53 protein-coding genes and 1 riboswitch are annotated in these 54146 nt (G+C 45.9%); of the genes, 17 read left to right on the forward strand and 36 right to left on the reverse strand.

The window, feature by feature from the left end; all coding sequences use genetic code 11:
• The first annotated feature begins 464 nt into the window (after positions 1-464).
• Positions 465-920, forward strand: a complete 456-nt coding sequence (locus tag ACWPOD_RS21720; RefSeq protein WP_046874612.1) for an RNA-binding protein — start codon at positions 465-467, stop codon at positions 918-920.
• On the opposite strand, the gene murI is transcribed toward ACWPOD_RS21720, so the two are convergent.
• Genes murI through btuB form a run of 3 tightly spaced genes read right to left on the reverse strand, consistent with a single transcriptional unit; the run spans position 883 to position 4305 of the window.
• Positions 883-1686, reverse strand: coding sequence for a glutamate racemase (murI, locus tag ACWPOD_RS21725; protein WP_046874611.1), 804 nt, complete (start codon positions 1684-1686; stop codon positions 883-885). The genes ACWPOD_RS21720 and murI overlap by 38 nt on opposite strands.
• A gap of 40 nt (positions 1687-1726) precedes the next feature.
• Complete coding sequence (locus tag ACWPOD_RS21730) at positions 1727-2410, reverse strand: Dph6-related ATP pyrophosphatase (RefSeq protein ID WP_012841304.1); 684 nt, start codon at positions 2408-2410, stop codon at positions 1727-1729.
• A 59-nt stretch (positions 2411-2469) separates the two neighbouring features.
• A complete protein-coding gene (gene btuB / locus ACWPOD_RS21735; RefSeq protein ID WP_317421695.1) occupies positions 2470-4305 on the reverse strand; it encodes a TonB-dependent vitamin B12 receptor in 1836 nt (611 codons plus the stop codon).
• Between the two features lie 56 nt (positions 4306-4361).
• A riboswitch (cobalamin riboswitch) is annotated at positions 4362-4559 on the reverse strand.
• Between the two features lie 186 nt (positions 4560-4745).
• Here btuB and trmA point away from each other — a divergent pair.
• The gene (trmA, locus tag ACWPOD_RS21740) at positions 4746-5855 is read left to right on the forward strand and encodes a tRNA (uridine(54)-C5)-methyltransferase TrmA (protein WP_237285393.1); all 1110 of its coding nucleotides are present in this window, start codon (positions 4746-4748) and stop codon (positions 5853-5855) included.
• A gap of 66 nt (positions 5856-5921) precedes the next feature.
• Here the strand turns inward: trmA and ACWPOD_RS21745 are convergent, their stop codons facing one another.
• Together ACWPOD_RS21745 and fabR are read right to left on the reverse strand one after the other, a co-directional pair.
• Positions 5922-6287, reverse strand: coding sequence for a YijD family membrane protein (locus tag ACWPOD_RS21745; RefSeq protein ID WP_005378634.1), 366 nt, complete (start codon positions 6285-6287; stop codon positions 5922-5924).
• The gene (gene fabR, locus ACWPOD_RS21750; RefSeq protein ID WP_005378632.1) at positions 6287-6928 is read right to left on the reverse strand and encodes an HTH-type transcriptional repressor FabR; all 642 of its coding nucleotides are present in this window, start codon (positions 6926-6928) and stop codon (positions 6287-6289) included. Before fabR ends, ACWPOD_RS21745 begins: the two co-directional genes overlap by 1 nt.
• 263 nt (positions 6929-7191) lie before the next feature.
• Between fabR and sthA the strand changes: the two genes are divergently transcribed.
• Positions 7192-8622, forward strand: coding sequence for a Si-specific NAD(P)(+) transhydrogenase (gene sthA, locus ACWPOD_RS21755; RefSeq protein ID WP_006742759.1), 1431 nt, complete (start codon positions 7192-7194; stop codon positions 8620-8622).
• A 57-nt stretch (positions 8623-8679) separates the two neighbouring features.
• Here the strand turns inward: sthA and dinF are convergent, their stop codons facing one another.
• The 3 genes from dinF to lexA all read right to left on the reverse strand — a co-directional run bounded on the left by dinF (position 8680) and on the right by lexA (position 11702).
• A complete protein-coding gene (gene dinF / locus ACWPOD_RS21760) occupies positions 8680-10029 on the reverse strand; it encodes an MATE family efflux transporter DinF (RefSeq protein WP_456232229.1) in 1350 nt (449 codons plus the stop codon).
• Between the two features lie 55 nt (positions 10030-10084).
• The gene (locus tag ACWPOD_RS21765) at positions 10085-10879 is read right to left on the reverse strand and encodes a class I SAM-dependent methyltransferase (RefSeq protein ID WP_456232230.1); all 795 of its coding nucleotides are present in this window, start codon (positions 10877-10879) and stop codon (positions 10085-10087) included.
• Between the two features lie 199 nt (positions 10880-11078).
• Positions 11079-11702 carry a transcriptional repressor LexA gene (gene lexA / locus ACWPOD_RS21770; RefSeq protein ID WP_005393778.1) on the reverse strand — a complete coding sequence of 208 codons (624 nt, stop codon included), beginning with the start codon at positions 11700-11702 and terminating at the stop codon, positions 11079-11081.
• Between the two features lie 368 nt (positions 11703-12070).
• On the opposite strand from lexA, the gene plsB reads away from it, so the two are divergent.
• Positions 12071-14497: a glycerol-3-phosphate 1-O-acyltransferase PlsB gene (gene plsB, locus ACWPOD_RS21775; RefSeq protein ID WP_047010238.1), complete on the forward strand. Its 2427-nt coding sequence runs from the start codon at positions 12071-12073 to the stop codon at positions 14495-14497.
• Between the two features lie 67 nt (positions 14498-14564).
• On the opposite strand, the gene ubiA is transcribed toward plsB, so the two are convergent.
• Together ubiA and ACWPOD_RS21785 are read right to left on the reverse strand one after the other, a co-directional pair.
• Entirely contained in the window at positions 14565-15419 is an 855-nt protein-coding gene (gene ubiA / locus ACWPOD_RS21780) for a 4-hydroxybenzoate octaprenyltransferase (RefSeq protein WP_005393780.1), read from the reverse strand.
• Positions 15420-15959, reverse strand: a complete 540-nt coding sequence (locus ACWPOD_RS21785) for a chorismate lyase (RefSeq protein WP_258628131.1) — start codon at positions 15957-15959, stop codon at positions 15420-15422.
• A gap of 161 nt (positions 15960-16120) precedes the next feature.
• Between ACWPOD_RS21785 and ACWPOD_RS21790 the strand changes: the two genes are divergently transcribed.
• Positions 16121-16531, forward strand: a complete 411-nt coding sequence (locus ACWPOD_RS21790; protein WP_046874381.1) for a flagellar basal body-associated protein FliL — start codon at positions 16121-16123, stop codon at positions 16529-16531.
• Between the two features lie 58 nt (positions 16532-16589).
• Here ACWPOD_RS21790 and glpG read toward each other — a convergent pair whose 3' ends face one another.
• From glpG to ftsY, 6 genes are all read right to left on the reverse strand, one after another.
• Positions 16590-17432, reverse strand: coding sequence for a rhomboid family intramembrane serine protease GlpG (gene glpG / locus ACWPOD_RS21795; RefSeq protein ID WP_005393785.1), 843 nt, complete (start codon positions 17430-17432; stop codon positions 16590-16592).
• Positions 17432-17752 carry a thiosulfate sulfurtransferase GlpE gene (glpE, locus tag ACWPOD_RS21800; RefSeq protein WP_005378691.1) on the reverse strand — a complete coding sequence of 107 codons (321 nt, stop codon included), beginning with the start codon at positions 17750-17752 and terminating at the stop codon, positions 17432-17434. The genes glpG and glpE overlap by 1 nt, the downstream gene beginning before the upstream one ends.
• Before the next feature lie 493 nt (positions 17753-18245).
• Entirely contained in the window at positions 18246-19103 is an 858-nt protein-coding gene (gene rpoH / locus ACWPOD_RS21805) for an RNA polymerase sigma factor RpoH (protein ID WP_005378693.1), read from the reverse strand.
• A gap of 177 nt (positions 19104-19280) precedes the next feature.
• On the reverse strand, positions 19281-20249 hold the full coding sequence (ftsX, locus tag ACWPOD_RS21810; protein WP_005393793.1) for a permease-like cell division protein FtsX: 969 nt from the start codon (positions 20247-20249) through the stop codon (positions 19281-19283).
• Complete coding sequence (gene ftsE / locus ACWPOD_RS21815; RefSeq protein ID WP_005393800.1) at positions 20239-20913, reverse strand: cell division ATP-binding protein FtsE; 675 nt, start codon at positions 20911-20913, stop codon at positions 20239-20241. Before ftsE ends, ftsX begins: the two co-directional genes overlap by 11 nt.
• A 22-nt stretch (positions 20914-20935) precedes the next feature.
• Positions 20936-22171, reverse strand: coding sequence for a signal recognition particle-docking protein FtsY (gene ftsY, locus ACWPOD_RS21820; RefSeq protein WP_456232231.1), 1236 nt, complete (start codon positions 22169-22171; stop codon positions 20936-20938).
• A gap of 230 nt (positions 22172-22401) precedes the next feature.
• Here ftsY and rsmD point away from each other — a divergent pair, with 230 nt between their 5' ends.
• Both rsmD and ACWPOD_RS21830 read left to right on the forward strand, forming a co-directional pair.
• On the forward strand, positions 22402-23001 hold the full coding sequence (gene rsmD, locus ACWPOD_RS21825; protein ID WP_012841297.1) for a 16S rRNA (guanine(966)-N(2))-methyltransferase RsmD: 600 nt from the start codon (positions 22402-22404) through the stop codon (positions 22999-23001).
• A gap of 25 nt (positions 23002-23026) precedes the next feature.
• Positions 23027-23293, forward strand: a complete 267-nt coding sequence (locus ACWPOD_RS21830; RefSeq protein WP_005393805.1) for a DUF1145 domain-containing protein — start codon at positions 23027-23029, stop codon at positions 23291-23293.
• A 57-nt stretch (positions 23294-23350) separates the two neighbouring features.
• Here ACWPOD_RS21830 and ACWPOD_RS21835 read toward each other — a convergent pair whose 3' ends face one another.
• From ACWPOD_RS21835 to ACWPOD_RS21850, 4 genes are all read right to left on the reverse strand, one after another.
• On the reverse strand, positions 23351-23935 hold the full coding sequence (locus ACWPOD_RS21835; RefSeq protein ID WP_005393807.1) for a YhgN family NAAT transporter: 585 nt from the start codon (positions 23933-23935) through the stop codon (positions 23351-23353).
• A gap of 107 nt (positions 23936-24042) precedes the next feature.
• Positions 24043-24264 (reverse strand): YecH family metal-binding protein, encoded by a 222-nt coding sequence (locus tag ACWPOD_RS21840; protein ID WP_005393809.1) that lies wholly within the window; start codon positions 24262-24264, stop codon positions 24043-24045.
• A gap of 69 nt (positions 24265-24333) precedes the next feature.
• Positions 24334-24954 (reverse strand): lysoplasmalogenase, encoded by a 621-nt coding sequence (locus ACWPOD_RS21845; protein ID WP_005393811.1) that lies wholly within the window; start codon positions 24952-24954, stop codon positions 24334-24336.
• Between the two features lie 1082 nt (positions 24955-26036).
• On the reverse strand, positions 26037-26405 hold the full coding sequence (locus ACWPOD_RS21850) for a hypothetical protein (RefSeq protein WP_005393815.1): 369 nt from the start codon (positions 26403-26405) through the stop codon (positions 26037-26039).
• A gap of 328 nt (positions 26406-26733) precedes the next feature.
• On the opposite strand from ACWPOD_RS21850, the gene ACWPOD_RS21855 reads away from it, so the two are divergent.
• Complete coding sequence (locus ACWPOD_RS21855; protein WP_012841295.1) at positions 26734-27063, forward strand: DUF2500 domain-containing protein; 330 nt, start codon at positions 26734-26736, stop codon at positions 27061-27063.
• On the opposite strand, the gene ACWPOD_RS21860 is transcribed toward ACWPOD_RS21855, so the two are convergent.
• The 7 genes from ACWPOD_RS21860 to rhtB all read right to left on the reverse strand — a co-directional run bounded on the left by ACWPOD_RS21860 (position 27060) and on the right by rhtB (position 33732).
• Positions 27060-28073 (reverse strand): acyltransferase, encoded by a 1014-nt coding sequence (locus ACWPOD_RS21860; protein ID WP_456232232.1) that lies wholly within the window; start codon positions 28071-28073, stop codon positions 27060-27062. The genes ACWPOD_RS21855 and ACWPOD_RS21860 overlap by 4 nt on opposite strands.
• Positions 28074-28350: 277 nt before the next feature.
• A complete protein-coding gene (gene arsJ / locus ACWPOD_RS21865) occupies positions 28351-29568 on the reverse strand; it encodes an organoarsenical effux MFS transporter ArsJ (RefSeq protein WP_167426141.1) in 1218 nt (405 codons plus the stop codon).
• Positions 29569-29824: 256 nt separating this feature from the next.
• Positions 29825-30319, reverse strand: a complete 495-nt coding sequence (locus ACWPOD_RS21870; RefSeq protein WP_301657602.1) for a cyclin-dependent kinase inhibitor 3 family protein — start codon at positions 30317-30319, stop codon at positions 29825-29827.
• Positions 30320-30331: 12 nt separating this feature from the next.
• Positions 30332-31333: an ArsJ-associated glyceraldehyde-3-phosphate dehydrogenase gene (locus ACWPOD_RS21875; RefSeq protein ID WP_005393824.1), complete on the reverse strand. Its 1002-nt coding sequence runs from the start codon at positions 31331-31333 to the stop codon at positions 30332-30334.
• Positions 31334-31375: 42 nt separating this feature from the next.
• On the reverse strand, positions 31376-31711 hold the full coding sequence (locus tag ACWPOD_RS21880) for a metalloregulator ArsR/SmtB family transcription factor (protein ID WP_005393826.1): 336 nt from the start codon (positions 31709-31711) through the stop codon (positions 31376-31378).
• A gap of 155 nt (positions 31712-31866) precedes the next feature.
• Positions 31867-33090, reverse strand: coding sequence for an EAL and HDOD domain-containing protein (locus ACWPOD_RS21885; protein ID WP_074190029.1), 1224 nt, complete (start codon positions 33088-33090; stop codon positions 31867-31869).
• Between the two features lie 24 nt (positions 33091-33114).
• A complete protein-coding gene (rhtB, locus tag ACWPOD_RS21890; RefSeq protein ID WP_005393828.1) occupies positions 33115-33732 on the reverse strand; it encodes a homoserine/homoserine lactone efflux protein in 618 nt (205 codons plus the stop codon).
• A 65-nt stretch (positions 33733-33797) separates the two neighbouring features.
• Between rhtB and ACWPOD_RS21895 the strand changes: the two genes are divergently transcribed.
• Both ACWPOD_RS21895 and ACWPOD_RS21900 read left to right on the forward strand, forming a co-directional pair.
• Positions 33798-34805 (forward strand): alpha/beta fold hydrolase, encoded by a 1008-nt coding sequence (locus tag ACWPOD_RS21895; protein WP_167426139.1) that lies wholly within the window; start codon positions 33798-33800, stop codon positions 34803-34805.
• A 237-nt stretch (positions 34806-35042) separates the two neighbouring features.
• Positions 35043-35867 carry a Cof-type HAD-IIB family hydrolase gene (locus tag ACWPOD_RS21900; RefSeq protein ID WP_005393831.1) on the forward strand — a complete coding sequence of 275 codons (825 nt, stop codon included), beginning with the start codon at positions 35043-35045 and terminating at the stop codon, positions 35865-35867.
• 53 nt (positions 35868-35920) lie between these two features.
• On the opposite strand, the gene ACWPOD_RS21905 is transcribed toward ACWPOD_RS21900, so the two are convergent.
• Positions 35921-36391 (reverse strand): EVE domain-containing protein, encoded by a 471-nt coding sequence (locus ACWPOD_RS21905; protein WP_109170341.1) that lies wholly within the window; start codon positions 36389-36391, stop codon positions 35921-35923.
• A gap of 47 nt (positions 36392-36438) precedes the next feature.
• Between ACWPOD_RS21905 and ACWPOD_RS21910 the strand changes: the two genes are divergently transcribed.
• Both ACWPOD_RS21910 and ACWPOD_RS21915 read left to right on the forward strand, forming a co-directional pair.
• Positions 36439-37989: a COG3650 family protein gene (locus ACWPOD_RS21910; RefSeq protein ID WP_456232233.1), complete on the forward strand. Its 1551-nt coding sequence runs from the start codon at positions 36439-36441 to the stop codon at positions 37987-37989.
• A complete protein-coding gene (locus ACWPOD_RS21915; RefSeq protein WP_456232234.1) occupies positions 37989-38594 on the forward strand; it encodes a tRNA-uridine aminocarboxypropyltransferase in 606 nt (201 codons plus the stop codon). Before ACWPOD_RS21910 ends, ACWPOD_RS21915 begins: the two co-directional genes overlap by 1 nt.
• A gap of 82 nt (positions 38595-38676) precedes the next feature.
• Here the strand turns inward: ACWPOD_RS21915 and ACWPOD_RS21920 are convergent, their stop codons facing one another.
• The 7 genes from ACWPOD_RS21920 to lptM form a co-directional block, all read right to left on the reverse strand.
• Positions 38677-41163, reverse strand: coding sequence for an EAL domain-containing protein (locus ACWPOD_RS21920; RefSeq protein WP_456232235.1), 2487 nt, complete (start codon positions 41161-41163; stop codon positions 38677-38679).
• A 138-nt stretch (positions 41164-41301) separates the two neighbouring features.
• Positions 41302-42018 carry a 5-amino-6-(5-phospho-D-ribitylamino)uracil phosphatase YigB gene (gene yigB, locus ACWPOD_RS21925; RefSeq protein WP_456232236.1) on the reverse strand — a complete coding sequence of 239 codons (717 nt, stop codon included), beginning with the start codon at positions 42016-42018 and terminating at the stop codon, positions 41302-41304.
• 8 nt (positions 42019-42026) lie between these two features.
• Positions 42027-42959 carry a tyrosine recombinase XerC gene (xerC, locus tag ACWPOD_RS21930; RefSeq protein WP_012841287.1) on the reverse strand — a complete coding sequence of 311 codons (933 nt, stop codon included), beginning with the start codon at positions 42957-42959 and terminating at the stop codon, positions 42027-42029.
• Positions 42925-43656 carry a DUF484 family protein gene (locus tag ACWPOD_RS21935; RefSeq protein WP_006743009.1) on the reverse strand — a complete coding sequence of 244 codons (732 nt, stop codon included), beginning with the start codon at positions 43654-43656 and terminating at the stop codon, positions 42925-42927. Before ACWPOD_RS21935 ends, xerC begins: the two co-directional genes overlap by 35 nt.
• Positions 43650-44480: a diaminopimelate epimerase gene (dapF, locus tag ACWPOD_RS21940; RefSeq protein ID WP_456232237.1), complete on the reverse strand. Its 831-nt coding sequence runs from the start codon at positions 44478-44480 to the stop codon at positions 43650-43652. The genes ACWPOD_RS21935 and dapF overlap by 7 nt, the downstream gene beginning before the upstream one ends.
• 10 nt (positions 44481-44490) lie before the next feature.
• Positions 44491-45744, reverse strand: a complete 1254-nt coding sequence (gene lysA / locus ACWPOD_RS21945; protein WP_006743007.1) for a diaminopimelate decarboxylase — start codon at positions 45742-45744, stop codon at positions 44491-44493.
• 61 nt (positions 45745-45805) lie between these two features.
• Positions 45806-45922, reverse strand: coding sequence for an LPS translocon maturation chaperone LptM (lptM, locus tag ACWPOD_RS21950; RefSeq protein WP_005378746.1), 117 nt, complete (start codon positions 45920-45922; stop codon positions 45806-45808).
• 74 nt (positions 45923-45996) lie between these two features.
• On the opposite strand from lptM, the gene cyaY reads away from it, so the two are divergent.
• Positions 45997-46311: an iron donor protein CyaY gene (gene cyaY / locus ACWPOD_RS21955; protein ID WP_012841286.1), complete on the forward strand. Its 315-nt coding sequence runs from the start codon at positions 45997-45999 to the stop codon at positions 46309-46311.
• Positions 46312-46380: 69 nt separating this feature from the next.
• On the opposite strand, the gene ACWPOD_RS21960 is transcribed toward cyaY, so the two are convergent.
• Positions 46381-48909: a class I adenylate cyclase gene (locus tag ACWPOD_RS21960; protein WP_456232238.1), complete on the reverse strand. Its 2529-nt coding sequence runs from the start codon at positions 48907-48909 to the stop codon at positions 46381-46383.
• 346 nt (positions 48910-49255) lie between these two features.
• Between ACWPOD_RS21960 and hemC the strand changes: the two genes are divergently transcribed.
• From hemC to ACWPOD_RS21980, 4 genes are read left to right on the forward strand one after another with little or no spacing between them, the layout of a single operon-like run.
• The gene (gene hemC / locus ACWPOD_RS21965; RefSeq protein WP_005393847.1) at positions 49256-50194 is read left to right on the forward strand and encodes a hydroxymethylbilane synthase; all 939 of its coding nucleotides are present in this window, start codon (positions 49256-49258) and stop codon (positions 50192-50194) included.
• Positions 50195-50196: 2 nt separating this feature from the next.
• Entirely contained in the window at positions 50197-50925 is a 729-nt protein-coding gene (locus ACWPOD_RS21970; RefSeq protein WP_074190035.1) for a uroporphyrinogen-III synthase, read from the forward strand.
• Positions 50926-50942: 17 nt separating this feature from the next.
• Positions 50943-52154, forward strand: coding sequence for a uroporphyrinogen-III C-methyltransferase (locus ACWPOD_RS21975; RefSeq protein WP_456232239.1), 1212 nt, complete (start codon positions 50943-50945; stop codon positions 52152-52154).
• Complete coding sequence (locus ACWPOD_RS21980; protein WP_005393852.1) at positions 52154-53335, forward strand: heme biosynthesis protein HemY; 1182 nt, start codon at positions 52154-52156, stop codon at positions 53333-53335. Before ACWPOD_RS21975 ends, ACWPOD_RS21980 begins: the two co-directional genes overlap by 1 nt.
• Positions 53336-54146: the final 811 nt, after the last annotated feature.

A 54146-nucleotide genomic window follows, 5' to 3' on the forward strand; every position in this document is an offset into this window, starting at 1 on the left:
GTTTCATTGAAACCTAATTTGAAACCGAAGTTTCTAATTGGATTATCATCAACGAGTGCCCACACAGATTGATAGGTTTATATTTTTAAAGAGCTTTTCTAACTTATCCAGCAACTTAGTTGCTCGTCGTTAGGGGTGCGTATCTTACTCCGCACCGTGAGAGAGTCAAGCATTTTTTCAAATTTCTTTTTCTCTCACTTCCGACTCGCTGTGTGACTTTCGTCTCACTCCGTGTCGGTGGATGCGCAGTATAGGGAGTTGAGAAATTAGTACAAGCGTTTTTTGCAAAAAAACTTTCAACAGGTTATTAGTTAGCCAAAAGCGTGATATTTGCATATTTCTTCGTCACATTTGAGACATATCACAGCAATTGGTTGGAAAAACACCAACCATATACGTAAGATTCATGTGTCTATTCTGTTAATGGACAATCGATCTCTTTATCACTATGTGTAGTAATTAAAATGACGTCTAAAAAAAATCTGATTTTATGTGCAGGGCTGGCCGTCGTTGGGGGAATCGTCTTCTCTCAAGTCACCATCCCACCAGCCTTGAGTTTTCTCATTGGTGTTATCGCTACTGCTTTTTTATTTTCATTTTCTAGCCAGACACCTTCTATTCAATCAACAGACTCGGATCCATCAACTAAAACTCTGTATGTCGGCAACCTTCCTTATAAGGCCAATGAGAGTCACGTTCGCGATTTGTTTGCTGAATATGGACAGGTCTATGCAGTACGCTTAATGAAAGATAAGCGCACTGGAAAAAGAAGAGGGTTTGGTTTTGTCGTGATGGCTGCGGCAGATGCCAAGCCAGCTATCGATAAACTTAATGAAAAGGAATATATGGAGAGAACGCTAAAAGTGAGAATTGCGAACGATCCTAAACACCCGGATGGTGGTAAACCAGAACAGGATTAAAACCTAGCTTCTTTAAACAAATGTTCAGTGCATCTTCCTGCCAAGGAGTTGCACTGGCATAAATCGACTTACTTCCCTCTTCCGTATCCTCAATTTCATCACTTAATAGTAATGCTTTTACTCGACGTGCAATGGCTGCACCCGAATCAATTAAAGTAACGTCCCCACCCAAAGCTTGATGAATTTCCTCTTTGATTAAAGGGAAGTGAGTACAACCGAGCACCGCAACGTCTACTTTATCGCGAAGCGGAAGCAGGATTTTTGTCAGTTCGTCTAGAGAAACGCTGTTGCCTCGCAACTTCTCTTCGGCCATATCCACCAAGCGAGTTGATCCCAACAGCTCAACTGGTTTGCCTTGCGCAAAGTCTCGTATTAACTCGTGAGTATATTGGCGTGTTACTGTCGCCGGTGTGGCGATCAGCCCTACCCCTTTTGATGCCAAAAGCGATGCGGGTTTAATCGCAGGGACAACACCAACAACGGGAATCGATAGATTTTCACGTAAGGAAGGAAGCACTATGGTGCTTGCCGTATTACAAGCAATGACAACAATGTCGACTTGGTGTTCTTCGACTAATGAAGAGACCAGTTGGTTAACTCGTGAAATGAGTACCGCCTGATCGAGTTCACCATAAGGGTAAGCCTGATTATCGAATAAGTATAAGTAGTCAAGATGCGGCAATAGGCGATGTATCTCTTGGAATACAGAAAGACCACCAACACCGGAGTCAAAAACTAGGACTTTTTTCTTACTTGCTACTCGCACGAGCCTTACCTAAAGAACAGAAACGTTGCGATCATACTGCTTAGATTTGTTTTGGCAATGCTTTAGCATGGTATCTTTGATGGCTGAATCTATCTCCAGATTCTACATCTCGCTTCGTCAGCTCGATATGCCCTTGAAAAGACGGCGAAGACGTGACCAGTGTGTGAAATTCACCATTTTCCCCACAGGGATCAATTTGACTTGGTAATGACTCTATTAGGACTTTGTCATACCAGCGACCACACCACTCTGGAGGGAGAACACTTCCGTCGATGGTGATCAACATCGTTTGAATACCACGCTCTATGATTTCCATCGCTAGTTTGTCGCTGCTCTCCCCTAATAGCGGAAAGACGCACTCCCAGCCAGCAGGTTCAATATAGCTGCGTCGGTACTCGGCAATGCCATTGCAAAACATATCGCCAAATGCGACAGCTTCTATATTCAGACCACTACTTTGTAATGCATTAACGATGGTCGATTGATAAATGTCGTTACTCGGAAAGACTTCAGGCAGTTCGATAGTAATGAGCGGAAGCGCAAGTAAGTCTGCTTGCATTTGTACAACCTCAAGCGGAGTTGCTTGGAAAGGGACTTCTTTTCCTACGTAAGTCGTGTACAAACCGATAACTTGATAATTTGGATTCTCGTTAAGGCGCTCAAGCGTTAATGTCGAATCTTTACCACTGGACCAACTGATCACCACTCGCTTGGGTTTCTTCATTCGATTTTCCACCACAAAATATTAAAAACCGCCCGAAGGCGGTTTGTGCTCATTCACGATTAGAATTCGTAGCCAACGTTGAGATAGTACGCTCGCTCTGCAGCAGGGTAACCTTTTGCCATCTCATACTCTTCATCAAGTAGATTATCGATACGAGCGCTAATAGAGGTCGACTCATTCGGATAGTAAGTCACCGCCGTATCAACCAACGAGTAAGAAGAAAGCGTAATATCTTGTGAAGGCCAAGTGCTGTAATCCACATCTGGACGCTTACCGACGTACTGATAGCTAACCGACCAATCCACTTTATCGAAGCTCACTAAAGCATTCCACTTATACATTTCTTTCGCGCGGCGCTGCAACTGATGCCCTTTATCGTCTTCAGCATCTTTGTAATCTGCACTCAACTGGTGCTGCACAATCCCTGTATCAAACTCAGCAACAAGCTCCACACCTTGGATATGTGTTTCACCATCGACATTCAAATATTTGTATGTGGTTGGATGGTAATCGATAAGATTCGTGATTTTATAGTCATAACCCGTGACGGACCAAAAAACGCCTTGGACATCACCGCTAAATGCTAGTTCCCAAGCATCTGACTCTTCCGGCTTCAGATCTTTCTCACCGTATGTTGGGTCATACTGTTGATATAGGTTTGGAGCCTTAAACGCAGTACCAAAAGAAGCTTTAACCCCAAACTCTGGCACAAACTGGTAACCAGCCGCTAAGCTGTAAGTGAACTCACTACCGTATTCTTCGTTATCATCCAAGCGAGCACTGCCCTCAAGCATTGCTTTATCAATGCTAGTGGTTGCCATACCAAACAGAGCGCCATTGGTACGATCAAACGTTTTATTCGCACTCTTGTCTTTATAAGATTCGTTGCGCCAATCAATACCACCAGCAAACGTCGTATTGTTGTTTAGCAAGTAACTGTTGGTCCACTGGACATTTTGCTGCTCAAGTTCATCTTCAGTACCTGAGTGTTTGCCTTTTGCTTGCTCATAGTTCCAAGACTTCTGTTTCTGTGCCGTTACTTGTAGTTCTGACATCACATTATCAGACTGATACTTACCGCCCAGAGTGGCAGAAAGGTCGTCTTTTTCTGCTTCGTAATAACCGCGACTGCCGTAGCTGCTGTCATATTGATAAACATTTTCGTAAGCACGTAGGTTACCAAATACAGACCACTGGTCATTGAAGTTATGCACGTAACCTAGCAGACCATTCTTTGTATCAAAGCCATGGCGATCGCCGTCATTAACTCCCGGTACAGGACGAACGTTATAACCATCATCACTTTCACTACCAAGCGCGATATTCAGCTGGCCGCTCTCTGTGACTTTAATGCCAGATGCCACACTCAATTCTTGGTAATCTAAGCTACCTAAACCTGCGCTTAACTTCGTTCTTTCTTCGTCAGCACGCGCAATGGTGATGATATTGATCACGCCACCAATCGCTTCTGAGCCATAAAGTGACGCACGCGCACCACGCACGTACTCAATCCGTTGAACGTAAGTAAGTGGGATTTGGTTAAAGTCCACAGCGCCCTTCGCTGCTCGTGCAAAACGTACGCCATCAACCAGTACTAGAACTTGGTCGGAACTGGTACCACGAACAAATAAAGACGCTAACTGACCACGACCACCATTTTGTGAAACTTGAATCCCCGTAAGACGGCGCAATACATCTGGTAGGGTTTTCGCTTGAATGCGATCAATGTCTTGTCGAGTAACCACTTCGACATCTGCCAACGTACGGCTTTCGGCTTGCTCAAAACGGTTTGCAGTCACAACGATGGTTTCGTCAGTGGAGGTTTCTTGGGCCTGTAGATAAGAGACAGGTGAAAGCAGCGATGCCAAAGTGATCGCCAGTGCGGATTTTCTCATTGTATTGTCCTAAATCGCGTAATTCCTTCCGAGCCCTGTCATCATGACAGTCCAGTGCTGTGGCTCAGTTGCTGGCAGGTATTCGGACTCAAGAGCACGGGTGTACCGCCTACTTACTCGACTTCCCACATAAACTAATGCAGTGTCTGATGAGCGTTCGTTCTCTTTTACCGCTGCGCGTCAGTTCTGGATTCACACCAGATTCCCATTTCAGCCATCTAGATTGCTAGATAGCACCAGCTTGAGGCAAATATTATTCAGCTATTGATTATTTGTCCAGCCAATATTGCCCTTATAAGTTGTAACGTTTTGATTGATTTTGCTTTCTACTCTGTCTGTACGCACTATCTTTAAATCAATTCCAGTACAAAACTGGACATCCTATTGAGATTGAATAAAATCTGCGCTCTTAAATTGAATGCACCATAAAAGGTAAGATCATGGCTACTCTTGATGTAAACCCACAACGCTACCAAGAACAACTGGCTGAAAAAGTCGAACGTCTCACGGATATGTTCGCGCCATACAACATGCCAGAACTGGAAGTGTTTGAATCACCAGAGCAGCACTACCGCATGCGTGCTGAGTTCCGTGTTTGGCATGAAGGCGAAGATCTTTACTACATCATGTTCAACCAAGAAACTCGTGAGAAATACCGTGTTGACCAATTCCCTGCAGCAAGCCGTCTGATCAACGACCTGATGCCGCTATTGGTTGAAGCGATGAAAGACAACGACTCGCTACGTCGTAAACTGTTCCAGGTGGATTTCCTATCGACGCTAAGTGGTGAGATTCTGGTTTCACTCCTTTACCATCGCCAACTTGATGAAGAGTGGATTGAAAACGCGAAAGCCCTTAAACAGCGCTTAAATGATGAAGGCTTCAACCTAAACATCATTGGTCGTGCTCGTAAGATGAAGATTGTCCTAGACCGCGACTACGTGGTCGAGAAACTCGATGTAAATGGTCAGAGCTACATCTACCAACAAGTAGAGAACAGCTTCACTCAGCCGAACGGCAAAGTCGCAGAGAAGATGCTGGAATGGGCGGTCGACTGCACCCAAGAAAGCACTGGCGACCTACTAGAACTTTACTGTGGTAACGGTAACTTCTCGCTGGCCTTGGCACAGAATTTCGACCGCGTCCTGGCAACTGAGCTAGCAAAACCATCGGTTGTATCTGCACAGTACAACATCGCCGCCAATAAGATTGATAACGTACAAATCCTACGTCTATCAGCAGAAGAGTTTACTCAAGCAATCGAAGGTAAACGTGAATTCCGTCGTCTACAAGATGCAGGCGTGGATCTGAAGAGCTACAACTGCAATACGATTTTTGTCGATCCACCACGCTCTGGTATGGATGTCGATACTTGTAAAATGGTGCAAGGTTACGAGCGCATCATGTACATCTCTTGTAACCCTGAGACTCTAAAAGAGAACTTGGACATTCTATGCGAAACACACAACGTGACGCGTTTTGCTCTGTTTGACCAATTCCCTTATACCCACCATATGGAAGCGGGCGTGCTATTGGAACGCAAAGCGTAACCCACGGCGTCAAATACAAAAAAAGCGAGCTCAATGGCTCGCTTTTTTGTATTTGATTCGTTTTTCTTATTCCGCAGAAGTCTTCTTGCTGACAAACCCTAGCTTCTTACCAATCCATGCGAGTAAGATCATTGAAACCATGATCGCAAAGAAGTTTGAGCCTGCTTCTGGGTATTGCGCTTTAATAAACGCAGAGTGACCAAACGCACCTACGAAGAAACACGCCAAGCCAACTAATGGGATATCTTCTGATACCGGATTATTTAGGTACTCTTGGTAAAGAGCTTGTACAGCCAGTACGAGTGCAATCAATGGGAAGATTGAAAAAGACACTTCACTCATGGTCAACCATGACAACAAAGCATCACCACACATACCTGCAACCAGTGCCAAAATCAGCGTTTTCTTTTCAGATTTATTTCCATTCGACATTATTCTATCCCGCCTTTTAATCGGTTACGTTCACGTTCTTTGCGATACCAATAGGCCCCTTTGGCTATCATTCGCAATTGCATGATCAATCGCTCGGCGAGTTCATCGCGCTCACGTCGATCTAAATCTAAAGCTTCAGCCCCCGAACTGAAAACCAAAGTCACAGACGCTTCTGCTTGAGTATACGCCTCTTCTCTGGTCACGCCGGTGCTCATTAAATACTCGGTTAATTCTGCCGCAAAATGCTGGATTTCTCGAGCAACAGCGGTACGAAATTCAGCAGAAGTGCCGGAGCGCTCACGCAACAACAAACGAAAAACGTTCGGACTACTTTCAATGAATTCCATAAAGGTTTCGACCGAGGTACGAATTACGCTACCTTCTTTCACAATACGTTGACGCGCCTGACGCATCAGTTGACGTAGTAGCAAACCGCCTTCATCAACCATGGTTAAGCCTAGCTCATCCATATCTTTGAAGTGACGGTAAAAAGAAGTCGGTGCAATCCCTGCCTCTCGGGCGACTTCTCGCAAGCTAAGGCTGGAAAAGCTGCGATCCGCACTTAATTGACTAAATGCCGCATCGATCAATGATCGACGTGTCTTCTCTTTTTGCTGTGCGCGGATTCCCATCGATTTCATTCTTAACTTGCTCTTTTTCTGTAGGGTACAAGAGCCTCAATATAACGCAATTTGCTCCTACGGAGAAAGATATGTTGCTTCGCTCGCTCTGAGCGCCGAGAACGTTACTATTGGCATGCATCTAATTGCAATGTTCTCGATGCAATTTATAGACATACAACATACCAAATCATCCTTTTGGTCGATTCTGCGTGATCACTTCCACTCTCTAACAGGCATGACGTGTACCAATAGAGTAAATGAGTTAAAATCGCGCTAAAGCAATGTTAAGCAAATATAACAAGGAAGGCATCATGGCGCATGTTAATCACTATGACGTGATCGTAATCGGTAGTGGCCCTGGCGGAGAAGGGGCTGCAATGGGATTAACCAAAGCGGGACTGAATGTTGCCATTGTCGAGAAAGAAAGCAGTGTCGGCGGCGGTTGTACTCACTGGGGTACTATTCCATCAAAAGCACTGCGTCATGCCGTTAGCCGCATCATCGAATTTAATAGCAACCCGCTATTTTGTCGAAACAACACCAGCGTTCATGCAACATTTTCTGACATTTTAGATCATGCTAAATCGGTCATTGATAAGCAAACTCGACTTCGTCAGGGCTTTTATGACCGTAACTCATGCACACTTTTGTTCGGAACCGCGCGATTTATCGATAACTACTCAATTGCAGTGATGCAAAGCGACGGTACAGAAGAAATCTATTCTGCGGATAAGTTTGTCATCGCGACGGGTTCTCGTCCGTATCAGCCTAACGACGTTGATTTCTTGCATGAGCGCATCTACGACAGTGATTCCATTTTGAGCCTGAAACACGACCCTCGCCATATCATCATTTACGGTGCAGGCGTTATCGGTTGTGAATACGCTTCTATCTTCCGCGGCCTTGGAGTGAAGACTGACCTTATCAATACCCGCGACCGCTTGTTGGAGTTTTTGGACAACGAAGTGTCAGATGCGCTGTCTTACCACTTCTGGAACAGCGGTGTGGTAATTCGTAATGATGAGACCTATGAAAAAATCGAAGGCACAGAAGATGGCGTGATTATTCACCTACAATCTGGCAAGAAGATGAAGGCGGACTGTTTGTTGTATGCGAATGGTCGAACAGGTAACACCGATAAGTTGAATTTGGGTGCTGTGGGTCTGGAAGCGGACTCTCGCGGACAACTAAAAGTAAACCGTAACTACCAAACCGATATCGAACACATTTACGCTGTAGGCGATGTCATCGGTTACCCTAGCCTTGCAAGCGCCGCTTATGACCAAGGGCGATTTGTCGCACAAGCCATTACGAAAGGTCAGGCAGAAAACTATCTGATTGATGATATTCCAACGGGTATCTACACCATCCCAGAGATTAGCTCTGTGGGTAAAACCGAGCAAGAGCTAACAGCTGCGAAAGTACCGTATGAAGTAGGACGCTCTTCGTTCAAGCATCTAGCTCGTGCACAGATCGCAGGGAAAGACATCGGTAGCTTGAAGATATTGTTCCATCGTGAAACCAAAGAAATTTTAGGGATTCACTGTTTTGGCGAACGTGCCGCGGAAATTATCCACATCGGTCAAGCCATTATGGAGCAAAAAGGCTCAGCGAATACCATCGAGTATTTCGTCAATACCACCTTCAACTATCCAACAATGGCCGAAGCGTATCGTGTCGCTGCGTTGAATGGTTTGAACCGCTTGTTCTAATCTATGCTTCTTGATAGCAGACAGAAAAACAGCAGGCTTGGACCTGCTGTTTTTATATCAACATTGTGCGAGGAAGGTATCCTTGTGCCATTGGTAGAGAAAGATAACCCCTAAACCAATACCCCGCATCAACATAAAGCTCGTCATTGCAAACCACAGCGCGTGATTTTCCCACTCGGCGAACAAGTAAAAGACAACGAAGAAACTGCTGGTCGCGACAAACATACTATTGCGCATGTCTTTGCCTTTGGTTGCACCGACAAAAATGCCATCCAATAGAAAGCACCACATCGACGCAAGTGGCATCACCACCAGCCAAGGTAGATACACCGCTGCTTGCTGTTGTACCGTCTCAATTGAAGTGATCATGGCGATCAACTGCGATCCCGCCAAACCAAAGAGCGCGGTCAGTCCTAAGCAAATAACCAAACTCCAAAAGAAAGTGCCGACAAGCGATGCACTCAATTGTTGCCTATCTTTGGCACCAATCGCCTTCCCGACCATGGCCTCCATTGCATAAGCAAAGCCATCCATGCCATACGAGATAATCATCAGGAAGCTCATCAGAACCGCATTTGCAGCGACAACCTCATCACCAAAGCTCGCGCCTTGGAACGTCATAAAGCTAAAAGCCGCTTGCAGACACAAAGAGCGTAAGAAAATATCGCGATTCAATTTCACGAATCGCCCTAAACCGTGTTGAGTGCTGGCTAGCAACTTTTGAGGTGATAGTAATTGCCTCTCTCGCCAGGTTTTCCAGACACACATGAGACCAAAACCCATGCCTGAGTAGTCAGCAATCACCGATGCAAGCGCAGCGCCTTCTACTTTCCACCCCAAACCAATCACAAACAACAAATCGAGGGCAATATTAGTCACGTTGGTGATGATCACCATCCACATTGGTGCTTTGGAATTTTGCGTTCCGAGCAGCCACCCCAACAACACAAAGTTCATTAGCGCAGCGGGGGCACTCCACACACGGATAGAGAAATATTGCATACCGTAGTGTTTTACCTCCGCGCTGGCGTCACTCCAACCAAAGATCAAATCAGCTATCGGGGTATGGGCAATAAGGAAGACTAACGCAAACAGCAGCGCCATAAGTGAGCCTTGCATAAACACCAAGGCAAGTTGCTTTCGGTCTTCACCGCCATAGGACTGCGCCGCCAACCCAGTAGTCGACATACGCAAAAAACCAAGCAGCCAAAACGTCACGCTGATCATGGTGCTGCCCAACGCAACACCACCCAAATACCAAGCGTGGTCTAGATGACCAATCACCGCAGCATCGACCAAACCGAGCAATGGAACAGTAATATTCGACAGTACCATAGGTATCGCTAAAGCTAAGACTTGGCGATGAACTTTTGGGTTAGATAAAGGAGAGAAGATTGAATTTGTCACAGGCACCTCATCAGTAAGATCGACGAGTGTACCTGAGCGCTTAACGACTAGCCAATTACCACTTGATGTGAACGAGGACTGGCGTGAGGCGATGCTTCAACATTGGAATCTTATTAAGCCAACGCTGCCAAGCTTTCCAACGAGAACAGAATCTATCGAATGGCGAGAAAGCTTTCACCCATTGTGCCCATGGTAACCATTGCAATATCTGTGCTGCAGGCGCTTCAAAACCATGAGCATAACGATCAGAGCCAAGCTTTTGCCCCCACTTGGTTTCCGTTAAATCTCCTGCCAGCACCATACACAGTTCAGCAGAAACAAAATGTCGACCCAAGGTTTGAATAAATTTCGCGACTTGACGCTCTGTGCAATCGAGCAGTGCCATTTCACATAAAATGAGCACCGGTGCTTGCTCTGGAATGGCTAACGTCTCTAGCCACGACATTTCATCCACACTGCCACAGCGATGTTCATAACGTTCATTTTTGTGGAACAAGCGCTGACGCCATACCAAATTTTCCGTCACGTCCAGCTCTATCCAATGGCAGCGCCCATTATCCAAACGATAAAAGCGGGTATCCAGCCCAGCTCCAACATTGATTATCCAAGCATCGGGATACTGCTGTAAGAAGTGACTAACCTGCTGGTCACAAAGCTGAGTCAGCGTCACGTGCAGCAATTGCTTCTGCACAATATCACCACTCAAACAATCCGGCGCCATCTTACAACTCAAACACGCTTTAGCAGCTATCGGATCGTACACCAAGCCATTGTCGACCATGCTTTCACGGCTACGCAATAACAGTGGCTTTAATAAATGGTTAGGAACTTGATGTTTAGACTGAGACATGGGCATTTCCTGCGCCAGAGAGAAAACATAGACATTAATAAAGATGATAATGAATATCAATTACATTATCAAGCTTATAAATTGCTCAAAACAAACAAGGTCAAGATGATAAGCAAGCTTTTGGAGGAAGTAGAAAAAGAGAAAAGAAGAGAAGAGAAAAGACAAAACAGCCCAGATGAACTGGGCTGCTTAAACACACTTACATCCAATCGGTATTGCGAATAATACCAACGGCTAAGCCTTCAATCGTAAGGTGCTGAGACGTTAAGTCCACTTGAATTGGGGCAAACTCTTCATTCTCAGCATGCAGTAATATGGTTGAACCTTTGCGCTCCAAACGCTTCACAGTCACATCATCATCAACACGCGCAACGACAACTTGACCGTCTCTCACGTCTTGGGTTTTATGCACAGCGAGCAAATCGCCATCCATAATCCCGATGTCTTTCATACTTTCGCCATTTACACGAAGTAAGAAATCCGCTTGCGGCTTGAACATCGCAGGGTCGACTTGGTAGTGCGCTTCTACGTGTTCCTGAGCCAGAATCGGCTCACCCGCAGCAACTTGACCAATCAAAGGCAAGCCCTGTTCGTCATTAGCGGCAGAGTCATCAAGTAGGATACGAATCCCACGCGATGCACCTGGGATAATTTCAATTGCTTGCTTACGAGCAAGCGCTTTTAGGTGTTCCTCTGCGGCATTCGCAGAGCGGAAGCCAAGCTCACGCGCAATCTCTGCACGAGTTGGTGGCATTCCGGTGTCATCGATTTTACTTTTGATCAAATCGAAGACTTGTTGTTGGCGTGGCGTTAACGGCTTCATGTCTCACCTGTCTTTTTATACAGTTAACTGTGAGTATATCCAGTAAATGCTCAAATGAAAACCCAATTGGTTGTTTTTTAATTTATTTGTGGAGTGCACTTCGTTTGCTGCCCAAGTTCATTATTCATGCGTTTAAAACACCGCCTTTTCAGTTAATCAAAGTAAAGCAACAACTTAGGAGTTCGACTAATTTACAGCCAATAAAATTAAAAGGTTTGACCAGTTTCTGGTATCCTTGCTGCGCTTAAATTTTATCGCCTAGGCTTATTTCTTTTGCCGTACTCATTTCTTTTTCTATAGAAGACATGCAAAGCGGACACTGAAATAAGGTTAGGCCTGTTTGAATACCTATTGAGGCTGTGAACTTTATGTCTTCTGGACAATCATTTTCACGTTCATTACTAAAACTACCTTTATCGGTACTGGTAAAGGGCACCACAATCCCGTCGAACCCGATTGAAGATCTGAATATCGACCTCGCTAAGCCGATTGTATATGCCCTACCGTTCCGCTCGAACGTGGATTTGCTGACACTGCAAAAACAAGCCATGAGCCTTGGTCTGCCTGACCCGCTCAGTCCGCTGGAAATCAATGGCAAAACGCTGAACCGTTTCGTCTTTATCGCTGCGCGTCCAACTGTGATGAACAACGATAATGATGTCCCAACCGACTCTGTCTCTCTGTTCACAGACTTGCTGGAACTGCATAAACTGGACAGTGAATTGGACGTTCAAATGATCCCTGCAACCGTGCTTTGGGGTCGTAAACCAGGTAAAGAAGAAAACCAAAAGCCTTACCTTCAGCCAATGAATGGCCCGCAAAAGGCGAAAGCGGTAATGGCAGCAGGACGCGACTGCTTGGTTCGCTTTAGTCCCGTGGTATCTCTGCGTTATATGGCAGACTCTCACGGTACCGACAGCGCAATTGCGCACAAATTGGCTCGCGTGGCGCGTATCCACTTCTCTCGCCAAAAACTTGCGGCTTCAGGCCCAAACCTGCCACAACGCCAAGTGTTGTTTGCTCGTTTATTGAAATCTCCAGCTATTGAACTGGCGATCGCTGACGAAGCCAAGAGCAAAAACATCTCGATTGATAAGGCACGTAAAGAAGCCCACGACATCATGGATGAAATCGCCGCCGACTTCTCCTACGGTCTAGTGAAAAACGGCGACCGCATCCTGAGTTGGCTATGGACAAAGCTATACCAAGGGTTGCACATCAATAACGCCTCGACTGTGCGTCGTTTAGCGCAAGACGGCCACGAAATTGTGTACGTTCCGTGTCACCGTAGTCACATGGACTACCTACTGTTGTCTTACGTTCTATACCATGAAGGCATGGTGCCTCCGCACATTGCGGCAGGCATTAACCTGAACTTCTTCCCGGCCGGTCCTCTTTTCCGTCGCGGTGGGGCGTTCTTTATTCGTCGTAGCTTTAAAGGTAACAAACTGTACTCAACCATTTTCCGCGAGTATCTAGCTGAGCTGTTTGCCAAAGGCTATTCAGTCGAGTACTTCAGTGAGGGTGGTCGTTCACGTACAGGTCGCTTACTGCAAGCGAAAACGGGTATGCTGGCTATGACCATCCAAGCAATGCTACGTGGTCTAAACCGCCCAGTAACGCTAGTGCCGGTCTACATCGGCTACGAGCACGTAATGGAAGTAGGCACTTACGCGAAAGAGCTGCGTGGCAAACGCAAAGAGAAAGAAAACGCAGGGCTTGTACTGCGTACTCTGCGTAAACTGCGTAACTTTGGTTTGGGCTATGTGAACTTCGGTGAGCCAATTCAGCTCAACCAATACTTGAACGAGCACGCTCCTGAATGGACGAAAGACATCGACAGCATGGGTGGTAACAAACCACAATGGATGAATCCTGTGGTGAACGACCTTGCTAATAAAATGATGACGCACATCAATGATGCGGCGGCGGCAAACGCGTTGACCTTGTGTGCAACCGCACTGCTTGCTTCTCGTCAACGTGCACTTTCTCGTGACTCGCTGATCAATCAGATTGAGTGTTACTTAAAGCTACTCAAAAATAATCCGTACTCAAGCACCTCCACTATCCCTACCGAAAGTGCTGAGGAGTTGGTCGATCATGCGATTTCACTTGATAAGTTCGTGATTGAAACCGATAGCATGGGTGACATCATTTCGCTGGATCGTAGCCAATCGATCCTGATGACCTACTACCGCAACAACATCATCCACTTGTTTGCTCTGCCATCATTAATTGCTCAGATGATCATTCGTCAGCGCAACCTTTCGGTAGAAAAAATTCAAGCGAATGTCGCGCAAATCTACCCATTCTTGAAGAAAGAGTTGTTCTTAAGCTATCAAGAAGACGAGTTGGATGAATTGGTCGTTAAAACACTGCATGAGTTTGCCGATCAGAAAATGATTAGCCTCGATGGTGATAAGCTGGAGATCAATCAGTCGAACAACCAGCCTTTGGTTCTGCTAGGTCGTACAATCACGGAAACACTGCAGCGCTACTCTATCGCGATGAACTTGCTTGTTGCTTACCCAGAGCTCGGTAAATCGGACCTAGAACAGAAGAGCCAAGATATTGCTCAACGTTTAGGACGCTTACACGGTATTAATGCGCCAGAATTCTTCGATAAAGGTGTGTTTACCGCTATGTTCAATACGCTCAAACAGCAAAAATACCTCGATAACGATGGTAACTGTGACACGAAGAAAACGCAGCAATTTGCACGATTACTATTCACTCTGCTTTATCCAGAAGTGAAACTGACGATCGAAGAGAGTATTCATCAACTTCAGTCGTAACCGTTTTACCTTCTTCCAAAATAAGAAAAAAGGCATCCAATCGGATGCCTTTTTTCTATTTCTTCGCTTACCAAAATGCGACCAATAACCCTATCGCTATCACCATGCCAACATAGTTGTTGTTGAGGAAAGCCTTAAAGCACAACTCCCGCTCACGGTGACGAATTAAGTGCTGCTGATAAACAAACAACGACGCTGCAATCAAAAGGGTCCAGTAGTAACTTTGTCCCAATTGGTAGAACTGCCCTAACCAAACCAACATCGCGAGCGTAATCAGTTGCAACACACCAATAATAAGCTTGTCATGACGACCAAACAAAATTGCCGTCGATTTAATGCCAATCTTTAAATCATCATCGCGATCGACCATCGCATATTGAGTATCATAAGCAATGGTCCATAAAGCGTTAATCAGAAACACAAACCAAACTATCAGTGGTAGCTCCCCGGTTTGTGCAGCCCACGCCATTGGAATTGCCCAGCTAAACGCCAAGCCTAAAAAGAGCTGTGGAATATGAGTGTAACGCTTCATAAATGGATAAATGAACGCCAACACGATGCCAGCGAAGGATAGCTGAATCGTCAACGGGTTCATGGTCAGCACTAACAAGAATGAGCTGATACCCAAAACCAAAAATAATCCAATCGCTTCTTTTGCTGTCACTTTCCCTGATGGCAGTGGGCGTTGCTTGGTACGTTTTACATGGCCGTCGACTTTGCGGTCAGCAAAATCATTAATCACGCACCCCGCGCTACGCATTAGGAATACACCCAATACAAACACGATAAATACATCCCAACTCGGCATCCCTTGGGCTGAGATAATCAGCGCCCAAATCGTTGGCCACATCAGTAACAGTGAACCAATCGGGCGATCCATGCGCATCAGTTGCCAATATGCTTTGGCTTTTTCTGCGGACATTTACACTGTCTCCTTAGCGTAAACTGGTGAATTAGATAAGAATAACTCGGCGACCAGCATCGGTTTGTGATTCATCCACAACCTTGAGCGTCGCGCTAACAAACGTCCTTCTGGTACGGCTACCCATCCCATTTGCAAAGAGTCTCGCTCAACGTTGTCTGCGCTGAACACTGTTAGTCCTAATGGGATATCCCCTTGTTGAGCCAAATCATACTGCTGATCAACTAAGGTTGAGCGAGGAATTAATGTCCGTCCGATAACCCAGTTATCATTGTCACCACACAAAATTACCTCTCGCAGTAAGCAATCTTGTTCGGACAATAACTGGCTTTCGTCCTGTTTTAACGTCGCCGCAGTGACGATCTGATTTTGTAGCAATTCTACCGTTAATGCTTGGCAGTGTCGCTTTAAACGACGTGACAAAGACCCTTGCTCTTCAAGCCAGTGCTTGGCAAATTCATTTGGAAATTCGAATTCGTCGGGGTTTTGCCACTCTACTTCCAATAAAGAAGCAAGATAGAGTGATGTTGGCTGATTCATACTAGTATTCAATTGGAGGCTTTATGCGTACAATAAAGCAACAACTTACCGTCCATAGTAATGTATGTAACCGTAAGTTCCGTTATTTGTTATAGACGGCCCATTGTATCAAGACTGAAGCGATTCGAATATCGCGATCCAGAGAAAGAAAAGTTAGAAATATGTACAAACGTTATATAGCCCAAATTATTTTTGCGTTAACCATACTGTTCGCCGCACCAAGTTGGGCTGAAACGGAAGAAGCTGGACCTAAGTTGGCATACTTTACCCTTGAGCCTGATCTCACTACTAACTTTTACACCAAAGGCAAAAAGTTAGGTTATGTGCAAGTGCGCATCGACATCATGGTAATGAGCCAACAAGATTTATCGATTGTTGAGCATCACCAACCTTTGATTCGCGATGCAGTAATTGAATTACTGGGTAAGCAAACAGAAGATACTATTAAGTCCCTTTCTGGCCGAGAAGATCTGCGCAAAACCTTAGTGACGACCCTCAACGAAACACTTTTGCCCGAAACAGGTAAAACCATCATTGCCGATTTGTTGTTTACAAAATACCTTTACCAATAAACCCAAATCGTTTTGAACATAAAAAAGACCGCTCTTGAGCGGTCTTTTCATTTCAGCTTTAGGCTTGCTGTTGGTATTTCATCTTGCCTGAATCAAACAGCGCAATCGCCATCCCCGACAGTAAACCCACTAAGTGAGCGGTGTTTGCAATCGCCATGAACGGCTGCACAAAACCAAGAACTAACCATACCAACATAAAAACGATGATTGGCTTGGGTAGCGTAAGGCCTAAATGTGGCAAGCGGTAACCCAATATCCACAAATAGCCAAGCAGTGCATAGACCACGCCAGACAAGCCACCGAAGTTTGCCCCTTCAACATAGAATTGGCCAGCCCCAGAAAGCGCTGCTGATACTACAAAGAGTTGCAATAGCTTACCGGAACCGAGACGACGTTCGATGTCGCCCCCCAACTGCCACCACCATAGTAAGTTGAACACGATGTGAGTCACTGAAAAGTGCAGTAACGCATGACTCAGCCATCGCCACACTTGCCATTGTTGCCCCTCAAAAGCCGGGAAGTGCAACAACTTAAACACGCCATTGCCAAAGCCAAACATTTGTAACAAGTAGATGATGGTACACACCGTCATGATCAGCAAAGTCATTGGGCCGGCTTTTGCTTTGACCATGCTCATGATACTCGGGCTAGAATAATGAAAGGTGCTCTTGCGAGTATCGGCAACGTCCCACGAGGCGGCGCTGTATTTTGAATCAGACGGGTTAGCAAGGAACTGCTTAAGTTCGGCTTCCGCTTCTATTTCATGCTGGCTATCAGTCAGCCACAGCGCAAATTGCCCGTCTCCTTCTGGCATCATTTCGATGTCAATTTGGCGAGAGGCCATATAATCAATAAAGGCTTGCGCCATACGTGGATTATTTAACGTTACCAATCTTTTCATTAACTTCTCACTATCGGTAGTTCTGCTCGGTGCCAGGCTTCAAAGCCACCATCCACACTGTACACCTGTTCAAAGCCTTGGTTAACTAAATATTGTGCGGCACCTTGGCTACTAATGCCGTGGTAACACATCACCAGAATGGGTTGTTCGAACTCCACCTCATCCATAAACGCAACGATCGTATCGTTGGTTAAGTGATACGCGGACTCCGCATGCGCAACGGCAAACGATTGAGGGTCACGGATATCTACAAGCTTCGCATCACCCTGCTCGAGCAGCGCTTGCGCACCTTGTACATCGATATGCTTAAACTGATCCATTTACTTTCTCATTGTCTTATTAATATACCCAAGCAACCTCGAACCTAACGTGCTAATCAGCACCCGTGGTACAGCATAAAATCTATATTTGAAGCCGCTTGGGTATACTGCCGCTATTGTAACCTATCCAACGGCAAACTTAGACACATGGATAATCAGGGTTTTCAAAAGTGTACACATTCCAACCATTTGTGGATAAAGCTGTGAATTGCGTTGATAAAGTGTATTTGGATCTTTTGATCCACAATATGTAGTGATGATCCTGATCTAACTGTGTGTATATCTATAACTATCCCCAGATGGGAAAGTGCTTGAATCCCTTATTTTGTCCGGGTTTCGAACAGTTGATAAATAATTACTTCACAGAGTTATACACAGGTAGCACATAAAATCCGGATCGCAAACGCTATCGATTTTCGATCGACAATAAAAAAGCCGAGATCACATGATCTCGGCTTTCTATGAAAATCTTACTTTCAATTAGCAGTGGAAATTAAAATTCACCCACAGCCAATTTTAGTTTCTTCATTGCGTTTTTTTCTAGCTGGCGAATACGCTCGGCAGAAACACCGAACTCATCAGCTAAGTCTTGCAATGTTGCTTTCTCATCGTCTAACCAACGAGAACGCACGATGCGCTGACTACGCTCATCCAAACTCGCTAATGCATGACCCAGACGATTGTTGGTATGCATTTCCCAGTTTGCAGCTTCGATGTTGTCAGCCACATCAGACGATTTGTCTTCTAGGTATAGCATTGGCGCTGTGTAAGCGTTTGAGCTGTCGTCTTCGTCAGTTGGCATATCAAAGGTTGAATCCACCGCCGCTAAGCGTGATTCCATCTCGCGAACTTCAGAAGGTTCAACACCTAACTCACGCGCAACGGTTTCGACTTCACCGTTGTTAAACCAACCCAAGCGCTTTTTCGACTTACGCAAGTTGAAGAACAACTTACGTTGCGCTTTAGTGGTCGCAATTTTCACGATACGCCAGTTACGTAGCACGTATTCGTGGATCTCTGCTTTGATCCAGTGGACAGCAAAAGACACCAAGCGAACCCCTACCTCTGGGTTAAAACGCTTAACGGCTTTCATTAGACCGATGTTACCCTCTTGCACAAGGTCCGCCATTGGCAAACCGTAGCCAGAGTAACCACGAGCAACGTGAACAACGAATCGTAGGTGCGAAAGAATTAGACCTTTTGCAGCCTCAATCTCACCTTTGTAGTGTAATCGTTCTGCCAGTTCACGCTCTTCGTCTGCAGTCAGCATTGGGTAGCTGTTTACTGAGCGAATATAGCTATCAAGGCTATCTTGCGTGACTAGAGCCATCGGATACGCTTCTTTTGTCATTCAATTCCTCATCAATCTCTGATCTGGAGCATTACATTGCAAATTTAGCTTCGATATCTTGAACTCAAAATGAACAAGTTTCAAGAAGGGGAAGCAATTATCCATAAACATTCGGTCTAAGCAAGGGTTCAAAATTAGCTAGTGCTAATAAAATCCAAGTAATAAGACCGCCATCACTTAAACTGGTTCAATTTCTTTTAAATGTCGTTGCGCAGAAAAGCGCGCCGCAATGCATCCCAAAAGACTACCAATGATGATTAATAGCAAAGATTCATCCCAGCTTAGACCAATCAGGCGAAACTGGCTGTCGTACAACGCAGCAAGATCTTCCACCGCACTATTCATAACAATGGTCACTAAAGCCGTTACCAACCACGCGATGGTGGCACCTAATACGCCAAACCACATCCCCGTGTACAAATAAGGGCGCAGAATAAAACTGTCCGTCGCACCGATCAGTTTCATGGTTTGAATCTCTTCTTTATTCGCCAGCACATTAAATCGCAACGTGTTGCCAACGATTAAAAATACCGCACCGAGCATCAACACTGTCAGAGTAATGACAATAATACTCGCGAGAGTTTTGATCGCATCAAGACGCGCCAGCCAGTCTTCGTCAAGTCTCACATCGGTCACGTCTTGTTGCTCTCGAACGTCTTTGGCTAATGACTGAATATCACTTTTTAGCTCCGAGGCTGGCGTAATTACCAACACACCGGGTAGCGCATAGCCACTTAAAAGACTGATAGCCTGATCGAATCCTGCATATTGGCTTAAATCAGACAGACCTTGTTGCGGTGAAATATATTCCACCTCTTTTACCAAAGGCCAAGTTTCAATTTGATCTTTGAGAACCATCACACGTGCATCCGGCATGCCTTCTACTAAGTAAGCACTAACTTGCGAGGGAGATGCCACATCTTCCGCGGCACCCGCGACGTTTTTGCCCAGTAGATACAAACAAGCTGGCATAGCAAGTGCCATTGAAATCACGGCTAGGGTCAGGATATTACCTAAAGGTCGTTGCCATAAGGCGCTAAAAGAGGATTTTGCTTGTTTTGCGTGGACAGAGAAAAAACCATCGGTATTTGCACGCTTGGCACTGCGGCCTTTCCCCTTCTTTTGGGAGTGCTTGTTACCTGCCATAGTCTTCTACCTCACTTAGGAAGCCTTGGTTTAATTCAAAATGACGATACTGTGGGCGAGTGTTTACTAACCCCACATCGTGCGTGGCGAGTAAGATGGTCACTCCCGCACGATTAAATTCTTCGAACAACCGCAATACGCGATTGGATAGTTCGGGATCGAGGTTACCTGTCGGCTCATCAGCCACCAGCAACGTTGGTCGATTGACCACAGCACGGGCAATACCGACGCGTTGTTGCTCACCACCAGAGAGTTGACTAGGTAGACAACGAGCTTTATCGAGTAAGCCTGTTTTATCTAACGCCGCAGAAACACGGCGTTTGATTTCGTTTTCAGAAATCGATTCGATACGCATCGGCAGAGCAACATTGTCGTATACGCTGCGATCCATCAATAGACGATGGTCTTGGAAAACAATGCCAATATTGCGGCGCAAAAAAGGGATGTCTTTGCTTGGAATGCGCGTGATATCGTGACCATTAAAATGGATTTTTCCATCGGTCGGGCGCTCTATCGCACAAATCAATTTCAGCAAGGTACTTTTACCAGCCCCGGAATGCCCGCCTAAAAACGCCATTTCACCGCGCCTCAGGTGAAAATCGACTTTTTGCAGTGCTTGTCGACCACCTCGGTAAGCTTTGCTCACTTGCTGAAATTTGATCACCGTTGATTTCCTCTAACTCTTTTTATTCTTCACGACTAAACAGTGCGTCAATAAACTCTTGAGTTTCAAATGGACGCAAGTCTTCGATACCTTCACCCACACCAATGTAACGAATTGGAATACCAAACTGATCGGCAATAGCGAAAATTACGCCGCCTTTCGCTGTACCATCCAGCTTAGTCAAAGTAATCCCGGTTAGAGGGGCAACATCACTGAAAAGTTTCGCTTGGCTGATGGCATTTTGCCCTGTACCTGCGTCTAGCGTCAGCATGATCTCGTGTGGTGCAGAGTCATCAATTTTCTTCATCACACGTACAATCTTACGCAGCTCTTCCATTAGGTTCGCTTTGTTCTGTAAACGACCCGCGGTATCGGCAATCACAACATCCACACCACGTGCTTTTGCCGCTTCAATCGCATCATAGATAACAGAAGCACTGTCTGCGCCAGTATGCTGGGCAATCACAGGAACGTTGTTACGCTCACCCCATACTTGTAGCTGCTCAACCGCTGCGGCACGGAAAGTATCGCCCGCTGCAAGCATCACTTTTTTGCCTTGAGTTTGGAACTGCTTGGCAAGCTTACCGATGGTCGTGGTTTTACCCACGCCATTTACACCAACCATTAAGATGACGTAAGGCGTTTTGTTGCTGTCGATTTCTAGTGTCTGTTCGACTTTAGAAAGAATCTCAGCCATTTCTTCTTTCAACAAACCATAAAGGGCTTCGCCGTCTTTCAGATCGCCACGTGTGGCTTTTTCTGTCAGGTTGTTGATAATTTTTGTTGTGGTATTCATGCCCACATCAGCAATAAGCAGTTGCTCTTCTAGCTCTTCAAATAAGTCTTCATCGATTTTCTTACCGCTGAACAGACCGAAGAAGCCAGCGCCGATGTTTGCTTTTGTGCGGCTTAGGCTGCGTTTGAGGCGAGCAAAAAAGCTCTCTGTTGGCTTTTCTTGTTCTTGAACGCGAGGTGCAGCAGGCACTTGAGGCGCTTCTGCTTCTGCTTCTGCTTCTGCTTCTGCTTCTGCTTCTGCTTCTGCTTCTGCTTCTGCTGGGGCAGCCTCCGCTTTTTTCGATTCTTCTTCAAGTTCTGGCGTTGCTTCCGCTTGCTCAGCAGCCGCGTCGGTTTGCTGCTCTTCAGAAGGCGCATCCACTGCCTCTTCTTTTACTGTTTCTTCAGTTTTTGGTTTTGGGCTTTGTTCTTCGTCACCAAAACCTAGCCACGAAAGTAATCCGCGCTTCTTTTTTTCCGTCATCTGGGGCTATCCTAGATTGTTCTTTTATCTATTAATGACTCTTTTTTGACAAGATTATTATCTGTCTAAAAAAGGCTAATGACAAAGTTGTGAAAACTTTCCGATTAGGTAATTCTAATCTTATTAGTGTTACACTCTGTCATCTTGAATATTCTGGGCTGTATCCAAGCTCCAAGCTCACGGCTTGGGCGATTAGATATAGTATCACTTTATTAGCGGTCAAAAAATCTATGGTAAGACGTCGCCAGCAAAACTCATCACAAAAAAAGCCAACAACGGGCTTTGTTCGCATTATTAGTGGCTTATGGAGAGGCAGAAAACTTCCTGTACACGATGCTGAAGGCTTACGCCCAACGACCGATCGCGTCAAAGAAACGCTATTTAACTGGCTGGCTCAAGATGTGCCGCAAGCAAAATGTCTCGACTTATTTGCCGGCTCCGGCGGCTTAGGCTTTGAGTCAGCTTCGCGCCAAGCAGAGCAAGTGACCATGGTTGAGCTGAACCCACAAGCTTTTCAGCAATTACAGAAGAACGTGGCATCTCTTAACGCGAACAACATCCAAGTAGTGAATACAGATGCATTGAGCTTTTTAAAACAGCCGGGTACTGCGCATCATGTGGTGTTTATTGACCCACCGTTTCGCAAAGGTCTGTTGGATGAAACCGTGGCTCTGCTAGAACAAAATGGCTGGCTCGCGGAAGACGCGATGATTTATATTGAAACAGAAAAAGAACTCAATATTGCCGACTTACCAGAAAACTGGCAGTTACATCGAGAAAAAACAGCAGGCCAAGTGAGTTACCGTCTGTATGAACGTACCTCCGCATAGCGCCTCGATTTAAAAGGACACTTAAATGAAAGCATTAATTCTGCTGGCCAAAGCGGCTATCGCCTTTGTTTGGTTAGTATTGATCCTCAATATCTTTATGCCGTTTCCCGGTAATGCCGCGATTGCGCTGTACATCATGACCGCTTTTTTGTTCATCATGCACGGTTTACAAATGGCCATCTTCATTGGCGCATTTGGCGACAAAATTAAAATGAGCAGTTGGGAAAAATATTCCATCCTGATCTTTGGTATTTTTGCCCTGCTCGATATTCGTCGTAAACACATGATGTAATCGCCCAAATACTAAAAAGCCGCTCTCAAGAGCGGCTTTTTTATTGCGTTTATTCCGTCACCCAAGATAACTCTTAACACCATCCAAAAACATTTGAGTGGAGATCATCACCAGCAACAAGCCCATTAAACGCTCTACCGCTTTTAGACCACGCTCGCCCAACAAACGATTAAAGAAGCCATAAAACATTAGAATAAAAAATGTTGCGCCCCACGCAATCACAACTGATGCGGACATTTCCAACATTTTTTCTGGATGCTGTGAAGATAGCAAAAGCAATGCTGCAATCACTGAAGGGCCCGCGATCATAGGAATGGCCATCGGAACAATAAAGGGCTCCTCCCCTGCCGCCAGTCCAGTGATACTGCCAGCGCTCGGAAAGATCATCTTAATCGCGATAATGAAGAGAATAATGCCACCTGAAATGCTGAGCGTTTCTGGCTGGACATGCAAAAAACTTAAGATGCTTTGTCCTGCAAACAGAAACAACATCAAGATTAGTAAGGCAAACAGTAGTTCACGAATCAATACCTTACGGCGACGCTTAGGATCGATGTGCTTGAGAATAGACAACACAATCGGCAAATTACCGAGAGGGTCCATGATTAGAAACAGCATGGTCGCTGCAGAAAGAATGTCCATATTCTGGCCTCACCTAAAAAATGGCGGCCAGTGTATAGCAAACTGACAACGTGAGTACATGGTTGAGGGCGAAAACAGCATATTCACCCTCGCATCATAGCCGCCGCTTAGTGATTGCAGACACGCGCCATATTGACCACAAACTTACCTTCAAGCTCACGGATTTTGTCGCGCTTGAGCAAAAATGCTAGCAATGCATCTAAGTCTAGATCATTCAGTTTACAGGTGTGAAAGCGAACGGTGTTGCCAAAGTGCTGTGCCAGCGCTTCGCGATCCATTGGCGTTTCTCGAAGTAGGTTTAGCAGCTCGTGGGCATGGATTTCACTCATTATTGACTCCAGTCATCAAGAACAATACGTCCAGTTTACTGAAATCTTCGGGAGCTGCTTTGACTTAAATTAGTAAATGATAGAGGCAACAATGAGGGCGTGGGCAAAGAAGTAGCTACCACTTACCCACAAATAGGCGTGTTTCATCGGTTTTCGGTAACCGTGTATCGCATACGCCAACGCCGAATAGATCAAAACTAGGGTTCCGCTGAAACCGATAGCATTGGCATAGCTCGGAGCCTGCAACCAAACTTCACCCGCCGCCCAAGCAAGCTGAACCAACATCATCCCCATGATCACAACAGGAAACACCAGAGAGTCGAGTTGAGGTAGCAACAAAAAGAACGCCACGATACTCGCTGCGAGCAGTAGGGCCAACAACCACCAGACAATCTCACCATTAAGCTGCACCCAAAATGACTTGCTGTAGCACACCTGAGCAAGCAAATACGCAGCAAAGTAAATTAGCTTGCGAGTTTTAAACGAGTGCAGCGTATCTGCCACCATAGACACAATAAGCCCACCCGCAATCCAGTAGGTATATGTTGCGGATGCGCCTTGAGTTAACACCAACACAAGAAGAAGTAGCAGAGTAAAGATTTTAAACACGAGGGATTGTGTCGGGTTAGCTTGTTTTGCTCCCAACACGGAATACACACCTGATAGCCCTATCGCCAGCCAACTCCACATGCCGTATACACCTTTTACTTAAACTCGCCGCTAGTCTAGGTAGACCAGTTTTGATGTAAAGACACAATCTGCGAAAGTTGGATCTCGCTAGCGATTCGAAACATTTTGTAACCCTCAGTCTGCACAACAATTAAGTCGATGAGCCTTAATGACGGCCATAAATATGGGGCAGAGCCCTATCCCATGAGCCAAGTTCATCAAATCACACGGCACAGTAACCCGCGCTTATTAAAACAATTTAACTAAAAGCCAGCCCAATGGCCTTGGTAACCCATCACGTCAAAAACTGATGACTAAACCATCAGACTGCATACATCACAGGCAACAAGAATAAATAACAGACACAAAACAGAAAATCGTCTTGGTAGCGAGCTAAGATAGTAGAAACCACCGATGAACAGATTAGAACAACATGAAAAATCAAACTTAACTCAATAACAAAAACATCAAATAACGAACGTAAGCTAATGATAAATAAAGCCACATTCTCAATAACCATCGAAAACACCGACTTCATAAACCATCAAATCACTAAACACTTTTTAAGCCCATATTTTCTCATTAGATAAGAAAATTCCCCTTCCACACCTCAACTCAATGATGCACCTCCATAGCACATCTTTTTATTTTCTCAATTTTTGAGAAACACAGACAAAATTGGCAATCAACATACCAACCGAAACAAAAAACAATTTCAAAGCCAACAACAAACCAATATTGACACTTTAAAATCATACACTTAAATCAAACACGAACAACAATAACACAATGCGAGCATTTTAAATACAACACAAAAAACACAGTTTCATTAGTCAAAAACACGTAAAAAAAGACAAGTTAAGTGTATTTTTTGAAAAGATTATCGAGCATATGTTGATCAAACCCCAAAAACAGTGCTATATTAAATTCATCGAGTTCATCAAAGATTAAGGGGTAGTGTTATGATTTCATCTTCTCAAAAACAAGGGCTGGTAATGATTGCAGTGGTTGTGGGTTTAATGACACTGCCAATGATGTACTAACCTGCTGATTAAAAATAAAAAAGGACGCAAATGCGTCCTTTTTTATTTATCTGTGCTTTTCTACTGTATGTGTTTGGACAAGATATCCCAATGCATGTAGTAGAAACCAAGAGCGGCGAGCGTAATCAACGTCATTAGCAAAATTGCTGCACGCCAAATAAAACGAGAGCTTCTTGGCGTTAGCTCTTTTTCACAAGCGTCACATGCCGCCATAAAGCCTTTCCGATCATCCAGCTTATAATCGTCTTCGTGAACCACTTTATTACGCACAGTAGCGATAAAACGAAGCTTCGCTATCACGTCATGTGGTAAACGTTCTTCACAACTATTAATAAGTTGGTGTAACCCTTTCCCTTCTGCATGGTACTGAGTACGCAAAAGTTTTTCGATCGTTCGGGTACGCATGACTACTTTTTCAATATCTGACATCGTAACCCTCCTTACCAGACCCTTCCCGTGTTAGTTATTTTTATTCTTCTATAAATTTAGAGCTTTTTCGAGCCGTTAAGTGCAATTTTACTTTCAATTTGTGCCCTTGAGCTCATATAGCCAGACAAGTGAAAGCTGCTTGGTTCAGCTTTAGTGACGTAGCTTGTAGATGAAGCAACGATTTCATCGCGCGCCCATTGAGGTAAACCGTGAAGTGCGCCGAATAAAATTCATGTCCCTTTCATTAGATTATGAATAAGTTATCTCAACTCATCGTTTCATCAGTGAGTTCTGTAGAATAGAGCTCAATGAAACATCGGAGGTTAACATGCCAATCTCACTTATTGTCGCCCTGTTCGCCCTTATTGCTTTGGGCGCATGGGTATTTTTTCGTTTCTATAGCAAGCACTATGTGGGCGAAGATGCTCCAGAACAAAGTGCACAGGTAACTATTTTAGATAAGCAAGCTATCGACGTCCCAGATGCACCACCAGGCCAAGACGACCAAGAATATTGGATTTATGTCCAACGCGGTTCTATTGGCCCTAAACGAGAGTTCCAAATTGGAGTGCACTACTACCATGCACTCAACCCTGGAGATAAAGGAACGCTAACCTATCGTGGTAACAAATTCCTTCACTTCGCCATCAAACGTTAAGGCAGTAACCAACGAGTCTTGGCAGAGCGAGAAAATAGATAGCTCATCGCCAAGGCTCCAGCTCCACTGATAATGATCCAGACTGGAATCACCCATGCGGGATGTCCGGTGTACCAACCAAACGCTTTCATCGGCCATAAGAAAATTGGGTGAAGTAAGTAAATCCCCAAGCTGTGCTGACTGATCACACTCACCACTTTTTGTACTTTTGGTGACAAGCCTTCCCCAAAGTAACGACCGATCATGAAAATCATCGAAGCCGCTAGAATGACATTCAGTGTTTTGTAAGAAAGCCAGCGTCCAACCGTGTACTTCTCCGCCTCTAAACTGTTCGTCACGACCATAGTAAATGTCACAGCCAACGCGACGAGGCCAAACCCTGTAAATAAGGTCACCATAGAGCGGTTCAAAGGCACTTTTTGAAATAGAGCATAACCCAGAGGAAGGTAACCCATGTAGAGCCACATTTGGTTACTCCACGGACCATCAATCTTGAACAAAAACAGCGTGCTGGTGAAAAGCCAAAATGCGAGATAGGTATACAACACATTGTCATCAACGTTGCGTACCATCCATTGGAACAACGGAATCACAAAATACAGCGGTATAAAGTAATAGAAAAAACCGAGGTGGTAATACGTTGCGTGGAATGGGCTATTGCTTAACACCTCTTTTACGGTTTCAAAGTCAAACCCTTGAGCCGTCCAGCCAGAGAGGTATGCATAAAACATCGACCAAATAAGAAATGGGACTAAGACTTTGCCTAAACGCCTTTTGATATAATACTTACCGTCAAATGGTCGAGTGTCACTGAGCATCAACGCTCCGGTGATCAGAATGAAAACTGGCACCGCCCAGCGGGTAACGCTATTAACGCCTACGGCCGTCAACCACTGGTCAAACGGAATCACTCCTAACTCATTTCGATAAGGGGCCAAGACGTGAATGGCGATCACTGCCACCGCAGCAAAGCAGCGCAATAAATCAAAAAACAGAACCCTTTCTCTCATACCTTTCCCTACTTTGAGTCGCTATCGTTTATAGCATAGGGTAAATCTCAGCCAGTGAAATGGTTAACAATCTGTTTTTGCTTATTTTTAACGCAACAATGACCTACAACGGGGATTTCATCGCCACTCTAATCAATTAACGAGAACCAAACATCAGCATTCACCCTCGATGCCAAACCCACACAGTTTGATTACATCAAACGGCGCATAAGAAACAAAAATGGCTCCAAGTTGGAGCCATTTTGTACGATCTACAGATAAAAACACCGGGCAAAATTTACGCTGTGGCAACGTTAGCTTTTGGCAACTTAATCGAAATCAACGTCGTCAGCGCCAAGAAAGCAAAGGAGACCCATAAGCACGCCGCAAGACCAGCCTCTTGGTAGATCCAACCCGATAATACCGTGCCAATCAAACGTCCCATCGCATTGGCCATGTAATAGAAGCCAACATCCAGAGACACACCATCGCCTTTGGCATAGCTCACAATCAGATACGAGTGAAGTGAAGAGTTAATGGCAAACACAGCACCAAAAATCATTAACCCCACAACAATTACCAACTCAGGCTGCCAGCCGATTTGCACACCATAAGCAATACCGCCCGTAATTAACGCAAGAATTCCTGCCCATACTAATGCTGCACTACCATCAGGCACGCGACCTTGCGCTTTGCCAGTAATACGCGGCGCAAAGCCTTGCACAAACCCATAAGCAATGACCCATGCGGCTAAAAAGCCACCGACCCACAAGTGATCCCAGCCAAACACACTGCCGAGATAAATAGGCAGAGCGACTACAAACCACACATCACGCGCCCCAAACAAGAACATACGTGCCGCAGATAAAATATTTATAGATTCGGACTTGGAGAAAATTTGGCGAAACTTAGGTTTGCTCTTTGCTTTACCCATGTCTGCTTCTAGCCAGATCATGCTGAAAACAAACACCAATGCCAGCGCACTCGACATAATAAACATCGAGTTTTGGAAGCCCACCCAAGACAACAGCAAGCCACCAACAAAAAAGCCCGCCCCTTTGAGTGCATTCTTCGAGCCTGTCAAAATCGCCACCCATTTGTAGAGTGCGCCTTGCTGCTCGTCTGGTACTAATGTTTTAATCGCACTCTTGGCACTCATCTTGTTGAGATCTTTGGCAATCCCCGACAAAGCTTGCGCCGCCATCACCCAAGGAATCGTCAGCCATGCGTTGGGTACTGCCAGCATCAACAACGCAAACACTTGCATCGCTAAACCAATGTTCATGGTTTTGTTCAGGCCTAACCTTGCGCCCAACCACCCACCAATCAAATTGGTCACCACACCAAAAAATTCATAGAAAAGGAACAGTGAGGCAATAGCTAACGTGGAATAACCCAAGTCGTGAAAATAGAGCACCACCAGCATACGCAGCGCTCCGTCGGTCACGGTAAAGTTCCAATAGTTAAACGTCACTAACATGTACTGACGAATACTTTTGTTCAATTGAGAAATCATATTGACCTCTTATGTACAGCGATAGAAGCATTTAGATCATCATGTGCCAAATGCTTATTAACCTGTACACCAACCATAAGGCGATACAACCTTAGTTCGAATTCACAAACACACCGAAATTTACAAACGGACAAAGATAACCAATAAAAACAAAATCTTAAATTAAAACCTTTAGTTTTACTGCTGACCTATTTTCCATTATATAAACTGGAACATAGCTTTTGGATCATGATGTTCCAAAAGCTATTTAAGCTGATCAAGCGTCTTGCGCCACGCGTTCGATGTACTCAAGCTGCACCGGTTTTGTAAACGCACCAGGGCGAAGAGCCTGCACTTCTCGCACGATATCTTCTAACTGCCATTTCTTCTCTAGCAGCAAGTGAGCCGCAAACAAACCTGTGCGACCCGAGCCGCCCATGCAGTGCATCGCGACTTTGCCACCTTGAGCAAGAATCGTATGCAGTTCCGGACTGGCTTGGTGCCACTTCGCCGCAAATTCTTCACTTGGTGCGCAGTCATCTTCAATCTCGATCTGGAACCATTTCATGCCCAGCTGCTGAGTGGTGTCACCCAAAGCCGCAACGTCTTTCGCTGCTAACTCGCTATCGTCCAATGCAGTAACGACCGCTTGAACCCCCTGCTCCTTCAACTGTTCCAACGACGCTTTCAACTCGACGCCTTTGGTACCCGGGCACGGTGTTAGGACTAATGCACCAGAGTCCAAATCTAATTGCCATGTAGGATGAGACATTATGAACTCCTGTTATGCCAGACCAACGTTACGAACCAATTCTGCGGTGCGCGTTGCGTAACCCATTTCATTGTCGTACCACGCGTAAATTTTCACCATTCGTGAGCCAACCACCATGGTGGATTGTGCATCAACGATGGTTGAGCGTTGGTCGCCTTTGTAATCGATCGACACTAACGGACGTTCCTCAAAGCCAAGAATGCCTTTTAGCTCCCCTTCCGACGCCTCTTTCAGCAAAGCATTCACTTCTTCTGCCGTGGTATCGCGTTTTACATCGAAGATGATGTCGGTCAATGACGCATTCGCCAACGGTACACGTACCGCGTGGCCGTTAATCTTGCCTTTTAAATCTGGGAAAATTTCCACAATCGCAGTCGCACTACCGGTAGTGGTCGGGATAAGACTCATGCCGCACGCACGAGCACGGCGCAGATCTTTGTGCGGTGCATCCAAAATGGTTTGCGTATTGGTCAAATCGTGAATTGTCGTGAAAGAGGATTGCTCAATGCCCAACTTCTCATGAATAACTTTCACCACAGGCGCTATACAGTTTGTTGTGCACGAAGCGGCTGTCACGATACGATGTTTTTCAGGATCGAAGATGTGGTCATTCACACCAACTACAATGTTCGCAATACCTTCTTCTTTCACTGGTGCACTCACCACCACGCGCTTCACACCTTGATCGAGATATTGGTCTAGGTACGAGGTTTTGCGGTGTACACCTGTCGCTTCAATCACAACATCGCAGCCAGACCAGTTCACAGCGTCGATATCACGTTGCTGAGTCGTGGCGATGCGCTTGCCATTGATGACGAGTTCATTGCCTTCAACCTGCACTTCATGGTGCCAACGACCTTGCACTGAATCGAACTCTAATAAGTGGCCAAGCGTCGCTGCATCACCTGCGACATCGTTGATTTGCACAAACTCTAACTCTGGCCAGTCGAATGCCGCTCGCAGTGCTAAACGACCAATTCGGCCAAAGCCATTAATTCCTACTTTAATTGTCATAGTTTTACCCTTTAATCTTCTACCTTGAATCTCTGTTTGCTATTAACAGCAAGCCTCACGACTTTTATCGTGCAAGCGTGTGATGTCGTCTTGGTACTCTTGCTTCAAACAGTTTGATGCCACTAAGTCTTCAATCAGCTTACGCATCCAACCTGGTAATTGCTGCGATAACTCGTAGTACACCCATTGCCCTCGGCGTTTATCCACCAAGATGCCACTGGAGCGTAACTGAGCAAGATGACGAGAAACTTTCGGCTGACTCTCTTGCAACGCAAACGCCAAATCACCCACGCAAGTTTCGCCTTCACGGGCCACCAGCATTAAACAACGTACGCGCGTTTCATCGGATAACAGCTTGAAAAACTGATGTGGAAGCATAATAAACATACCTATATATGGATATGCGTATATATTTATTTAACTCTGAGATGTCGTCAAGAGTGAACCCATCATCGTCATAAAAGTTTCACATCGAAACAGCCAATAAAGATTGAGAGAAGAACGGTTAGAGAGAATAAAGATACGGCAGAAATTTACGCGGTTGCGACGTTTTGACTCCAGCGAACCGCTTCGCCTAACGAGAGCTTGACCTCTTCCAAAGACAATCCCAACTGCGTCGTGATTTTTTCAACGCCTGACCAGTCGGCACGCTCGTAACACTCTTCGAGAGAAATCAGCGCACCATAAACCCCCTTTCGATGTAATAAGGCTTGTTGTACGGATTCGCTAAGTGGCAATTGCTTGACTAAAGATTCCACCGACAAATCAAGCATCGCATCTAAAATCGATAATAAGCCGACCATAAACCCTTGTTCGTTGAGGTGGGAAAATGGCTGATAACGCGACATTAATTGGCAGAACTGCGCTCGTTGTAATGAAAGGTGATACAGCTCTCGAGGCTTGTTACTAGAGATATACGACGCCACGACCAAGGAGACAAACTGCTTAAGATTATCCTGACCAAGGTAGATCAAGGCCTGACGAAACGAGCTAATTTCGACAGCGAGGTTTGGCGCTTGCGTATTTACAAAGCGCAATAATTTGTACGACAACGCGACATCTTGCGTAATGATGGTTTCAATACGAGTAAAGTCTGGCTCTGATGAGCAGACTTCACGAAAAAGCTGTAGCGCTAACACTTGCTCAGGGCTCACGTATTTTGTTTGCGAAACTAATGGCTTGCTAAAAAAGTAGCCTTGGAAAAACTTAAAGCCAGCCGCTTTGGCTTGCTCAAACTCTTCTGCGGTTTCAACACGTTCCGCCAAAAAGTGGTACTTGACGCGTTTAGCAAGGTGAGCTTTTACCAACGCACACGCTTTTTCCAGCCCCATTGCCATGATATCGAGTTTAACGATGTGCACGTAAGGTAAGAAGCGACGCCACTCCGGCGTTAAGGTGAAATCATCCAGCGCGATCAAATAACCTTCTCGATACAACTCGCGAATCGCATCGAGAAGATCATCGGTCGGCTGGCAAGTTTCCAGTACTTCGACGACGATTTTGTTTTTTGGCAAGCTGCGCGGTAAGCGGCGCACCAAGCTTTGATGAGGAAAATTGATAAAGCATCGCGAAGAAGCAATCACTGGGTTAGTGCCCAGAGATAGGAAATTCTCGACAATTAATCGGTATGTTGCTCGGTTTGACTCAATATGCGAAGGGTATGCATTACTCTCCCCATCTCGAAACAACAATTCATAACCCAGCGTCTGTCTTTTGCGGTTAAAGATCGGCTGGCGAGCAACATACGTTGTATTCATGCTAAAGAAGGACCTATAAATGGCTTATGACTTTGCAGCTGCTAATAATGCACCACAACCCATAAACATTGAACCGAAGACTTTGTTTATTTTCCCCATGATTTTATCGGAGCGAATAAAACGTCCCATTTGCGCCGCCAAGGTGGTGTAACCCAACATCACGCACGCGTCGATCACAACAGTCGTAACACCAAGCACCAACAGTTGCGTCAGTTGGTCTTGTGCCGGGTCAATAAACTGTGGAAACAACGCCACCAGAAAAACAATCGATTTAGGGTTCGTCAGGTTAATCAAAATAGCTTTGTACAAGAGTGCCATGCCAGACATGTCTTTGTGGCTCTCAGCCGCCACCAAGCTGGAGGTGTCTCGCCATTTCTGGATACCCAACCAAACCAAATAAGCCGCGCCAACCCATTTAATGACAGAAAATGCCGTTGCCGACTGTGCGACCAGCGCACCAATTCCCGCCCCAACTAACGCAATGTGAATGGCCAAACCAATTTGGAGACCGATCACAGCCCCCAAAGATTTGCGAGTACCGTAACTCAAACCATTGCTGATTGAGTTCACCGTGCCAGACCCCGGAGCCAAACTAAAAACGATTGCAGTTACTACATAAGCTAACCAGACGTGGGTATCCATTGCATTTCCTCACTAATTCTTCGATGATACATCGCGTAAACAACGTATCTTCGGGTAATCGACTAATGGCTACTAACCATTCACCTTTGACTTATACTCAAGAGTCATTATTTGAGCAAGCAATTGGTGGTCCGATCGCGGCACTTTGGCAAACTCGCCAAGAAGGCTTTGTTAAAGGAACTGAGAAAAAGAACATCTACTGGTGCAAACTGACCAACCCAGAACATAAAAAAGCCGTGCTCATCGTTAATGGGCGCATTGAATCTTCCTGGAAATACCAAGAACTGTTTTACGATCTCTATCGCCAAGGCTTCGACGTCTATTCCTTTGACCACCGCGGACAAGGTTTATCAGATCGTCTATTGTCTGACTCAGATATGGGTCACGTCTATGACTTTACTGATTATATTGACGATATGGACATGGTCGTAAACAAACACGACCTTAGCGACTATCAGCAATGTTTCATCATTGCCCACTCCATGGGCGGCGCAATCGCTACACGTTATCTGCAAACTCACCCAGAACATCCCTTTACCGGCTTGATTCTTAGTGCGCCTATGTTTGGTATTAATCTGCCATGGTACTTATCGCCAATAGCGATTCCTGTGACACAAATTATGTCAGCGGTATCCACTTTGCCACGTTATGCGCCAGGACATCAGGCCTACTTTCCTAAACCCTTTGAAGATAACCCGCTCAGCCAAAGCTATGGTCGCTACCAATGGTTCCGAAATCTCTATACGGAAAAACCGGAACTGCAAGTCGGTGGACCGAGCACACGATGGGTATGGCAAGGGCTAATGGCAGCAAAACAATGCTTTTTATTGACTCGCCAAGTCAAAGTACCGGTGCTCCTGATTCAAGCTGGGAGCGATCGTATTGTCAGTAATCTGGCACAGAAACGTTTCATCGATAAATTGCGTAAAACCAACCCACATGCGGAGCTACTTTCTATCGAAGGCGCACAGCATGAGATCTTATTCGAGACCGACCAGTATCGTAATCAAGCACTCGATGCAATCTTCCGCTTTATGAATGACCCGAAATCATCGCCAAACGAAAAAACATAATAAGAACTCTAGGCGACCATTTCACGGCCATGATTAAAGAGGAAATGTCTGCACATTGATTTACCCTCTTTTTCATCCTCATTTTGACGTACACTGCTTGGGTCTGGCTGCGTTGAACCACGTAGATGCAACCGACCCAAATTCCCCCGCATTCGGAGCAGTATGATCTAGTCAGTCTGCTGTACTCCGTTTGCAAATCACCTGTTCCATACTATCCAAACCGTTTACGAGGACTTCATGAGCACATCGCTACCTTGCAAAGAGATCACTAAAATCGTTGCCTCTGATCTGGATGGCACGTTACTCGCACCAAACCATCAGCTCAGTGCTTACTCAAAAGAGACGCTAAAAGCGCTGCATGAAAAGGGTTACACCTTTGTCTTTGCAACAGGCCGTCACCACGTAGACGTTGCGAGCATCCGTCGTCAGGTCGGTATTCCGGCTTACATGATCACCTCGAACGGTGCCCGTGTGCATGACCAGGAAGATCAGCTGATGTACAGCGAGAATGTCCCTGCAGAACTGGTTCAAGGCGTGATCGACACGATCAAGCACGATCAAGAAATACTTATCCACATGTATCAAAATGACAGTTGGTTGATGAACAAAGACGACGAAACATTGCGTGATTTCCATGACGAATTCACATACGTCTTATTCGATGAAGACCAAGCACCAACTGACGGTATTGCGAAAATCTTCTTCACTCACCCAGCACAAGACCACGAACGCTTGGTGGTGTTTGAAAACAAACTACGTGAACAATTTGGCGATAAGCTGAATATTGCGTTTTCAACACCATGGTGCTTGGAAGTAATGAGTGCAGGTGTGTCTAAAGGCCATGCTCTTGAAGCGGTAGCGAAAAAACTCGGCCTCACGTTAGAAAATTGCGTGGCATTTGGTGATGGCATGAATGACGTAGAAATGCTGTCGATGGCAGGTAAAGGATTGGTCATGGGTACATCACACGAGAAAGTGATGAAAGCATTGCCAAATAACGAAGTGATTGGCAGCAATGCAGAAGATGCGGTTGCACACTACCTACAAGATCACTTGCTGTAAGCTGCAATACTCCAAACAATAACAAAGGGCTGCACATTCGCAGCCCTTTTCTTTTATCGCTGACTTGGCAACTTCTCTTTGCCAAGGATCGCTTCCCACTCTTCTTCTGTCACTGGCATGATCGACAAGCGATTTCCACGTTTCACCAATGGCATGTTCTCAAGTTCTGGCATCGCTTTCATCACCGATAACGGAATCACTCGCGCCGTTTTACGCACGAATTCGACATCCACCATAATCCAACGCGGGTTGTCTGGGTCTGACTTTGGGTCGAAATAATCACTTTCAGGATCGAACTGGAAATGATCGGGATAGGCTTCTCTCACGACTTTAGCAATACCGGCAACACCAACATTCTTGCAAGAAGAGTGATAAATCAGGACTAAATCGCCCACCTTCACTTGGTCACGCATCATATTGCGCGCCTGATAATTACGAACTCCCTCCCAACATGAAACCTTTTGGGTTCGAAGCGTGTCAATAGAAAAGGTATCTGGTTCAGTTTTAAATAACCAATATGCCATAATGCCATCCGATGCCGATTGAGTAACAATAATGAGGAAGATATAACATGAAGGCTTTGAAAAACCCAGTGGCGCTTGCCACTCTGCTGGTTCTGCAAGCATGTAGTTCGCAGCCGCCACAATCTGGCGCTGCCGACCCAGCTTCTCCACCAGCCACCTTAGATAAGCCAGACACCATTCAACCTCAAACCTTTATGCTACGTGGAAAAGTGATCGTCGGTCACGAGAGCCAATACATCATGCCTTGTGGCAGCGACAAGCAATATTGGTTACAACTGTCACCACAGCAAATGCAACGAGCAATTCAGTTAAATAACGAGCCTTACCAGACCATGTATGGCGAGGTTATCGGCCATCTCAACCCACCGGGCCTCGATGGGTTTTCTGCCGATTTCGATGCTAACTTTGTCGTGGAACAAGTGAACTTCCTCACAACGGAAAATCCAAACCGTTGTCAGCAACCAAACAAACCAACTCGCGTGTTTGGTAATGAGCCTTCTTGGTCGGCAAGCTTTGAGGCTAATGGACTGACATTCCAGCCAATCGGAAAACAAACCTCAAAATTAGCGATTAAGAGCAGTCAACTTCAACCTCGCCAGCGCACATATCAACTACAAGATGGTGAACTTCGCCTAACAGAAAACCTCTGCTCAGATACGATGAGTGATTCTTTGTATGGCTGGAAAGCGACGCTAAAACATGATGGCGACACTTATCAAGGTTGTGGTACAGCTGCAAACGTGGACGCTACGCTTAGCTGGGCCAATACCTATGTCGCGACTTCAACCCAATCACAAGGTTTTGAGGTGCAAATGACCTTAAACCCAGACCACAGCGCCACAACAAAATACAGTTACGCTAATGGGCAAGCACCGTTAATCGAGCGTGGGTACTGGCAACAATTAAGTCCGTCTCAGGTTCAAGTCGTCATGACGCATCATCAACAACAAAGACTGATGTCAGAGCGACTGTTTACGCGAGAAGGCAATCAGCTCAAAGCGACCAAAGAAAAAGTCGGTAACTTGGTATACCCAATCGCCGATGGTGGTTTAGTGCTTTACCCTGCCACCACTCGTGATGAGGGCATGATGCAACCAGCCGAGAAACGCGCTAACAAGCCCATCAGCAGTGCAGACGTACCTTCTAGTGCGGAGTTTGACTCCAAAGTAGATGCCGCCGTGCGCAACTACTTCTTCATTCACCAAACCAACCCCAACAACAACCAGTACCGTTGGCTAACTTATGACCTCAACGGCGATAGTAACGAAGAGCTATTAGTACAGCTGGATTGGTGTGGTTCCGGTGGCTGTACATTGCTGATATTTGAACATCACGAAAAAGAGTGGCGCTTCAATAGCCGCATCACACTGGTACAAAGCCCGATTATGCTCGGCCAACAAACCTCTCATGGCTGGCGAGATCTTATTTTTAATGTCAGCGGTGGCGGATCTAAGGCGGCCCAACACGTGATGCAATACAGTGGGGTTAGCTACCCACTCAACCCAAGCATGGCACCAACGGCAACGCCAAACCAAATCAGTGGCGTGCGTCTGTTCTCGGATGGGATTAGCCCGGTTCGCGAAGGAGTTCGTCTGTAATGTCGCAACCGTGTCCAAATTGTGGTTTTCAATTCAACTGTATGTGCTCACTGGTGCCGAAACTTACCAGCGAGCACAACATCTTGCTGTTGATGCATCCGAATGAACTGACGCGTGATACTAATACCGGCCAGCTACTAGAGCAGTGCCAACTCAATATTGAGCGAGTAATCTGGGACCGAAAACAACCACCAGCAGACTTGCTCGCTCGATTAGCTGATCCGTCGCTGTATCCAGTGCTTCTATTCCCAAGTGAAGAAAGCGTCACACTCGAACATGTGGCGCTCCAAAGCCAGCAACAAACCAAAACTCCGCTGTTTATTATTTTGGACGCTACCTGGCAAGAGGCGCGCAAGATGATCAACAAGAGCCGTTGGTTAGAAAGTATCCCTACTATGGCGCTGTCTACATCGGCAGACTCGCAATATCAGCTGCGACGCAACCAACAACAAGGTAACTTGTGCACGTTTGAAGTCGCCGCACATTTACTCGGACAACTAGGCGAGCAAAATAACCAGCAAAAAATGCTCACATTCTTTGCTCACTACCTTGCACTATTTCAAGCCGAAAAAAGTGGACACGCTCTCAAGCAATCACCGAGCTAACTCAACTAAAACCGAATGGCTCAAAATAAAAAACGCAGCCAAGGCTGCGTTTTTTATTGGAATGGTTTCACGTGAAACACAACTAAAACAAACGCGTAGGTTCACCCAAGTAGTAGCCTTGCAGATAGTCGACGCCCATATCCTGCGCGATTTTGCACACCTCTCGATTGTGGACAAACTCCGCCACCGTCTCCGCATTAAACACCTGACATAAACGCACCAACTGGGAAGCTATTTTGCGCTGCTTTAAGTCTTTATCGATATCACGGATCAAGCTGCCATCGAGCTTTATGACTTCCGGCTCCAGCTTTAGGATTTCATCAATATTGGAATAGCCTGAGCCAAAATCATCAACAATGATACGCGCTCCTAAGCTTCTAAAATGACTGCATACTTCGATCATTCGACCGTAGTCTTTGATTTGCTCAGATTCCAACACTTCCAAACCAATTCGCCTAGGGTCATTGAGCTGACAAATTTCATGCTCTAAAAGCATTAAAGTTTTATCACTAAGCAAATCTTGCGGCGATAAGTTAATAGAAAAGTCACCTTGCTTATCTCGCATGTAATATAACGTAGAATGAATCATGTGCCGACTCAATCGAGTATAAAGATGCGTATCGGAAATAATAGGCAGGAAGCGCCCTGGCGCAATCACCGTTCCATCCTCCTCCAAAATGCGAACCAAACATTCTTGGCTTGCCAATTTATGGCTATCCGCATGCACTATCGGCTGGCTATAGGTGATGATGTTCTGTTTGAGAATGGCTTTACTGACGCAGCTCAACCATCCAAGTTGCTCTTTACGCACATCCTCACTGACTTCGATGTCTTTCGCATTGCAGATATGGGTATTACTGCGCACACCGGAACGCCTCGCTTCAATGCCTTTAAGCAATAGCTCATCCGCAGAAGCTGATGGAAAATCTCGACGACTCACTAAGCCACCGCACAGCGAGATAGAAAGATAATCTATTTCGCGCAGACCAATTGGTTCAAAATTAGTTTGCTCTACCGCGTCGGCAAAACGAGTAAAGTGCTGTTTGATGGTTTCGCTGCTTTGGTCAGCTTTAAATATGAACGCCCACTCACCAACCCCAATACTATAAAGCTGCAAAGCCGTTGGCATGCCAAAACGCTTTCGCAGTCGATTCGTAAAATGCATTGAGAGGTCTTTAAGTAGCTGATCCCCTACTCTATAACCGTATTTTTCATTGATATGGCTGAAGTTAAGTAGCTTTAGAGTCAGCAAGTGCTCATCCAAATCAATGCTACTCAGCCGTTCTTGCAGCGCGACTCGGTTTTGTAATCCAGTGCGACTATCTCGCCGATAGCTTTCTTGTAACTTGCGCGTTTGGCGATCGAGTTGATACCCCATATGCGCGTTCATATGGTTGAGGTCGCCAATCGCATTTCGAATCAAGCTAAACAATGGTGAAATAGAGGAGCTAACGGGCGACTTAGGCAAGTTCAATGCTTGTACTTCGTCTCCCTCTCGCATCGCTAAATACGTCAGACTGTGATGAAGAATTTCTGGCTGTCCAATACCGCCATGCAGTTCCCCCATACAATAACTACCAAACGTCGTCGCGATATCTTTGAAGGCTTGGACTTCGTCGCTGCTGTCAATAAAGTCTAACCGTGACGCGCAGTTAAAAATCATCACGACTTCAGGTTGGTGCATGGCTAACTCAACCACACCATGTCGCACCTGTTCGAGCGTTAATGAGGGGTGGTTATAGCAAAATTGCACTTCGTCACCAAGACACCAAGGCCTGTCGAAACTCATACTACCATCAGCGTGCAGCTCCGTTACCGTGCAAACTTCCTTGCGCCCCAAGCTTTCTCGATATAAAGGAAAGCTGAGCAGTTGACTCAGCGTCACGTCATGCCCATCCGCCAAGTAACGCTTGTATACGTCCAACGCTTTCTGTTCACCTAAGCAATACAAGCGCGTTCCTTTTGCATGGGTGACTTTATGTGGCATGCCAATCGGGTTCCATTCCGAATACGCATCTGTCCATAGCTTCAAGGTATCGCTGTGCAAAGCTACGGCGACCACAGCGTTATCGTAAACTCGGTTTTGATATAGCACCCAGCATCCATCATCAATACTCTGCGCCAACCCTCCAGAGATCACGACTTCTTCACTAGCGAAGGTTTGAAACAAGGGATAGTCACGTCGTTCAATTTGCACAGCAAAGCTGAGGATCACTTGCGAATTATACTGCAACAGAAGCGAGCGTTTGAGCTCTCCACCATCAATATCGGGGGAGTAAGAGTAGGTTTGTACAGCAGAAGTAAGCGTGGTTTGTTCGAACTCAGTCACACTGATCAGGCAACCAGAGGTAAATATCTCCCCCTCCAGAATGACATTACGCGTACTATGCCCCATGACATGAGCATTCGGCAGCAACAATAAAACAGCGTCCGCAAGTGTGGTCGTAAAGTCGCGTGATTGAGTCGACAATATTTGCACCAAATATTGTTTACTTGAAGAGAACTGAGAAGTGACTAAAAAGTCATTTAACTGACTGACATCATGAACCAGTTTTGAAAAAGCTCGCATGCACCTACCACTGCCGTAACACTATCTTCACCACGACGTGTGGCGTTACTCTTTTTACTTAATAGTGAATAATTTACGTGGCTTTACGCTGCTTTTCTAGACACAAAATGAGATTAGAATGGATTAATGCGAAAGCAATTAAAAAAGTGTGAGTAACGGCTGCAAACTATTGATTTCAATATCAGGTAAAGTACGTGTTTTTGAATGGTTAATGACATTTTTATTCATATCATTGAACCAACAAGCCGCAAAACCAGCCGACTTTGCACCATGCACATCCGTGGTTAGGTGATCACCGACATGCAGAATATTCTCTGCTGGAATATCCAAGAACCGTTTCGCCTTAGTAAACATATCGGTGGCGGGTTTCGCTAACCCATCTGGCCCTGCTTTGAGTATACATTGAAAATACGGCGTTAAGCCAATTTTATCTAAATCGACGTTGCCGTTTGTGATCGCCACGAGCGGAACTCGCTCTCCCAATTGTGTCAAAACATCTAAGCTTGATTGGGGCACTTCAAACTGACTGCGCCAATCCAAAGCGAGCTGCACACCCTCCTCAGCTGCGGCTTGAGCTTGCGCTTCATCATAGCCAACTGAAAGAAAACCATGCTTTAGCTGCACTAAACGCCAAAGCGTCACATCGCTTCTGAGATCCGGTCTCTGCTGGAGCACATGTTTTTTTACCTGCATCCAATCAGCCTTATCCATGTGCGCCACGGCAGGATGTGTTTGCTGCAACCAAGCTAGCAACTCACGCTCCATACGGATAATCACCGGGTAATTGTCATACAGCGTGTCATCAAGATCGAAGGTCATGGCCTTAATAGGCTCGATACGGCGATAAAATTTCATACTTCGGCTCACTCCCCGTTCTTTTTACGTGCGCGTGGGTGGGCTTGGTCGTAGGCTTGCGCTAAATGTTGGAAATCCAAGTGCGTGTAGATTTGGGTCGTCGAAATGTTCTCGTGCCCTAAAAGCTCTTGCACCGCACGTAAGTTATTGCTGGATTCGAGCATATGTGTCGCAAACGAGTGACGCAATTTATGCGGACTAATATGGCTCGCCACAGACTGTTTCTGTCCCCATTCTGCCATACGTTTTTGCACACTACGGTGCGAAATACGCGTTCCGAGTTTAGACACAAACAAGGCGGGTTCACCTGGCGCAGCAAGGTCGCCCCTGACTTTCAACCACTTGGCAACCCATTCAGTTGCCATGCCAGAGAATGGGACTTTCCGTTCTTTATCGCCTTTACCGATAACACGAAGCTCGCCACTGCGCAGTTGTACATCACGTACATCCACACTCACCAACTCAGCCAACCGCAAGCCTGCACCGTACATCAGCTCCATCATGGCGCGATCACGCACAGCCAGCGGGTCGTCTTCGTTGACCTCAAGCAGTTGGCTCACTTCATCAACATCGAGGTTTTTCGGCAACGGGCGCTTTTTACGTGGCGCTGAAACCCCTTTGGCAGGGTTAGCTGACATCTCGCCACGCAGAATAAGGAAATCGAAAAAGCTACGCAGCGATGAGAGGCGCGTCGCCAAACTGCTGGCTTTCATGCCTTCCCGCATGCCCTTACCTGCTAATTGGCGCACCCAGCCTGCATCCACTTGAGACCAATCTTTAAGTCCCATTTCAGCCAAGTGCTGCGCCATGGTTTCTAGCTGCTGTTTGTAATTGCGTTGAGTATGTAGGCTGAGCCCCTTTTCGCTTCGTAAGAATTCATAGAAGCGCTCAAGAGGCTTTTGCAGACTATTTGGCAGAGGAGTGTTGGGAGTTGTCGTCATCGTAACTTTGCCATACCAATGTTTGAGCGAGATGTGCCACTACTAATGATAGGTGACGCAAAAACAAGGTATCCATATCTGGCTGAAAATGGCCGCCATCTTCACTAGAAAAAGCAAGCACGCCCAGTGTTTGCTGTTTCACGAGCGGCAGTACCACATAGGACCCCATTTCCGGCACATCCATATTGCCAAACAAAGCTTCACGATCCACTTTGCGAAGACGTCCTAAGTACGCGTCTTTGCCATTTAAGTGAGTGGTCGCAAAACGTTGATAACTTTCCTTACTCAATTGAATCGATGCGTCGCATTGACTAAACAGTCGAACAAACGCGCGTAAGCCAAGTGCTTTAGCTTTCTCTTCAATAGAATGAATGACTTGTTTAAAGTCACCACACTTTAGAATCTGCCCCTGCAAATCCATAAATTCATAAAAGGTGCGATCGTTGTTCGCCGCAAGCGACATCAGTGTGGTGATCTCTTCCTCTAACTCTTCAATGCGCTGACGTTGGCGATTCATTTGTATGTGCACCAAAGACACCGCACCCAAGTCTGAGTGTGGGAAAGATAGACGATCCACAAGCTCCGGACGCTGCACAAAAAAATCGGGATGATCTTTGAGGTACTCGGCCACCACTTCAGCCGTTAAGGCATCTGCTTCTACTTGAGACAAACCGTTTCCTTTTTCTTCTACTAGCAAGACAATTGACCATCAAATACATGCGTTGTAGGTCCGATCATAAACAACGGCTTACCCGGACCTTGCCACGCAATTCGCAGTTCACCACCTGGTAGAGAAACCTTAACGTTTTCATCCAGCAGACCCTGAAGAATCCCTACCGCTACCGCCGCGCATGCGCCGCTACCACAAGCTTGTGTTTCACCTGCGCCTCGCTCGTAAACTCGAAGACGAATATGGTCACGACTCACCACCTGCATAAAGCCAGCGTTGACGCGCTCTGGAAAACGCTCGTGTGACTCAAGCAGCGGCCCTAATGTATCGACATCAGCAGTATCCACGTCATCGACCACCGTCACCACATGCGGGTTACCCATGCTTACCGCGCCACAGAACAGCGTTTTTTCACCAGCGCGCATGATGTAGGTCTTCTCTTTTTGCTTGGCTTTAAAAGGAATTTTGTTCGGCTCAAACTCTGGCACACCCATGTTGACCGTCACTTCTCCATCATCTTCGATGTTGAGAATCATCTTTCCTTTTTTGGTGCTTACGCTGATGCTGTATTTATTGGTCAACCCTTTCAAGCGAACAAAGCGCGCGAAGCAGCGCGCGCCATTCCCGCACTGCTCGACTTCACTACCATCGGCATTGAAAATCCGATAATGGAAATCAGTTTCAGGGTCGTAAGGGGCTTCTACCACGAGCAATTGGTCAAAACCAACGCCGGTATGACGATCCGCCAAACGGCGGATCAGGTCTTGCGAGAAAAACACGTTCTGGGTAATACAGTCGACGACCATGAAGTCGTTGCCCAAACCGTGCATTTTGGAAAAGTGGAAATGCATTTGTTGTGTGTTACTCCGGTAGAATCTGTTCCAGCTGCCACAAACTGGTCAGCTCCTCACGCTGGCGAACTAAGTGGCTTTGTTTACCATCCACCATTACTTCTGCCGCTCGGGTACGAGTATTGTAGTTCGAAGACATAACAAAACCATAGGCACCTGCTGAACGAACCGCGAGTAGATCACCTTCTTGCAAAACGAGTGCGCGATCTTTACCCAAGAAGTCGCCGGTTTCACAAATAGGGCCAACCAAATCGTAAGTCTGAGCTTCACCCGTGCGCGGCGAAACTGGCACGATATCTTGCCATGCTTGGTATAGTGCAGGACGCATCAAGTCGTTCATTGCCGCATCGATGATGGCAAAGTTCTTGTGCTCAGTATGTTTTAAAAACTCAACACGCGTTAGCAAGATACCTGCATTCGCAGCAATTGCTCGGCCCGGCTCAAAAATCAGCTCCAAGTCTTGGTGATTTTCAAGACGACCAAGTAACGCTTTGGCGTAGTCTGAAGGCTGTGGTGGTAACTCATCACGATAGACCACACCCAAACCACCGCCGACATCAAGGTGACGAATGTTAATGCCTTGCGCTTTTAAATCATCAATCAGGGCTAATAAACGGTCTGTCGCGTCGATAAATGGGTCGATATTGGTGAGCTGAGAACCAATGTGGCAGTCGATGCCTTGCACATTCAAGTTCGGCAGGCTTTGCGCGAATTTATAAACATCTGGCGCACGATCAAACGCAATGCCGAATTTATTGTCGCGAAGACCAGTCGAAATGTAAGGGTGTGTTTTCGCGTCGACATCTGGATTGATACGCAGAGAAATTGGCGCAATCACACCAAGCTCACCCGCAACCTTATTCAAACGTTCTAGCTCGGGCTCAGATTCAACGTTGAAACATTTGATACCCAGCTCAAGAGCACGCTTCATTTCTGCAGGTGTTTTCCCAACACCAGAGAAAACGACTTTCTTCGGATCACCGCCTGCGGCAATCACACGCTCAAGTTCACCACCTGATACGATATCAAAGCCCGAACCCAAACGCGCCAGTGCGTTCAATACGCCTAGGTTTGAGTTCGCTTTCACCGCGTAGCAAACTAGATGAGGATGTTGACCCACAGCACTATCAAACGCCTTCCAGTGGCGCTCTAGCGTGGCTCGAGAATATACGTAAAGAGGAGTGCCATATTGCTCTGCAAGAGCTTGAAGTGGGACGTCTTCGGCCCAAAGCTGGCCATCATCCTGATAGTTGAAGTAATCCAAAATTCGCTTCCCTTATTTTATTCGACTGCTGAACCCTAATTTCACCCTAAGGCGCGGTTATTTATTGTGATTGCTCATTCTGTTGAGTGTCATCTGGAATGTATAGTGAGCCAGACTGGCCACATCCCGCTAACGTCGCGGCAACCATCACAAACAACACAGTAACTAATTTTTTCATTTCGCATATCGTGATTATTGAATCAATGCCCCCTATAATCGCACCACACTCAGGAAAAGCAATAGGATAGACGGATGAACGATACTGAATTTCATCAACTGGTGGATGCGCAGATGCAAATCATCGAAGAATCCATCGATGATTCAGGCGCAGACATTGATTACGAAGTCACTGGCAACGTAATGACATTGGAATTTGAAGACCGCAGCCAAATCATCATTAACCGCCAAGAGCCGATGCATGAGATCTGGCTAGCGTCCAAATCTGGTGGTTTCCACTTCAAGCTTATTGAAGATAAATGGACCTGCTCAAAAACGGGCATGGAGCTATTTGAAATGGTGAAGCAAGAGTGTGAAAAGCACGCGGGCGAAGCCATTGATTGGGCATAATGTCCGTCAATCGTCACCAAAACAAAAAGAGCACCGAAGTGCTCTTTTTGTTTATTGATACGGGTTTAATTACGCGTTCACCGCTTTCGTCGGACGATGCGGCGAGCAACCATCATTACGATAAGGGATGATATAAGCATTGCCCTCTTCTGGATGGATAATCTGGTAGTACTGCGGCAGGTTAAAGTTGATAAATTTCGACGCAACACGACTGTCGTCTTTTACTGATGTGTAAAAGCTGTTCACGGACGAAATCATCTCGTCTTTGGAGCCACTAAACTGGTGATACACTTCAACTTGGTTTGACTCATCCAACACATAAATATTGAAGCCATCTTCATTATCTTCAAAGAAGAACTGCACCAGACCTTCACTAGCAAAACCATCCACCGCTTCTGGCATTTGATACTCTTGCTCACGATCGAGCATTAATAGCGGCGAGCCTTTAAGTTTGTTAGTAGAAATGCTGCGATAGAAATCAATGGAGTTTTCTAACTTCTGCACCGACACACCACGACGTTCAAAGAACAGCCCGTAAGTTTGGTTACCAAGGCGCATCGCTTTAAAGCGGCGACGTTTTTCTTGCTCTACTGGCTTCAAGCGTAAGTCGATACATTCCGCTAAAAGCTGGTAGACCATATTACGCATAACACCACGCATGTTCTTCGCATAACAGAACACATCCACCGATTCTGGTGGCAACGCGTCTTGGTGCATTTTGCCCAGAATAGTTTTCAGTGCGTCCAGCATCGCCGTTTCCCCTTTGAAATGCAGCGTACGCACTTCATGCCAGGAGTTACGGTAAACCAAGTCGACACTGCCGACTAAGTTTTTATGTTCCGGACCAAAACTGAAGATATCTGTATTTTTCACATCCACTTTCAGTGAACGGCCCGAAAGCTCTGACGTAGGATCATTTTCAAAGTTGATGAACATCGCTAACTGGCTGATCTCACATGGGCTCGCTAATGCCTGCATCGTCGGACGGCGCTTACGCAGCGCAAAGGTATTTCGTAAGTCGCTCACCATTTGGTAGAACTTATCGATATCCAGTTGCGCTTCACGCACTACCGCGTGCAAACGAGTCGACTCGGTGATTAAACCATTAAAGAATGCCCAAGAGACTAACTTGCTCAAGTATTCATGATGTTCTAAGTATGGCTGCCCCAAAATGCGGTGCGCGATCAGAGGTTGTTTATAGAGATACCAACCAGACTTGTTCACACCACCATCTTTCACTTCGATGAAGCTTAAATCCGGTTCATGCAAATCAGGGGAAATCTGTGGGTTGAGCAACGTCACTTTGCCCGGCAATACTTCAAAAGCGGCGTAAAGCTTACGAGCCAAAATACTGATGTCTTGCGGGCTGATAGCGGAGGTAATGTCGTTGCGACGCGCAAATTGAATCAAATTACGGTAGCTCTGCATCAACGCATCCAGCAACGCATGATGCACCACTTTTACCTGTTCAACTTTCCAGTTGCGGCGATCATCGAGCTCAGCAACAACGCTGGCATCCCAATCCCATTTTGCAATCATGTCGCTCAGCGCTTCACGGCGCCAAGCCACTGAACCGACATCCGGTTCACGCGACAACTTTTCGTGGGTTTTGAGATAGAAGCAACGGCGCACCAAATCCAAACGAGTGTCATCTTGGATTCGCTCTAAGTAGCGGGTCACTTTTTCCAACATTAAGTAGTACGCATCCATGCCGTAAAGGTCTGGCTCATGGGCAAAGAAACGACGTTTGGTGTCGATGCTTAGCAGTTGCGTATGCGGGTATTCCCACGAATAAGCTTCAAGCAGAATGGCTTTTAATACCGATTTGTAGGGAGAATCGATACTTTTGTATAGCTGCCACAAGTTCGAGCCGAAGTACTCTTCAGCAGGAATGCGGTTCAATTTACCAAAGTCGATCCATTCACTACAGTCGATGTAACCATCACTGCACAATTGAGAAACATACTCGTCGTAACACTCTTCCATTTCTGGCGGCACTATTTGCCATAATAAACGCTGTCCAGCAATACGCACCGCGCTGCGATAGAATTCATCAAGCAAAAGTAAGTGCTGAGATGAGCCACAGTTATCACCCGTCATCTCTTCAGAATGGTTGCTTCTAAAGCGTTCTTCATCCATTAAGAAGAAGTTCGCCTCCACCCCTTGGCTTTGTGCCCAGTCGGTGATCAGCAAGCATTTATTGGTCAGCAATTCTCGCTCGTCACAATCCATATCTGGCGAAATACACACCCAAATATCTAAATCACTAGAAGTACTTTGACCAATTGATGAGGTACTACCCATGGTGTATAAGCCCAAGATAGCCGGTTTCTCTGCCGTCTTAAGTGGCTGACCCATCGCGAGTTGAATGTCATCAATGAATTGCTGTTGAATGCTATTTAGCGCCAGCCCATGTACACCAAACGGGACATCGGCATCGTAATAGCCAGGAATCACAGGGTGGTTGTAGTTCAACAAGGCAGGAATCAAGTGGAAGACTTGCTGGCTTTGCGAATCCATAAGCGCCAGCGCGCGATCAACTCGCTGCTGATTCAAATTATCTAGTCGCTGAATGATTTTTTGGGTGTAAGCCTGCAAGGGGAATTCCTTGGTTGAACAATCACGAAAATCTGCTGACGTTTTAAACCAAAACGGCCTAAAAACGTGATCAATTTAACACTTTTATTGGTGCGGGTAAAGTTTCACGCCCACGCACCACTCAGGGTGCAAAACCATACTTTAGTCACAAAATTAATCGCGCGGTAGTGTCGCTCTTATTACCTATTACTAATAATAGTCCTTAGTCTAATTGAGAATCCAGTCACACTATTTTCATAACGTCATGTAATTCCATTCATAGCTCTCAGAGATAACGAACTAACAGTAAGCATTTCTTGATGAGAATGGTAGGATAAACCCAAATCCAAACAGCATTGAGAAGATCATGACACAATCCACACCTATTCGCATTGCAACTCGAAAAAGCCCTCTTGCTTTATGGCAAGCTTACTTTGTCAAAGACGCCCTTCAAGCCGCTCACCCTGGTTTGGAAGTCGAGTTAGTAACTATGGTGACCAAAGGTGACGTGATTTTAGATACACCGCTAGCAAAAGTTGGCGGCAAAGGCTTATTCGTAAAAGAGCTTGAAGTCGCAATGCTAGAAGGCCGTGCAGACCTTGCCGTTCACTCAATGAAGGACGTGCCCGTCGATTTCCCGGAAGGTCTTGGCCTCGTGACCATTTGTGAACGTGAAGACCCTCGTGATGCTTTCGTTTCCAATACCTATAGCAACATTGATGAACTCCCTCAAGGTGCAGTGGTTGGTACTTGCAGTTTGCGCCGTCAATGCCAACTGAAAGAATATCGTCCAGATATCATCATTAAAGAGCTTCGCGGTAATGTGGGCACTCGCCTTGGTAAACTAGATGCGGGTGAATACGATGCGATCATTCTTGCTGCGGCAGGCCTTAAACGATTGAAGCTTGAAGAGCGCATTCGTAGCTTTATCGAGCCAGAGCAATCATTACCTGCGGTTGGCCAAGGTGCTGTCGGTATTGAGTGCCGCCTTGACGATGAAAGGCTGCTTAAGCTACTTGAGCCACTTAACCACCAAGACACCGTAGACCGCGTTTTGTGTGAGCGCGCAATGAACCTGACGCTAGAAGGCGGCTGTCAGGTACCTATCGGCAGCTACGCCCTGCTAGATGGCGATAACATTTGGCTACGCGCATTAGTTGGCGAACCAGATGGCAGCGAAATTGTTCGTGGTGAAATCCGTGGCCATCGTAAAGACGGCGAAACGTTAGGAGTGCAGTTAGCCAATGAACTACTGGATAACGGCGCTCGTGAAATCCTAACTAAGCTGTACGCAGATCACGAATAATCATGGCAGTGTTGGTCACTCGGCCGGGAGAGCAAGGCAGCGCGCTTTGCTCTCTGCTCGAAAGGCACGGCATTTCTGCATATCACCATCCTCTGATCGACATTGTCGCCGATCTCACGGACACGCACCTCTCTAAACACCTGCATCAAGCTCAAATTGTTATCGCTGTTAGTCGACATGCCGTGCAATGTGCACAGCAAATCTTAGCCAGCAACGAGACATCATGGCCGAAACAAGCCATTTACCTTGCCGTTGGTCAAAAAACAGCACACTATTTAAGCAAATGTACCCAACAGAAAGTACACTATCCCCAAGTCAGTGATAGTGAACATTTATTGCGACTGCCAGAGCTCAATAATGTGGCCCAACAACAGGTTCTTATCCTTCGTGGGAACGGTGGAAGAGAGCTGATCAAAGATGCATTGGTGAGACGTGGCGCAAAAGTTCACTATAGTGAGACTTACAAGAGAGAATTCATCCCATTCGATCCAGTAAGCTGTGTCTCACTATGGAAAACCCTACAAATTGACCAGATCATCGTCACCAGTGGTGAGCAACTGGATTATTTGTGCAGCCAATTGACGTCAGAGCAATTGACTTGGCTTAATCAACAAGAGTTGTATATCCCCAGTCAGCGTATCGCTGACATCGCACTTCAAAGGGGGTTCACTCGGGTGAGATGCACGGGAAGCGCATCCAACCAAGAATTACTGGCGGCTCTCCAGCCCTAGCTACACAGGATATAGGCATGACAAGTAAAAATAACGACCAAAAAAATAACGATAAAAACCTTTCCGAAGAAACCTCATCGGCACCGCTAGCCGAAAAAAGCACATCGCAGCAGGATGCGGCCCCTAAAAAAGAACAGCCAAAAGTGGCCGAGCCCCCAAAAACAGCCGAGCCAGCCAAAGTCGAATTTGAAGAAAAACAAGGCAAGCGCGGAGTTAAACTAGGCACAGTCGCTATCATCTTATCGATTATTTTTGGCGGTGGCCTCGCATACAAGCTACATCAGCAGCAAGCCGATTACCAAGCGCAGATCGCCCAACTAAAAAGTCAGCTAGAAAGCACTCAAGCTACCATGAAGCAAGAGCTCAGCCGGGTACAAGAAGAAACCATCGAGAAAGCAACGACCGTGACACACAAAGCGGAAGTGGTACTGGGACAGCAACAGAAGAGCATTGAAAGCTTACAGCTTGCCGTTGCCGATGTGAAAGGTCGTCGACCAAACGACTGGCTACTTGCTGAAGCCGATTACCTCGTCAAATTAGCAGGTCGTAAACTGTTCTTAGAACATGACGTAGAAAGCGCAACTCAACTAATGGAAAGTGCTGATCAACGCATTGCAGCACTGAATGACCCTAGCCTCGTCAAACTACGTAAAGCAATGGCGAACGATATCACCAAACTTCGTACTATCCCGCTGATTGACCGTGATGGATTGGTACTACGCTTAACTGCTCTGCAACAGCAAGTGGACAAGCTGCCTCTCGCCAATGCACTACTCCCAGAAGCAGAAGCCGTAGAGAACACTGAAGTGTCGGAAGATATTGCAAACTGGCAAGATAACTTAATGACCTCTCTGAAGGACTTTTCAGAAAACTTCATTACCTTCCGCACGCGCGATGGTAACGTCATTCCACTGCTTTCTCCTGAGCAACACTTTTACCTAAAAGAAAACATCAAAGCCAAATTGGAGACAGCAATAAAAGCGGTGTACCAAGAGCAAGGTGAAATTTACACCACGTCTCTAAAAACGGCCGACAAATGGGCATTAGCTTTCTTCAACCAAGACGATAATTCCGTTAAAGAGTTCAACAAAACGGTTAACCAGTTAAGCCAGCAAAACATTCAAGTGGAGTACCCAACGAAGCTGCAAAGTCAGTCTCAACTATCAGATGTCATCCGTGAGCGCCTACGTCGCGAAGTCACAACGATGACAGGTATGGAGGATAAGTAATGTTTCGTCTTATTTTCCTATTTGTTGTACTAGGTGCAGGACTATTTGTTGGCACTCAATTTTCTGGTCAGCAAGGCTATGTACTCATCTCCATCGCTGAGAAAACGATCGAGATGAGCGTAACGACATTGGTCGTATTCGTTATCGCAGCACTCGCAGGTCTTTTTCTACTTGAGTACCTAATTAAAAAGCTAGTTTACGCAAGTTCTACAACATGGAACTACTTCAGTGTGCGCAAAATGCGCCATTCTCGTCGATACACCAATGAAGGCATTATTAAACTCCTAGAAGGAGACTGGAAAGGTGCCGAGAAAAAAGTGACTCGTTGGGCGAATCATCACGATATGCCGCTACTTTGTTACTTAGTTGCGTCTGAAGCAGCACAAGGTCAAGGTGATAAAGCAAAACGTGATCACTATCTAGAGCTAGCGAGCCAACAAGAGAACGCCCATCTCGCAGTAGAACTGACTCGAGCGAAACAATTTATCCGCGACAACGAGTTCGAGGCTGCTTTCGATACTTTGCAATCGTTAAAAGGTCAGTATGCGAGTAATTCGATTGTATTGAACTTGCTGAAAACAACGTACATGCAGCTAAAATTGTGGCAACCTCTTATTGACCTCTTGCCACAACTCACCAAAGCAAAACTCATCACGGAAGAAGAACACGCAGAGCTGATTCAAAAGGCGCAATGCGGCTTACTCCATGAAGTGGCACAGCAGCAAGGTAGCGAAGGGCTTATCTCTCATTGGAATGGCCTTGCACGCAAAGTAAAACAAGACACACACCTAGTCGCCTGTTTTGCTCGTGAGTTGATAGCCCGGAAAGCAGATGCTGAAGCCTTTACTGTGCTAAAAGAAGCATTGAAAAAACAACCGGCTCCTGAGCTTTATCAACTACTGCCAGATCTAAACCTGCCAGATATCCACCCTGTCGTGGTTTTCTTAGAGGGGGTAGTGAAGAAAGAGCCAGATAACGCCGCAGCGCATAGCGCATTAGCGCACTTCTATTTCCGTCAAGAGAAGTGGCAAGAAGCCCAAGACCACTTTGAGATCGCCTTAAAGCTTCGCTCTGACGTCTCTGATTATGCATTCCTAGCAGATACACTAGAGAAGCAGAATCTAACTAAAGCCGCTCACGAAGTCTCTCGTAAAGCTCTCACGCTCGTCCAGAACGACTAAGTAGCGGTCATCTAACCAAGCCGGCAGTTTACTGTCGGCTTTTTTATTGCCTGTCACTCATCAACACTACACAAACCTGCAATATCCACTAGAGCTAATGCCCTGTAATCGCCTAAACTTCTTTGGGAAGCCCCAGCAAAGCTTCTTTAGTTCGTTCCCAGAAGCACTCCATTAAGCTCACTAAAAGCCTCTAAAAGATAGCTTACTCACTTTCTTCAAGGCGAACAACCAAATATAAGTTTCTAGGAAGGAGCTCTACTAACAAAATACAGGTAACTTGAAATAGTGCAGGAAGCAAAATAGGTACATAAGCTCCGATACTCTCCATTCTCTTCAATGAAGGACTGTCCTATACAATGCTTAGAGCGTATTTATTGTACCAACTTGGGCAAGATAGCGAATAGCCATTAGGTAACACTAAGAGCGCTAACGCACGTAACATCGAGTAAAGAGTAAAGACAAGTCTCTTGTTAACAGAAACACTTCACCCTTAGAGGTAGGAATGCCAATACTCAGACTTGATGGTTCTCGTTAGAAGATAAAGTTATAGACTTCTGTCGCTGCACAACCCGTGGATAGCGAGAACGCGCTTAAAGCAAGGCTTCTCAAGTGACATAGTGCAGGGATACCTAGTCCGGGGATACGATCAACTAAGGGATGGATCCCAGTCCCTAACGAATTTCCAAGCGTCAGAAACGAAGAAAGCCTCGCTATTTCTAGCGAGGCTTCTGAATAGTGGCGGAGAGATAGGGATTTGAACCCTAGATACGCTATTAACGTATGCCGGTTTTCAAGACCGGTGCTTTCAACC

This window comes from Vibrio sp. JZG120 (assembly GCF_053890955.1).

Coding starts and splice junctions, on each gene's coding strand:
- ACWPOD_RS21720 (WP_046874612.1), top strand. CDS start 465: ATGACGTCTAAAAAAAATCTGATTTTATGTGCAGGGCTGGCCGTCGTT.
- ACWPOD_RS21730 (WP_012841304.1), bottom strand. CDS start 2,410: ATGAAGAAACCCAAGCGAGTGGTGATCAGTTGGTCCAGTGGTAAAGAT.
- btuB (WP_317421695.1), bottom strand. CDS start 4,305: ATGAGAAAATCCGCACTGGCGATCACTTTGGCATCGCTGCTTTCACCT.
- trmA (WP_237285393.1), top strand. CDS start 4,746: ATGGCTACTCTTGATGTAAACCCACAACGCTACCAAGAACAACTGGCT.
- ACWPOD_RS21745 (WP_005378634.1), bottom strand. CDS start 6,287: ATGTCGAATGGAAATAAATCTGAAAAGAAAACGCTGATTTTGGCACTG.
- fabR (WP_005378632.1), bottom strand. CDS start 6,928: ATGAAATCGATGGGAATCCGCGCACAGCAAAAAGAGAAGACACGTCGA.
- sthA (WP_006742759.1), top strand. CDS start 7,192: ATGTTAAGCAAATATAACAAGGAAGGCATCATGGCGCATGTTAATCAC.
- ACWPOD_RS21765 (WP_456232230.1), bottom strand. CDS start 10,879: ATGTCTCAGTCTAAACATCAAGTTCCTAACCATTTATTAAAGCCACTG.
- lexA (WP_005393778.1), bottom strand. CDS start 11,702: ATGAAGCCGTTAACGCCACGCCAACAACAAGTCTTCGATTTGATCAAA.
- plsB (WP_047010238.1), top strand. CDS start 12,071: ATGTCTTCTGGACAATCATTTTCACGTTCATTACTAAAACTACCTTTA.
- ubiA (WP_005393780.1), bottom strand. CDS start 15,419: ATGTCCGCAGAAAAAGCCAAAGCATATTGGCAACTGATGCGCATGGAT.
- ACWPOD_RS21785 (WP_258628131.1), bottom strand. CDS start 15,959: ATGAATCAGCCAACATCACTCTATCTTGCTTCTTTATTGGAAGTAGAG.
- ACWPOD_RS21790 (WP_046874381.1), top strand. CDS start 16,121: ATGTACAAACGTTATATAGCCCAAATTATTTTTGCGTTAACCATACTG.
- glpG (WP_005393785.1), bottom strand. CDS start 17,432: ATGAAAAGATTGGTAACGTTAAATAATCCACGTATGGCGCAAGCCTTT.
- glpE (WP_005378691.1), bottom strand. CDS start 17,752: ATGGATCAGTTTAAGCATATCGATGTACAAGGTGCGCAAGCGCTGCTC.
- rpoH (WP_005378693.1), bottom strand. CDS start 19,103: ATGACAAAAGAAGCGTATCCGATGGCTCTAGTCACGCAAGATAGCCTT.
- ftsX (WP_005393793.1), bottom strand. CDS start 20,249: ATGGCAGGTAACAAGCACTCCCAAAAGAAGGGGAAAGGCCGCAGTGCC.
- ftsY (WP_456232231.1), bottom strand. CDS start 22,171: ATGACGGAAAAAAAGAAGCGCGGATTACTTTCGTGGCTAGGTTTTGGT.
- rsmD (WP_012841297.1), top strand. CDS start 22,402: ATGGTAAGACGTCGCCAGCAAAACTCATCACAAAAAAAGCCAACAACG.
- ACWPOD_RS21830 (WP_005393805.1), top strand. CDS start 23,027: ATGAAAGCATTAATTCTGCTGGCCAAAGCGGCTATCGCCTTTGTTTGG.
- ACWPOD_RS21835 (WP_005393807.1), bottom strand. CDS start 23,935: ATGGACATTCTTTCTGCAGCGACCATGCTGTTTCTAATCATGGACCCT.
- ACWPOD_RS21840 (WP_005393809.1), bottom strand. CDS start 24,264: ATGAGTGAAATCCATGCCCACGAGCTGCTAAACCTACTTCGAGAAACG.
- ACWPOD_RS21845 (WP_005393811.1), bottom strand. CDS start 24,954: ATGTGGAGTTGGCTGGCGATAGGGCTATCAGGTGTGTATTCCGTGTTG.
- ACWPOD_RS21850 (WP_005393815.1), bottom strand. CDS start 26,405: ATGTCAGATATTGAAAAAGTAGTCATGCGTACCCGAACGATCGAAAAA.
- ACWPOD_RS21855 (WP_012841295.1), top strand. CDS start 26,734: ATGCCAATCTCACTTATTGTCGCCCTGTTCGCCCTTATTGCTTTGGGC.
- ACWPOD_RS21860 (WP_456232232.1), bottom strand. CDS start 28,073: ATGAGAGAAAGGGTTCTGTTTTTTGATTTATTGCGCTGCTTTGCTGCG.
- arsJ (WP_167426141.1), bottom strand. CDS start 29,568: ATGATTTCTCAATTGAACAAAAGTATTCGTCAGTACATGTTAGTGACG.
- ACWPOD_RS21870 (WP_301657602.1), bottom strand. CDS start 30,319: ATGTCTCATCCTACATGGCAATTAGATTTGGACTCTGGTGCATTAGTC.
- ACWPOD_RS21875 (WP_005393824.1), bottom strand. CDS start 31,333: ATGACAATTAAAGTAGGAATTAATGGCTTTGGCCGAATTGGTCGTTTA.
- ACWPOD_RS21880 (WP_005393826.1), bottom strand. CDS start 31,711: ATGCTTCCACATCAGTTTTTCAAGCTGTTATCCGATGAAACGCGCGTA.
- ACWPOD_RS21885 (WP_074190029.1), bottom strand. CDS start 33,090: ATGAATACAACGTATGTTGCTCGCCAGCCGATCTTTAACCGCAAAAGA.
- rhtB (WP_005393828.1), bottom strand. CDS start 33,732: ATGGATACCCACGTCTGGTTAGCTTATGTAGTAACTGCAATCGTTTTT.
- ACWPOD_RS21895 (WP_167426139.1), top strand. CDS start 33,798: ATGGCTACTAACCATTCACCTTTGACTTATACTCAAGAGTCATTATTT.
- ACWPOD_RS21900 (WP_005393831.1), top strand. CDS start 35,043: ATGAGCACATCGCTACCTTGCAAAGAGATCACTAAAATCGTTGCCTCT.
- ACWPOD_RS21905 (WP_109170341.1), bottom strand. CDS start 36,391: ATGGCATATTGGTTATTTAAAACTGAACCAGATACCTTTTCTATTGAC.
- ACWPOD_RS21910 (WP_456232233.1), top strand. CDS start 36,439: ATGAAGGCTTTGAAAAACCCAGTGGCGCTTGCCACTCTGCTGGTTCTG.
- ACWPOD_RS21915 (WP_456232234.1), top strand. CDS start 37,989: ATGTCGCAACCGTGTCCAAATTGTGGTTTTCAATTCAACTGTATGTGC.
- ACWPOD_RS21920 (WP_456232235.1), bottom strand. CDS start 41,163: ATGCGAGCTTTTTCAAAACTGGTTCATGATGTCAGTCAGTTAAATGAC.
- yigB (WP_456232236.1), bottom strand. CDS start 42,018: ATGAAATTTTATCGCCGTATCGAGCCTATTAAGGCCATGACCTTCGAT.
- xerC (WP_012841287.1), bottom strand. CDS start 42,959: ATGACGACAACTCCCAACACTCCTCTGCCAAATAGTCTGCAAAAGCCT.
- dapF (WP_456232237.1), bottom strand. CDS start 44,480: ATGCATTTCCACTTTTCCAAAATGCACGGTTTGGGCAACGACTTCATG.
- lptM (WP_005378746.1), bottom strand. CDS start 45,922: ATGAAAAAATTAGTTACTGTGTTGTTTGTGATGGTTGCCGCGACGTTA.
- cyaY (WP_012841286.1), top strand. CDS start 45,997: ATGAACGATACTGAATTTCATCAACTGGTGGATGCGCAGATGCAAATC.
- hemC (WP_005393847.1), top strand. CDS start 49,256: ATGACACAATCCACACCTATTCGCATTGCAACTCGAAAAAGCCCTCTT.
- ACWPOD_RS21970 (WP_074190035.1), top strand. CDS start 50,197: ATGGCAGTGTTGGTCACTCGGCCGGGAGAGCAAGGCAGCGCGCTTTGC.
- ACWPOD_RS21975 (WP_456232239.1), top strand. CDS start 50,943: ATGACAAGTAAAAATAACGACCAAAAAAATAACGATAAAAACCTTTCC.
- ACWPOD_RS21980 (WP_005393852.1), top strand. CDS start 52,154: ATGTTTCGTCTTATTTTCCTATTTGTTGTACTAGGTGCAGGACTATTT.